The following is a 57671-nucleotide window of genomic DNA, read 5'->3' on the forward strand; positions in this document are numbered from 1 at the left end:
CATTATTCTTATTAGTCTCTTTGGCATATTGTCTCATTGGCACATCATCACATCGTTAAATCATCACATCAATCATTCATCCCGCAACGCTTCTGCCGGTGGCACTTTTACCGCTTTTCGGGCTGGAATCAGGATACCGAAGATAATCATCAATGCTAACAGTAGATAGGTAATGAGAAAACCGATAAAATATCTTCCGACGGTGAAAGGCATCAGATAAGTTTCGCATATCCCTTCCCTGCCAAGGATAAAGATGATGATCATCGTGGGGATCATTGCTGCCGTAAGCAATAGCAGACCTTCTATATAATATTTTTTCAATACCTCTTTGGGTGTGTCTCCGAGTGAAATACGCAGACCAATTTCACTCTTGCGGTGCTGTGTCCTGAACCAGAATATTCCGGTAATACCCAGAAAGATATTAACCAGCAAAAAGAGTACGATAAACATACGCATCTTCAGGTCGTTGATATCATCTTTCTGGAATGCTTTTTTATTGACCGGTATCGATTGTATCTCTCCCAGATAGTAGTTGCCAAGGCGTAATTGTTGGGTCATATCCTGCCGGAAACGGCGGATAAAATTATGGTCCTCTTCCGGATTTACACGAACACAGAATTCAAGAGAAGAGACCCATTCACCCGAAAATCTTTCAAGAAAATCGTTATCCATGCGTTGCGCAAAATAAGAATTCCAATTGGAGAAATTGTCGTAACGGACAACATCGGAAACGGCTCCTATCCTGTATAACTGTGCAGAATCGCTTTTGGAGAAGGATATCTGTTGACCTACGGGTAATTCGTCTGATTTAAACAATTCTGTTACCACATCAGTAGAGAGAACGAGATCGTTGCGTTCCAACGCTTGTACTAATTCGTCGCTACTGCCATTTACCGACTTGTATCTGAATACACGGAAGAAATCCGGCGTAACCGTTCGGTTCAATACACCATATCTTGTCTGCAATGTATCCCGGTAAATGGTCATCGACCTGTTACTCCCGATATGAGGACTGGAGTTTTGCGATATGCTGGCCGCTTCAACCATGGGATTCCGCTCAATGCGCTCCAACGCCGTATGTAAGTACCCGACAGCTGTTTCTGTGGATATATCTTTTAGATATTCATGACTGCTCTCATTCAACAAGCCCAAATGCATGATATAGGTATGTTCCGTATCGAATCCCAGAGGCTTATAGTAATTATGGAGTGTGACATACACATTATCTACTATGTACCAAAGGAAGACGGAAACAATCAGCAGTTCTATCCATAAGCCGATATTTTGCTTGCGTTCGTTTTTGATGATCGTGAGGATATGCTTCAACATACTATGATTTATTTAGAATGAATAGAATCTACAATGGGCTTGTGCGATACGCTCCGTGCGGGGATAAATGCCGATAGCACATTGAGCAACAAACAGAAAAGGAAAGCATACAGGAATATGGCGGGACTGAGCAGTGACGCCGGGTTCAGCGTGACTTCTCCCAATTGGTATGCCATATCACTATTTTCATAAATGATTCCTTTTAAGGCATAGGCGGCAATATAGGAAAGAATCAACCCTACCATACCGCCCAACAGCGTTTGCAGCAGACTTTCCCACATCACTTGCGAAAGCAGGTTACCTCGAGTGGCGCCGAAGGCCCGCCTAACGCCGAGTTCGGAGAGGCGCTTCCTCATTCTGGAGTTCATCATTCCCGATAAGTTGATCGCCGGCACGATTAACAGCAATACCAATACAATGGCCGACTGCTGTACAATCGCTTTCATATCGGGTTCCATATTTGCCCATTTGCGGTGTATGTAGACAAAGTGGGTATCGGGTTGTTTGCGGTAGAATGCCTCGTAAGTGGTTGTTGCGTCATTGTATCTTTTGCGGAGTACTTCAGCTTCTTCCTTTATCGCAGAAAAATCCTTTTTACTTTTTGCCAGTATATAGACCCTGCAAACGCCTTGTATTCCTTCTTCACCACCGTCAGGAAGAACTGTCGTGGTGATTGGCGCCCATATCTGAGAGTAAGCCGCCGTTGCCACTGGGGAAACATCTTTTACTACACCGTTTACGATGAATTCAGTGTAGTCGATTAAAATACGCTGCCCGGAAACGGCCGTAGTGCCGAATGTTTTGAGGGCAGTTTTTTCTGAGATGACTACTTTTCGTAATCCGGCATCCACATCCTCTTTAGTGTAGGGTTTACCATCGATAAATGAGAAATCGAATACACGCCAGAAATCTTCATCGGTAAGCATTTTATCATAACTTTCAGCGAAGATTTGTCCCGGGATGGATACTATCGCTGATGGTGTAAAAGGCGACACAATGGCTACAGCTTCGGCCGTTTTCAGGGTTTTAAAACATGCCTTTGCAAATGCATACGACATGGGGCCATTGCTTGATCCGCTATTCGGGGATCCTTTCTCCCTGCTCGACATCCATTTCACATAGAGCATCCGGTCGCGGTTGGTCTCGGGCGGATAGGGCGCGTTCTTCACCTGATGCGACATCACCATCACCATGATCATGCAGATCGCCAATGCCGTGCCGATAATGGAAATGGCACTCAGCACGGGATTTTCTTTTAACAGCCTCCATGCTTGTTTGAAATATTGTTGTAGCATACTTTTTTAACTAAGAAAGTAAAAATGAAAACTATGACTTTATTAATTGACAATGAATTGCAAATAGAGGTAGTCAATTAATAATCGGGATCAGTAAATCATCACATCAATTTCATGAGATTTGCCGGCCGTCGAGGAAGCGGATGATACGGGAAGTCTCTTTGGCCTTGCTTTCGTCATGCGTTACCATTACGATGGTACGGCCGTCTTCCTTGTTGAGCTTGTGGAGCAGTTCCATCACTTCGGCACCCATTTTCGAGTCGAGGTTCCCGGTCGGCTCATCGGCAAGGATAATGGACGGGTTACCGATCACGGCACGGGCGATTGCCACACGCTGGCACTGCCCTCCCGATAACTGGGTGGGAAAATGGCGCATCCGGTGCGATAGCCCGACTCGCGCAAGCACTTCTTCCGCCAGGCGGCGGCGTTCACGTGCCCCCGTCTTGCGATAGAGTAGGGGTAGTTCCACATTGTCGAGCACATTGAGCGAGTTGATCAGGTGGAAGCTCTGGAACACGAAGCCGAGGTTTTCGTTACGGAACTTGGCCAGTTCGCGATCTTTCATCTCGGCTGTCTCTTTGCCGTCGATAATCACTTTCCCGGAGGTGGGGGCATCTAACAATCCCATCACATTGAGCAGGGTGGATTTTCCACATCCCGACGGTCCCATTACCGCGAGGAATTCGCCTTGCTTCACTTCGAGATTCACGTTTTCCAACGCCACAGTTTCAATCTCTTCAGTGCGGTAAATCTTGTGCACCTTGTCTAATAAAATCATTGTTTCCATTTTTGTCATTTATTTGTTTATAATATTTTTAGAATAAATACTTTAAGAAGTTAAGAAGTAAGGAAAATCTCACTTAAGACATTCAATCTTCATCAATCTCCATCAATCTCATTCAATTATCATATCAATCTTCTCTCATTAGCAAATTATTCACATCCGGTCAGGCCGGAATCTTCGCTACGCTTCGATTGGCACTACCTGTCCCGATTTATCGGGATTAGTCATTCCTCCCTCAACGCCTCCACCGGATGGATTTTTGATGCCCGGTAAGCAGGTATCCATGCGCTTAATCCGACGATTACCGCCAAAAAGAGATACGTTATGATATATGTGAGGAAAAAGCGAAGCCATTTTTGGCCGGTTATGTATATATTGTCAGGGATTCGTTTCCCGAGAGTCTCTATCAGGTCGGCCTGCACGATAAAGGTGCTGATACAAATGGCAGGAATGATGGCTATGGTCAGTAATAATATCGCTTCCAGAATAAACTGTTTTTGTAAATTCCCGCGGGTACTGCCCATTGCCATACGCACGCCTATTTCGTTGCGCCGAGAGGCAATACGGAACCAGAATGTGCCGATCACACCCAATGCAATACAAAATAAGAAAAATGCCATGATAATCATATTGGTGCGAATTTCATTGGTCTTTCCGAACTCGTATTCTATATTGGCTTTCTTCGCTGTCATGGACTCGATATCCTCCAGATATAGATTCCCGATCCGCAAAGAAGGAGTCATATCTTTTTTGAAGCCGGAGATAAACGGTTTTTCGGGTGTTCCTGCTTTCAACCGGATACACACGGCGTGGCTGTTCATATTCCCGACTGATAATGGTTCGGCAGGGATGAAAACGGCCGGTGCCGGAAGGTCGTAATCAAACCGCTTTTGGTCGTTCAGTATATCTGCAACCATATATTCCTTGCTATTATCGCCTCTGCCGATGGTTATCTTTTTGCCTATGCCTGATTGTTGTCCGAACAATTTTTTTTCGATCATACGGGTGATGAAGACCGCATTGTCCCGATACAGGTCGATACCTGCAGGACGTTCCCATGAGTTGTCCATGGCGGATGTATACCGGAAAATGCGGAAATAATCACCCGATGAGATAAACTTTCTTTCAGTAGACGTATTAATGGTATCGTATTGTATTACCCCTCCGTAAAAACCGCCGGAATTGGGGAGTGTTCCCCAGCCGGTATTGAGCAGGCTGGCCGTTTCTACCTGTCCATATTGTCTGATTTTGCGCGTGAATAGCTCCAGGTTCTGCATCATCCGGAGGGAATCGCTCTCCGCGGCATCATACCGTGAGTTTTCTTCCGGCAGCACACCATAAGTAACCACATAGGTATCGCTGATATCCGAGCCTGTCGGAATGCTTTTATTATGGAGGAGTACGAAGCAGAAATCCACAATGTACCACATCAACATGCAGACAACCAACAACTCAGCGAATATCCATCCGTTTTGCTTGCGTTGTGCCCAAATCTGTTTTAAAAGTTGTTTTATCATCTTTGAATCATGTATAGCGTATGTGAAGCGAATCAGTTATATTTTTCCGTAAGGAACGGTACACGGGGATCAATGCCGAAAGGAGGTTCATCACGAAACAAACCAGCAATACCGCCACAAATATCTTGAGATTGAAGAGCATGGACAGGGAAAAATCGACCGTTGCACCTTCCGGTAAAATATCTGCAATTTGTTTTCCCAAATCGAGTATCCAGTTGCGCGATACCGATATAAACAGATAGGAAAGCAGCAATCCCGTCAATCCCCCGCCAAAGGTCAGTAACAGGTTCTCGGTAAATATCTGGTTGAATAATTTCTTGCGCGAGGCGCCGAAGGCTTTCCTCACGCCCATTTCACTCATGCGTTGTTCCATACGGGTGCTGTTCAATCCGGAGAGGTTGATCGCCGGAACCAATAGGAATAACAATACCAACAATACGTTGTGCAATGTGATTTTATGCATGTCGGGACCGACATTCGACCAGAAACGGTTGACTTCCACTTTCTTCGTATCGGGTTGTCCTGCCAGGTCGATATTCCACTCGGTTGATTGCGCATTATAACGCCGGATATTTTCGTTGACTTCTGTGCGGATCATATCAAAGTCATCGGCTGAATGCGCCAACAGGTAAATATTCCGCATTGATCCTATCAATCCATCGAGTTCATTGTCTTCTTTGTTATAGTTTTTATTTGTAGTATAAGGTATCCACACCTGCGCATAGGTGCCCGAAAGCACATACGATACATCTTTCACGACACCCGCTATCCGAAACTCTTTAAAACCGCATTCGATGTATTTTCCTACAATATCGATCGTACCGTACAATTTTTTAGCCAGTGATTCGGATATCACCGCCGCAGGTATCCCGGAGCGGAAATCAGCTTCGGTAAAGGATTTTCCTGATAAAAAATGAAAATGAAATACATTCCAGTAGTGGTTGTCTACATAGCGTACCTGAACCTTATTGAGGTAATTATCATTTGGCAGGGAGACGAATTTCGAGACAGGATCCATTGCCAATGATACCAATTCGGGCGTTTTCAGTGACAGGAAAAATAGGGTGCTGCTTTTATAAGAAAAACCTCCCGAGTTCGTCCATTGGAGGGCGGTATCTTTTGGTGTTACTATAATCGATTTCACGTACAGTGTCCTGTCGCGGTTGGTTTCAGGATAGATGTTCGCCGTTTTCACATGATTGATGATTGCCATCACCATCACCATGGAAATTCCCAATGCCGTTCCGGCAATATAAATGCCACTGAACAGTTTATTTTGCTTAATCAGATGCCACGCCTGTTTGAAATATTGTTTGAGCATTTTTCTAGACTTTTAAAACCAAGACTTCTTCACTTCTCAACTTCTTCACTTCAGACTTCTTTTTTATAAGTCACATTGGCACATTATTCTCATTCCGATACTTTCAACTTGTTCTTATCCCGATACCGGCTCATGTCTGATACTACTGCACGATCGCCCGGTTCCAGGCCGGAGATCACCTCTACATATTGATAATTGCTTTCGCCCAACCGCACCTTGCGTTTTTCAAGCGTACTGCCATTCAGGACAAACAGTTCATAGGTACCCGGTCCACTGTAATAGGGTCCGTTGTCGAGGCGCAGCACATCCTCCTTGACGGCATTCATCACATAGACATCGGTACGTAATCCCGAGCGTAACCGGGCGTTGTCGGGATCATCTAATTGCACGGTGAACTGGATTACGCCGTTTTTCGACAGTGGTGTCACGTTGCTGACGACGCCCGTCAGCTCATCACTCCCGACCCTGACGACTGACTTGCTTCCTACAGAAATACGGTCCCCATAACTGTCGGCAATCTCTCCGTCGATACGGAACTGAGACAGGTCCGAGAGGATGGCCACTTCAGTGCCTTGTCCCACGCGGGCACCCACCTGGTTGTTGATATAGGTGAGTATGGCTTTCCTTGGCGAGCGGATCTGTGCGTCTTCGAGGATACGTTTCGTTTCGGCCAGCGTCTTGCGGAAAATCTCGAGTTCCAGTTCCTGCACACGCAGTTCGGCATCAGCCACCTTGCGGTCGTTCTCTAATTTCTTGTGTGCCTGTTCCTGTTCTAATTTTGCCACGTTGTATTTGATCTCCACTTCACGCACCTTATCGGTGGTACCCGCCCCAATGCTGTCCAGATATTTCTCATTGACCACCTCCACCGCCATCTTATCTATCTGCATGTCATTGACTTTCAACTGCATCTGCATGTCACTAAGTGTGCTGCTGTTTTTAATGCGCTGCTGTTCAATGCGGTACTGGCGCATCTGCAGTTCGTCTAACATCTTGCGGTAGTCAGTCTCAATACTTTGAAGGTCGAGTTGTAGCAGGGGAGTACCTACATCCACGGAGTCACCGGCTCTTTTATGCACTTTCATGATGCGGCTTTCGATGGGAGCTATGACGGTCTCTTCGAATGCCGGCATCACCTTTCCCGACGCGCTTACGGTGACTTCAATCGTGCCTTTATCGACGGTGGAGAGTTGTATATTTTTTAGGGAAATGTTGTCACGCAGCAAAGAGATGATCACAGCTATCACCACGACAGAGGAGAGGATGACCGCACCGTATTTGATCCATCTTTTTCTTTTCTCTTTGAGGAGAATATCTTTGGGTATTTTTCTGTCCATGAATGTTGTTTGTTTTGCCGGATCAAAAACAAAACGTGTGCCATAAATGTAACAGGTTGATTTTTAGATGTTTGTTGTGGTATGAAGTGTCCGATATCGGACAGTGCTGTACGGAAGCGAACACCCGTATAGAAGGTACGGTAAATTCAATTCTATATTGTTTGGTTACTCTGCCGGTTTTTCATGTAGTTTGCCCAATGATTTGGCTATTACCACCGATACCATGGCATCACCTGTAACGTTGATTACTGTGCGGCACATGTCGAGTGGACGGTCTATAGCGAAGATCAGTGCAAGGCCGATTGCCAGTTTATCGGCAGGAAAGCCGATCGACTCTAGGACGATGACCAGCATGATCATACCGGCGCCGGGTACGGCTGCCGCACCGATAGAAGCCAACAGGGCTGTTAAAATAATGCTCAACTGGTCGGAGAATTCCAACGGAAAATGGAGTGCCTGGGCAATGAAAACGGCTGCTACTGCCTGATAAAGGCTTGTGCCATCCATATTGATGGTGGCTCCCACCGGTAACACGAAACTTGATACCTCATTGTCGACTCCCAGATGATCTGTAACCCGCTCCATCGTTACCGGCAGTGTGGCGGCACTCGAACTGGTAGAGAAGGCAAGGAGCTGTGCCGGGGCAATTCCTTTGATGAACCAGCCGGGGTTCTTTCCGGTATAAAGATAAATCACAATCAGGTAGAAGCAGAGTATCAGTATCAGCCCCAAGACCACTGTCGCTCCATAAAAAAGTAGTTTCTGAAGGATTTCTACATTGTCGGAATTGACAACGATCTGCGCCAGGAGTGCAAATACGGCAAAAGGGGCGATCAACATGATCAGGTTGACCATCTTCAGCACTATTTCGTTCAGGCCGTTGATCAACCTGGCGACCGGCCGCGCACTTTCCGGGTCGATCAGCAGCATGCTGATTCCGAAAATAATGGAAAAAAATATCACCTGCAGCATCAGGCTGTTATTGCCGAAAGCCGTAAAAATATTATCAGGGACTATGTTGATCAGGAAAGTCAACGGGCCACTGTCCTGCTGTCCCGCTTCCTGTATATTGCTGGTGATGGATGCATCCCCGGCATAGACCTGTGTCAACTCATCGATTGTCTCCGGTGAGATACCTGCTCCGGGTTTTAATATATTGACCAGAATCAACCCTATAGTAATAGCCGCAATAGTGGTACTTACATATAGAATGATCGTGCGGATTCCTATGTTCTGGAAGCTCGATATATCTTTCAGGTCGGAAATTCCCTTTACCAATGATGTGAATATTAGCGGGATAGCTATCAGTTTTAACAGCCGGATAAAGATAGTCCCGAAAGGAGCGATCCAGTCGCCAACGAACTGTTTCCCTCCATTAAAATTACTGAACAATATGCCGGCCAATATGCCGAGCACCATTCCTATTACAATCTTCCAATGAAGGGGAAGTTTTTTCACGTTTTATGATGATTTTTTATTGATTATATCCAATAATACCAACGCATGGGTGTGTGCTTCATCTTTCCCGGCATAAAGCAGTGTTACGTTTTCATGTTCTTTTTCGAGATCTTTTATCCTGCGCAGGTTTTCCTTTTCTCCGGAGAGTTCTTTACGGTATCGTTCGCCAAATTCTTTCCATTTCGCAGGATCATGTTGAAACCATTTTCTCAATTCTGTGGACGGGGCGATCTGTTTTAACCAGAGATCTACATGGGCGTTTTCTTTAGAGAGCCCACGCGGCCATAACCGGTCTATCAATATACGATAACCGTCATTATCACCCAATTGCTCATATATACGTTTAATTTGGATCATAATGCTTTATTTAAAAGTGATTATTGTATTTTATAGATGGATTGGATCACCACTTTATAACAAAAGGATATAGAGAAAGTTCAAATTCTTTTTACATAAATTTTGGATTTATTTGTTCTATAGCTGCAGCTATTTCGCATATTCGCGTTGTTTTCAGGAAAAATCATGTAATTTTGCCAAACGAACCCGATAGAAGAGTGTTTATGATGATTGAATAATATAAAATAAAATTACCGCATGAGACATAGTATTTTAATAGTCATGAGTGCTATTGTGCTTATGATCGCATCGTGCAATCCTAAAAGTGAAGAAGTGAAGATTTTGAAACAATCCGATTTTCCCGCGCCTCCGGTAGCGGAAGTGGTCCCCGACACGTTTGTCAACTTCGGGCAACAACGTATCGACAACTATTATTGGCTGAAAGATAAGACCAATCCCAAAGTAGTTGATTATCTCAACGCCGAAAATGCTTATACCGACAGTGTAATGGCCTCCACCAAACCACTCCAACAGACTATTTTTGATGAGATCGTCGGGCGTATTAAAGAAGATGATGAAAGTTACCCCTCGTTTAAGGATGGTTATTACTATTATAGCCGTACCGAAAAAGGGAAACAATACCGTACCTACTGCCGCCGTAAAGGCTCGATGGAGGCGCCCGAAGAAATAATTTTCGATGTGAACGCGATGGCGGAAGGCAAACCGGCATTTATTTTCAGGGGCTATTCCATCAGTCCGGATAACAGCAAGGCGGCCTATTTTTATAATGAGACCGGCTCCTATGCGGAATTCACGATGAAAGTCAAAGACCTCGCCTCGGGTGAAAATGTGGGGTTTTCGAAAGACGGCGTGGTTTCGGTGGCGTGGGCCAATGACAATAAGACGCTTTTCTATAGCCTTATCGACCAGACATTGCGCTCTTCCAAAATATACCGACAAGCGTTGGACGCATCCGAGGGTGAGCTGATATATGAAGAGAAGGACGCCCGTTTCGGTACCTATGTCTCCGGCAGCAAGACCAAACAGCATATCTTCATCACCAGTGCAAGTTCCACCACATCCGAAGAGAGATATGTCTCTGCCGACCGGCCTGCCGATCCGTTCAAAGTGTTCCTCCCCCGTGTGCAGGATGTGGAGTATGAGGTGTATTCTCATAGAGATAAATTTTTTGTCCGTTATAAGGATAAGGAGAATCTCAATGGCATGATCTATGAAGTGCCGCTCACAGGCTACGAGGATCGTGCTACCTGGAAGCTGTTTGTGCCGCACGACAAGGATGTCCGCATAGAGGGGATCGATATACTGAAAGATTATGTGTTATTGGAGTTAAGGAAAAACGGTTTGGCGGAAATCCGGATCAAACCGGTGTCAGGTGAGGGAGATACAGAAACCATCGCTTTCCCTGAACCGGTTTACACGGCATCACTGGGTGGTAATCCCGAATATGATGCTGCCACATTCCGTTATTCATACACCTCGCTTAACCGCCCTACAACTTTGTATGAGTACAATATAGCCACCAAAGAGACCGGGAAACTGAAGGAGCAGGAAGTGCCCTCCGGTTTCAATCCCGATGATTACACGGTAGAACGGCTATGGGCGACCGCCTCCGACGGAGTACAGGTGCCGATGGCTATCGTCTATAAAAAAGGATTGAAAAAAGAGGGCGGCAATCCGGCATTACTGTATTCCTATGGCAGTTATGGAATGAGTTCCGACGTCTATTTCAGCGCCAGCATGTATAGCCTGATCGACCGCGGTTTTGTATACGCCATTGCCCAGATTCGCGGTGGAAGTGACCTCGGTGAGCAGTGGTACGAAGATGGAAAATTGTTGAAAAAGAAGAATACTTTTACCGATTTCATCGCCTGCAGCGAGAAACTGATAGAGGATGGTTATACTTCTCCCGACAAATTGGCCGCCATGGGCGGAAGTGCCGGTGGTTTGCTGATGGGGGCGGTGACGAATATGCGTCCCGACCTCTACCGGACAATCGTGGCGCAAGTGCCCTTTATCGACGTGGTCAATACTATGCTCGATGATACTTTGCCACTCACCACAGGCGAATATGAAGAGTGGGGAAATCCCAATGAAGAAGAATATTACAACTATATCCTCTCTTACTCTCCTTATGACAATATTAAAGCACAGGATTATCCCAATATATTGATTACCGGGGGGATCAACGACTCGCAAGTGCTTTTCCATGAGCCTACGAAATATGCGGCCAGACTGCGTGCCATGAAGGCGGATGATAACATCGTGCTGCTTCACATGAATATGGATTCCGGCCATGGTGGTGCTACTGGACGCTACGACGGCATCAAGGATACGGCCTTTGAGTTCGCCTTTATCCTCAACCGTGTCGGGATTGACAAATAGAAAAAGCCAAGTGTATGGATCCACATCATCACGATCATCCGCACGGTCATAATCATAGTGATGGACATGGCCATCCCCACGGGCATCATCACGACCACGGGGATGTGAAGAATATCAGGGCGGCATTCTTCCTGAACCTCTCATTCACCATCATTGAGTTTGTGGGAGGACTGATTACCAATAGTGTGGCGATCCTTTCCGATGCAGTGCACGACTTGGGTGATAGCTTCTCGCTCGGATTATCGTGGTATTTCCAGAAAGTGGCCAAGAAACCCCGCACAAAAGAGTATACTTACGGTTATAAACGATTTTCCCTGTTAGGCGCAGTAATCAATTCAGTGGTACTGTTGGTGGGGAGTATCCTGATTTTAATACATGCTATTCCCCGCCTGTTCAACCCGCAGCATCCCAATGTGGAAGGGATGTTGCTGTTGGCTGTGCTGGGCGTGATCATTAACGGTCTGGCTGTTGTTCGCCTGAGAAAAGGGAGTTCTATCAACGAGAGGGTGGTATCGCTCCACATGCTGGAAGATGTGTTGGGGTGGCTTGCCGTGTTGATAGGAGCGGGAATCATGTATTTCGTGGATGCGCCTTTTATTGACCCGTTGCTATCCATTCTTATTTCCCTCTATATCCTGTATAACGTGTATAAGAATGTCCGAGACAGTCTGCATATCATTCTGCAGGGCAGCCCCATGGAACTGGATATGGATGAAGTGAAACGAACCGTGCAGGAAATGGATGAGGTGCAGGAGGTCCATGATCTGCATGCCTGGTCGGTGGATGGTGAATACAACGTGATGACCGTCCACGTGGTGCTTCGAAATGCGGTATCCATGGAAGAACAGCACCGGTTGAAACTGATTATCCGCGACAAACTGCTGGTGCTGGGTGTACAGCATTGCACCATCGAGTTTGAAATCGCCGATGAAGATTGCGGCATGGAGGATTGTTGTTGATCACTCCAAATAGGTATAACCATATAATCCCGACCGGTAGTTGGAAAGGAACTCCTTGCCTTCTTCCACGGATATTTTTCCCTGCTTCACCGAGCTCATCACCCAAGTCTCGACGGTACGCACTAATTTTTTTGGATTGTACTGCGCATATTCCAGCACATCCGCCACCGATTCGCCATCAATCACCTGGTCGATTTTGTGCCCGTTTTCACTGGTCGATACATGCACCACGTTGGTGTCACCGAACAGGTTGTGCAGGTCGCCCAAGATCTCCTGGTAGGCTCCCACAAGAAATACGCCGATATAATAGGGTTCGTCCTTCTTGAGTGAATGGACGGGAAGAAAGGCGGAACGGAATCCGTCCTGCGAAGCGAAGTTGGCTATTTTCCCATCGGAGTCGCAGGTGATGTCCTGTAGGGTGGCAGTCCTGTCGGGTTTTTCATCCAAACGATGGATAGGAATGATGGGGAACACCTGGTCGATAGCCCAGGAGTCGGGGAGCGACTGGAACAACGAGAAATTACAGAAATACTTGTCAGGCAACAGGGTGGATAACTGCCGTAACTCTTCGGGTGCATGTTTGGCCCGATTGCTGGTGATATTGATTTCACGGATAATCGAGAAATAGAGCTGCTCCATCTGCGCGCGTGTTTTCAGGTCGAGCATGCCCAGACTGAAAAGGTCGAGCGACTCTTCCCTTATCTGCTGCGCGTCGTGCCACGCTTCTAACATCCGTGCCTGGGTGAGCGTATCCCAGATATTGTAAAGTTCCTTCACCAGTTCATGCGCGTCCTCTTCCATTTCCTGTTCTTCGGGCCAAGCCGGCAAGGTGGCCGTTTCCAGTACTTCAAAAATCAGCACCGAATGGTGGGCCGTAAGCGCGCGGCCCGACTCGGTGATGATGTCGGGATGGGGCAGATCGTTCTTATTGGCCGCATCCACAAAAGCGAATACCGAGTCGTTTACATACTCCTGGATGGAGTAATTGATACTGTTCTCGGTGAAGGAGGAGCGCGTGCCGTCGTAATCGACACCCAATCCGCCGCCTATGTCCACATATTTGATCTTGAATCCCAACGAATGCAATTGCACATAAAACTGGGCTGCTTCCCGCAGCGCCGTCTTGATACGGCGTATCTTGGTGATCTGGCTCCCTATGTGAAAATGGATAAGCTGGAAGCATTCCTCCATCTTGCTTGTCTTGAGCACCTCCAGCGCTTCGAGCAGTTCACTCGAATTGAGGCCGAATTTGCTGCCGTCGCCACCCGATTCTTCCCATTTCCCGCTGCCGGAGCTGGCTAATTTCACACGGATACCGATATTGGGTTTCACTTTCAGCCGTTTGGCGATCTTGATGGTCAGGTCGAGTTCATTCAGCTTTTCCACGACGATGAACACCTTCTTTCCCATCTTTTGCGCCAGCAATGCCAGTTCGATATAACTTTCATCTTTGTAGCCGTTGCAGATGATGAGTGAGTCGTTGTCGGTATTGATGGCCAATACGGCATGCAGTTCCGGTTTGGAACCAGCTTCAAGGCCGATGTTGAACCGTTTACCGCTCGAGACGATCTCCTCCACCACCTGGCGCATCTGGTTCACCTTGATCGGGTAGATGATATAATTCTGGGCTTGGTACTCATATTCCTTGGAGGCGATGGCGAAACTTTGGGATATCTTCTCGATACGGTTGTCCAGTATCTCCGGAAACCGGATCAATACGGGAGACGAAACATCACGAAGGTACAACTCGCGCATCAGTTCGCTCAAATCCACACCGGAGCCCTCCTGTTTACGCGGGGTTACCAGTACATGACCCTTTTCGTTAATGGAGAAATAACTGTTTCCCCAACCGTTGATATTATACAACTCTTCCGAGTCTTCAATACGCCATTTTCTCATTCCGGCAGATACTTTTTAATGGTGATACATGAATTTGACCGGTCATTACGCAACCTGATCAATTAACCGGCAAAAATACGCATTAATTTTGTTTTTTGAAGTGACTATCCCCAAAATGATAAGAAAAATATATTTAATCTTTTTTAACCGACTTCTTGCAGCAATTCATGATTGAAAAACATCATACTAAATATAAACCAGAATGTTCACCTAAACATAAATAGTATGCTATCGAAGTTTAATTTGCCATTAATAGTAATGATACCGATCCTGTTTTGTGCTCTGTCTTGTGATAAAAATGACGGCGGCGTACGTGCAAAAGATTTGCCCGACCCCATCAAGATAGAACTGCGCACGGCCGAGCAGGAGATGGTACGCGCGGATCAGACATTTGCTTTTGAGTTTTTTGAGCAGATGTTTGAGGAAGAGTCGCTCGACAAAAAAGACAAGAACTTCATGGTGTCGCCGCTGAGCCTGAGCATGGCATTGACAATGACTTTGAACGGAGCGACAGGTGAAACCGATACGTCCATGCGACAGACGCTGAAGATGGATGATTTCTCGGATGCTGAACTCAATACCTATTATAAAAAGCTGAAGGAGGCGTTGCTGAAGACCGATCCTTCTACCAAATTATCGATTGCCAATGCTATCTTCACCAGGAAGTCCGTAGAGTTCAAAACCGATTTCATCAATACCAATCAGACCTATTTCGACGCAACCCTGAAACCGGTCGATTTTACCAGCACTGAAACCGTCGAACTCATCAATAATTGGGCTTCTGATAATACCAACGGGCTGATAAAAAAAGTGATAGAGAAAACCAAACCCGAAGACCTGATGTATTTGCTTAACGCCATCTACTTCAAGGGAATCTGGACATCGGAATTCAACGAGAAAAACACGGATCAACAACCGTTTACCTATGAGGACGGCACTCGTAGGAATGTGGATATGATGAAACAGACGGCAAAGTTCAACTATACCGGAGATGAAAATATGCAATTAGTGCAACTTCCTTATGGTAATCAAGCTTTCAGTATGATGGTGTTGCTGCCTGTAGATGGGAAAAAGTTGCAGGATGTAGTGACTGCGACCCGCCGGGAAGGATATTGGGAAGGGGTGAAATCTGCTTTGCGCGAAGCTGAAGTCGAACTCTCCCTACCTAAATTCAAGACCGAGTACAGTAAGAGGTTGAATGAAGTGCTCTCGAAGATGGGGATGGAAATTGCCTTTTCCGATGCTGCCGATTTTTCGCGGATGAGTGATGTGTCTGCTAAAATCGATTTTGTGAAGCAGGATACTTATATCAGTACGGATGAGGTAGGTACTGAAGCGGCGGCTGTTACTACCGTGGGGGGGGTGATGACCTCTTTACCGGTGAAGCCGGAGAAAGTGGTATTCAATGCCGACCACCCTTTCATTTATCTTATCCAGGAAAATTCCACCGGCGCCATTCTTTTTATGGGGGCAGTGAAAAATTTTGATGAATAGATTTTACAACGCTTTCACACGATTGTTATTACATATTTAGCAGCCATTTCCATACCGGAATGACTTCAATTGTCTTGTCGTTCATTTCTATCACTCGTTCTGTATCACGGGTAATAATCAATAGTTTCCTGCATTCCAATACGCCGGTAATTTTCAACAGGGCTTTTACTTCCCGGTCAAGTGTGCCGTCGCTATTGTCGAGGTTGTAACATATTTGGATAGCTGTGTAATCGTCAGGAATATAGAAGTCTACTTCGATTTTTTGACGATAGAAATAAACAGTATCATTTCGTCCATACTTGCGCAACAGGTTTATGGCGACTATGTTCTCCAACAAAGAAGTGTTTCCGTCCAATAAAAAGAGGTTCAGAATACCGTTATCCGTGAAATAATATTTGGGTGAAGTTTCCTTGTCGACCAGTTTACCCGCAATGTTTTGTACAGGAATAATAAGCCAAGCATCTTTGGCGTATTCCATATAATTAATAACGGTCTGCGTTCCCACCTTTGCTCCGGTCGATGATACAATATTCGCTATCCGGTTAAACGACAATGGTTGTTTTACGCTTTCAGCCAGTTTCTTGAACATGATACGTAAAGCAAACGTGTTATCTATCGTATGGCGGGCTGCAATATCTCCCAAATAGATTTTCTGATAAACACTGGTCAGGTAATCCCGTTTGACAGAAAGTCCTGCTCCCTCCGGAAATCCCCCAAAATAGAAATAATCATTGAACTTTCGTAATATTTCGGCTTTACCTTCTGTAGATAGGAGATGATTGGCGGTTGCAGGAATATTGTTTGCCATTAAAAACTCTTTGAAAGAGTACGGATAAACATCTACTGGTATATAGCGCCCTCCTAAAGTGGTTTGAATATCCTGACTTAACATTCTGGCATTGCTTCCCGTGATATAAACCCGGTGTTTGGTGTCGGCCATACGGCGGGCGAACTTTTCCCATCCGGGAACGTTTTGTATTTCATCCAAGAACAGGATTGGTTTTTTTCCGTACATTTCTAAATGAACTTCCAATAATAGATTCAAATCTTTTGCCATCATTCCGGTAAGGCGTTCATCTTCAAAATTGATATAAAGCATCTCATCCCATTCTAAACCTTGTGCAAGTAACTGCTGCATCCGTTGGTATAAGAGGTGAGATTTTCCTGCCCGTCGGATACCTACAAAGACGTAATTCCCGAATTCCTCAAAGGTGAAGTCGCGTGGGATTATCTTGTATCTTGGTACTTCCAGTTGATTGTCGGCAATAACCGTTTTCAGAATGTTTTTATCCATATTTTCCTATTTTTTATTCTATAGAAAATACAAAGATATCCTATTTTTATTTTATATACAAAATAAAAACTTATATTTATTGTTTTAAAAACAGAATAAACCATCTTCAAAAAAATCGTGATAAATTTTGTCTTTACTTCCAATTGAAAACTTCATTCTGGAATGAAACGGTATTTTAAAGGACGAAACTTAAATTGTTCACTTTTGGATCGACCTTGATCTGAATTCAAACGTCTGATGGTCGGAAATCAATTTATGGATTTTCAATCCATAGCGATTCAATTATATTTTATTTGTGGTACATGTTTCCATTTTTGTTTATTTATTCGTTTGAATTTCAGTTTAGTTGTGCAAAATGGAAAACTTTGTGTGCCTTTATAAAATATAATAATCTCATTATCAGATGTTTGTGTTTTGTTTTGGAAAACTTTCCAATTTTGTTGATAAGTAAATGGATAAAAATTTTGCATTCTTGGAAACTTTCCATAAACTTGCAGAATCAAAACCGTATATTCATAATTTGTAATAGATTTGGAAAACGAGACACATTATGATGAAAGATCAGTTTTTATTTACTATATAATTTTTTCCTGATGAAGAAGAAAACATATACTTTCGACGAAGCCTATAAAGCCTCCTTGGGATATTTCCAGGGCGATGAACTGGCCGCCAAGGTATGGGTAAGCAAGTATGCCCTTAAAGATAGCCAGGGTGATATCTATGAGAAGACACCCGAAGATATGCATTGGCGTCTGGCCAAAGAGGTGGCGCGGATAGAAAAGAAATATACCAATCCATTGAGCGAGAAAGAGTTGTTCGATCTGTTCGACCGTTTCCGTTATATTATCCCACAGGGAAGTCCCATGACCGGTATCGGAAATGATTACCAGGTGGCATCCCTGTCGAACTGCTTTGTGATCGGGATGGATGGCGACGCTGATTCGTATGGCGCCATTATCCGTATCGACGAGGAGCAGGTGCAACTGATGAAACGCCGTGGCGGGGTAGGACACGACCTCTCCCATATCCGGCCGAAAGGGTCGCCCGTGAAGAATTCGGCACTCACCTCCACCGGCCTGGTGCCTTTTATGGAGCGTTATTCCAATTCCACGCGCGAAGTAGCGCAGGACGGCCGTCGTGGCGCCCTGATGTTGAGCGTGTCTATCAAACATCCCGACTCGGAAGATTTTATCAATGCCAAGTTGGAGCAGGGTAAAGTAACCGGGGCCAATATCTCTGTGAAAATTGACGATGGATTTATGGAAGCGGCTTCAGAAGGAAAACCTTATGTGCAGAAGTTTCCTATTGATTCCGACAAACCGAAATATGAAAAGGAGATCGACGCCGAGAAATTATGGAAAAAGATCGTGCATAACGCCTGGCAGTCAGCCGAACCCGGTGTGTTGTTCTGGGATACCATTATCCGGGAATCGATCCCCGACTGCTATGCCGACCTGGGCTTCCGGACCGTGTCGACCAATCCATGTGGTGAAATCCCGTTATGCCCGTACGACAGCTGCCGCCTGCTGGCTATCAACCTCTATTCCTACGTGGTGAATCCGTTTAAGGAAGATGCTTATTTCGATTTTGAGTTGTTTGGCAAACATGTACGGTTGGCGCAACGTATCATGGATGATATTGTGGACCTGGAATCGGAAAAAATCGATATGATCCTTGAAAAAATAGAAGCCGATCCCGAGTCGGAAGAAGTAAAATCATCTGAACGTAACCTCTGGAAGAAGATCCAGCGCAAGACATTGCAAGGACGTCGTACCGGCGTGGGCATCACCGCCGAGGGCGATATGCTGGCGGCACTGGGTATCCGCTACGGCACGGACGAAGGCAACGATTTCTCCGAAAAAGTACACCGTACCGTAGCACTCAATGCCTATGCTTCGTCGGTGCAGATGGCAAAAGAACGGGGTGCGTTCGAGATCTTCGATTTTGAAAGAGAAAAAAACAATCCCTTTATAAATCGCCTTAAAGAGGCTGATCCACAGCTTTATGAGGATATGGAGAAGTATGGGAGGCGTAATATAGCCCTGCTCACTATCGCTCCCACCGGAACAACCAGTCTTATGTCCCAAACCACGTCGGGAATAGAGCCTGTCTTCCTGCCTGTCTATACCCGTCGTCGTAAGGTAAACCCCAACGACAAGGAGGTAAAGATCGATTTCGTGGATGAGAACGGTGATTCATGGGAAGAGTATACCGTGTTCCACCATAAATTTGTCACCTGGATGGAAGCCAACGGTTATTCCACCACCAAACGCTACACCAACGAAGAGATCGAAGAATTGGTGGCTAAATCCCCCTATTATAAAGCTACGTCCAACGATGTGGACTGGCTGCAAAAGGTGAGAATGCAGGGCCGGGTACAGCAATGGGTGGACCACTCCATCAGTGTGACCATCAACCTGCCGAACGATGTGGATGAAGAGCTGGTGGGAGAATTGTACATGGAAGCCTGGAAGAGTGGCTGTAAAGGGTGTACGGTCTATCGCGACGGATCCCGTGCCGGGGTACTGATTGCCAATGGCGACAAGGATGAGAAGGAAAAGGATGATTGTTATGAATTACCGCCCATTGTCACTTCCCGTCCCGTTGAACTGGAAGCCGATGTGATCAAGTTCCAGAACAACAAGGAAAAATGGATCGCTTTCATCGGGTTGCATAACGGCAGGCCGTATGAGATTTTCACCGGTATCAATGACGAAGATGATGGTATCATGTTGCCCAAGACGGTCACTTCCGGGAAGATTATCAAGGCATACGACAGTGACGGGCGGAAGCATTACGACTTCCAGTTCCAGAACAGGCGTGGTTACAAGGTGACCATAGAAGGGTTGGATGGAAAGTTCAATCCCGAGTACTGGAACTATGCGAAATTGATTTCCGGCGTATTGCGTTATGGTATGCCTATCGACCAGGTGATCAAGCTGGTATCGGGGCTGGAGCTCGACCGTGAGACCATCAATACTTGGAAGAACGGTGTGGAGAGGGCGCTGAAAAAGTACCTGCCCAACGAAACCGAAGCCAAAGGACAGAAATGCCCCGTCTGCGGCCAGGAAACACTGGTCTATCAGGAGGGATGCCTCAAATGCCGCAACTGTGGAGCTTCGAAGTGTTAGAGCCAGTGTCGTAAAAGAATATTTTGCTTAATTTTTTTACCCGCCAAACCGGTGGTTAAACCGGTTTGGCGGGTAAGTTTAATCTAAAGATGAAACGATATAGTTATTGGTTACTGATTCCGCTCACTTTTCTCCTGTTGGAGTGTGGCGCAAACAATGGAAATTCTGCAAACAGGCATCATTACGATTATCAGGTCAAGGTTGTCAGTATTACAGACGGCGATACGTTTAGGGGCCTTACCGAGGATAGAAAGGAAATCCGATACCGGGTCCACGGTATTGACGCCCCGGAAAGGGGGCAACCTTTCAGCCGGAAATCGAAGCAGTATCTCTCCGATTTGATTTACAACAAGACGGTCGGTATTATCGTCGAGAAAGAAGGAGACAGGTATGGCCGTCCCGTTGTGTGGGTCTATACGCCGGATGGCAAGGATGTTTCCGCCGAGATGATAAGGGCAGGCATGGCGTGGCATTATAAAGATTATTCCGATGATGAAAAGTACGCCTCGTTAGAGAAAGAGGCCAAAAACGACAGGGTAGGGATTTGGAGTGATCCCCATCCTGTGATGCCTTCGGAACTAAGAAAAAATCAAAGGCAAACTAAAAATAGTGCCCGATGCTTGCGAAGGGATAGAGCGTCTTGGAAAGGCTGGAGTATCCCAGTTCAAGGCAGAGCGGTCCCAACCTGGTGAGGTTGGAGTAGCCGATACTCCCGCCAAAGAAATATTTTCCGTTCAGGAGCTTCAGTGGCTCGTCGTGATGCACAATTCCGTTCAAGCGCAAGAGAATATGCTGCTTTGATGCGAAAAGGTAGCGAATTTCCGTGGAGAGCATGCCTACCGCGTCTTTCATCAACTCCATACCACGTGATCCCTGCAATGCTATCTGCTGGGGAACGTAATGTCCCTTGTATTGTCCCCCTACAAAGTTGGCATATACCAACGGGATACTGTCATTGGCATTGAAAATAGCCCTTCCCGACACTTCGGGGGTGATGGTGAGTTTATCGGACAACCTGAATGGCTTAAAAAAGTTTATATCCAAAATGTTAAGGGGAGCCTTGCCGTACATCTGATAGAGATTGTCGGTGTGTAGTGCATATTGAAAGGAAAAATACTGTCCGGAGGTGGGGAGGTAGTTCTTGTTGAGATTATCGTATGTTCCCTTGATAAAATAATTTATATACATCTTGTCTTTCAGCCTCAGGCCGGGAGCCTGGAGGTTCGGTTCGCTCCGGAGTCTGGACCGGAAATGGAAATTATCGATATATGCGCCCAGATGCAGCCGTATGTTGTATAAGTAAAATTCCGAAAAATTGAGCTGAAGGTTGCTTCTTGTGAAATCGAGCTTATAAGCGGATTCTCCTTTTTCATAGATGTCTATTTCATTGAAGCTTACCTTGCCGGTAACGCCACCTCTGTAAAAAGGGCCGTTATTGAGGGAGTAGTTGACTTCAAGATAGGAATTACGGCTCAAACGTGCTGTGATGTCAAAAACGGAATTCATGGAGGAATTGAGTCGTATGGATGTATGCGCGAGGATGGCCGACAAATCTCTTGTGTCGAAGTGCAGGCCGATATCAAGCGCGTTGAGTGTCTTCTCCTCTACCGTGAATACCAGGTCGAAAGGTGATTGCCCGTCCAGCCGGTAATAGACCCTGGTAAACAGGCCGCTTGCGTAGATGCGCGAAGTGAAAGTAGCCAGTTCTTCGCGTGCGATCCTGTTATTATTGATATCTATTCTTTTGATGATATCTTTCTCTTCAATCTTCGAAAGTCCTTCGAACCGGATACTGTTTATTTCCAGTGTATCCATCTTGATATAGGGATTCTCAACTTTTTGCATGCCCTTCATGGAATCCGGTATGGCCAGCGTTTCTTTCAATGCCATGAGCTCGTCCAGTCTTTTCATGGCAGCTTGTTCTCCCCGGTTTATGATGGTATCGATGCCCGGACTTTCAAAATCCAACATCCCATACGGATAAATGTCGGGGGTAATAAGTATATCGGTATTGGCAATGTTGTGACTTCTTTTTTCCTGTCCCGTAAAATTCAATAGTTGGCTAACTACTTCGGTAAGTGTGCCACGGTTCTTTTCCATGTCTTTCTGGTCGGCAGGCATCATTACGCCGATCACGATATCGGCCCCCATCTCCCGTACCACATCTACCGGATAATTATTGATGAGCCCTCCGTCTATAAGCAGCAGAGAGTCCTTTTCCACAGGTGCGAACATACCCGGGATAGCCATGCTGGCTCGTATAGCTTCGGGCAGGATCCCTTCCCTGAGAACCACTTCACTTGCGGTACGGGTATCGGCAGCCACACATGCGAATGGAATCGGAAGATCATTGAAGTCCATGGAGTCCTGATAGCCGATGGTAAGGTTCGAAAACAAGCTGTAGAGATTTTGACCCATGATCACGCCTGGCGGTAATCGTACTTGTCCCTTCCTTTCTTTTATCTTCACTTCGTAGGGCAGGGAAAAGATAAATTCCGGATTGTCTTTCAATGAAGCCGGAAGATGCTCCCTGTATGTTTCGTCGCTTAACAAGTGTGACCAGTCCTGCCGTTTTATAAGCGAGTCGATTGTATGCGTGTTATATCCAATAGCATAAAGCCCGCCTACAATAGCGCCCATACTGGTTCCGGCAATATAATCGATGGGGATACCCATTTCCTCCAACACTTTAAGAGCCCCTATGTGGGCAAACCCTTTGGCGCCTCCGCCACTGAGCACTACCCCCACTTTCGGGCGGTCTTTTTTTGTTTCCGGCACAGAATTAAATCCCGTATTCAAAATTGTATCCTGTTCTGAGGTTGTTCCCTGTTCCGGAGCGATTTGCTGCCCCATAACCGCTCCCACAAAAAGGAGTTGGATAAAAAATAAAATGAATGGTTTACGCATATTAATCTTTATAGCCTGAATTATTCATATTAACTGATGTTTCGCACTTGAAATTAGGTTGATAATCAGAAGATAAAAAATAAAAAAAGTAGCATATTTTAGCTGATATATCATTAAAAATGACTATATTAGCGAAGGATTCCAAACCATAAAATATGCTACTGGACAAAGGTATAAAAAATATTCAAGAGTTGAAAGCGGACTTTACCCCCTCGAGGGTCTCCGCTGAAGATATTTACAGCCGCTTCAAGGCGTTGAAGCTGAGCGAATGCTTTTCGGAGTTCAAGTACTTCAAGCGTTGTGGATATGACTTCAGGATGGTGCTGGCGCTGCTGGTGTCCATAGTGTCCGGCCCGGATAAAACGGTGAACGCCTACCGCAAAAGCATCCCCGGTGAGGATTGCGAGATGGGAAAGGATGTGTTCTACCGCTTGAAGAACAATCCCCGTATCTGCTGGCGGATGGTATTGTGGCATGTCGCCCTGCGCTTCCTCAAGGTCACCTCCACCGGTGAGAAAGGGTCTCCCGGAGACGGGAAGAAGAAGGATGAGCCGTCCCGTTATCTGATTTTTGACGACACCACCCTTCCCAAGAGTGGCAAGCGTATCGAAAAGGTCGGCAAGGTGTGGGACCACGTTACGAATCGCTACGTACTGGGTTTCAAGCTGCTGGTAATGATGTACTGGGACGGCAAATCGGCCATTCCCCTGGACTTCAGCCTACACCGGGAGAAGGGCAAGAAGCAGGATCGCCCTTTCGGTATGACCTTCAAGGAGTTGCGCCGACAATTCAGCCGCAAGAGGGTGAAGGAGTCATATACGGCAAAGCGTGCCGAAGAGTTGGACACGGACAAGCTCACGATGCTGCTTCGGATGTTCTATTCCGCGATTTATCGCAAGATCAGGGTTAATTATGTGCTGGTCGACAGCTGGTTCACCTGCGATGCACTGGTACAGGCGGTACGGGGAGTGAAGGATCAGGCCGTACACCTGATCGGGATGTACAAGTTCCCCAAAACCCGGTTCGGGTATGCGGGGAAGTTGCTGACCCACGCCCAGATCAACAACATGCTGGGAAAGCCGAAGCGCTGCCGCGCACTGGGATACCATTACAAGCAGGGCAGGGTAACATACAAGGGCGTGGAGCTCTGCCTGTTCTTCAGCCGCAGGGGAAGCAACGACAAGTGGAAAGTATTCTTGACCACTGACACTTCCCTGTCTTTCAAGAAGATGATCGAACATTACCAGGTCAGATGGGTTGTCGAGGTATTCAATCGCGAGGCCAAGCAGCTGCTGAACCTTGGCAAATGCCAGTCGAGCAACTTCGACGCCCAGATAGCGGAGACCACCGTGAGCATGATAGCCTACCTGCTGTTGACGTTGCGTTTCCGTTACGACAACTATGAATCCAAGGGAGCCCTGTACCGGGCTATGAACGGAGAGGTTCTCCGTGAGACCCTTGACAGACGCCTTTGGGGACTGTTTCTGGAAATGGTTTGTGCGGTAGCCGAAGCCATCGGGATGGATGCGCTCGACCTTCTGGAAAAGTTGCTCTACAATCAGGAGGGAGAGTCTATGGTCTCCGCACTGTGGACTGCAATAAGAAAAAATGAAAACTGTGAAACTGGATAGTATATAGCACTAATAAACAGGGGTATAGAAATTAACGCATTTCCCTTCTATCTCTCTGACATATATTTAGGGGAAGTGCGAAACATGAGATATTAAAAAGAAAAGTTCTTTTATCTTGCTGTTAAACAAGATACTGCGTATATTGTGTAGTACAAACATAAAAATAAACGCGCAAAGAACTTTTCCATGGACGAAAATAGTAAAAAACAGTCAGAAAACCTATTATTTCCCGAATTATTTTCCTTTGACCCCATTCAGGGCAAACGTGTCGAGGTCAGTTTCACGGCTCCCGACCTTTCATCCCAGGGGGGATTGTTGCTTCTTGGCGGACTTGATCATCGCATAGGTCTTATCGACCGATTGACGGGGTGCTTAGAGGATAAGCGCTGCCCCTGGCTGATTGATCACACCTACGATGAAATGCTCACCCAGCGTATCTTCCAGGTAGCCTGTGGTTATGAGGATGCCGATGACTGCGACCTTTTAAGGGACGACTCCGTGTTGAAAATGTGCGCTGGAAAGTCCCCCGATTCCTCCCCCCTGAGCTCCCAACCGACCATGACCAGACTTGAGAACGGGCGTTCCATACGGGAGTTGTATGAGATGGGGGTATGCTTCGTGGAGGAGTTCATAGCCTCCTATGACGAAGAACCCGAATGTATCATCCTTGACTGCGACGAGACTTCCTTCAACGCTTACGGGGAGCAGCAGGGAACGCTTTTCAACGATTATTATGGCGAGAAATGCTACATGCCCCTGCTCATCTTCGAAGGCATCTCGGGTAAAATGATCCTTCCCATGCTGCGTACCGGCCGCCGTAACAAGTCGACCAACATCCACGGCATCCTGCGCCGGCTGATAGGGATGATGCGGCGCCACTGGAAGAAGACCCGCTTCATCGTGCGCGGCGACGCCCATTTCTGCTCGAAAGAGTTTATGGACTGGGTCGTGGGAAAGGAGCACGTGAAGTTCGTGTTCGGCCTGACGGGCAACCAGGTTCTCAACAAGAGGGTGAAGCCCTGGCTGGACAAGGCGCTGAAGGCTTACAGTGAAAATGGGGAGGAAGTGCGCCTCTTCCGCCAGTTCACCTATAGGGCCGGCAGCTGGGAACATGCCAAACGGGTGATCGTGAAGATAGAGGTGAACCACCGCGGTCCCAACGTGCGCTTCATCGTCACGAACCTGGAACACCCCAATTCTCGCTTCATATACGAGTCCCCTTACTGCGGCGGGGGCACCATGGAGTTGTACATAAAAGAGATGAAAGTTTACCTGTCCGCCGACAGGTGTTCCTGCAACAGTTTCTCCGCAAACCAGTTCAGGCTCTTCGTGCATGCCGCGGCGTATGTCCTGCTGCATACGCTCAAGGAGACCGTCCTCAAGGGAACATGCCTGTACAATGCAAGCATACTGACCCTACAACAGAAAATCCTCTCCGGTGCGGTACATGTCAGGACATTGAAGACTAAGATCAGAATAGAATTCTCCGACAAGCACCCATACCGGAATGAATTGTCCCTCGCATTCCAGCGATTCTCCCTCTGGAGTGGAGCGGCCTGATTACCCGTTATTCAAAGAATATCAAACAATTAACCTTTCCTGTCGACTTCCCCCCGAAGAATCGACCGGGGATGCCATCTCCGAAAAGTATAAAAACAGGTTTTTCGGACTTTTTACGCCCATAAAAAATTCCTTGATGACGGTAAAAATGGAAATAAGAGACCATGAAATCCGATAAATCTCCCGGAACGGGTCAAAATTACAAATCTCCCGGGTAAAAAATCATCCTGAGACGACAAAAGGATTAGAGTATGAATAATTCAGGATAGATAACATCTTTATAATTCTAAACAAAAAATGGTATTCTTATGTTTTTAAATGAACCCTTTTCAGACAATTTTTTTTGTAGACGAGATGGGAGCCCCGGAATAATATCTGTTAAAGAGGTCTATCCGGCTATAAATATTGATAAATAAGAGATTGGTTAAGAAACCTTTATCTGCGTTGATGCGTTTTATAGGGGTATCATATATAAAAAAGAAAGGAGCTGACAATGGCTAAGTATTCAAAAAAAGCACAGGAAAAGATTGGTGAGGTCATGCATGAATTTAAAAAAGGAGAATTGGAGACTTCATCCGGCAAGAAAGTAACCGACAGGGACCAGGCTGTCGCCATAGGTATTTCTGAAGCCCATCAGGCAGGATATAAGGCGCCGAAAAAGGCGGATCAAAAGGGAGCTTCTTCGAAGAAATCCGATAAGAAAACCGCTAAAAAGCACTGATTGGAAATAAAGACTACCCACCGGATTATTTCCGTTCATCTACTTTTACTATTTTTGTAGTATGGACGATACCTATAAGACTGTAACGGAACCTGCCGAAGGGTATGTCACCGAAAAGAAGAGCAAATTCATCTCGCATATCTTCCCTGTAAAGAATGCTGATGAGGTAAAAGATATACTGGAAGAGCATCGGAAGAAATATTACGATGCCCGCCATGTATGCTGGGCTTATATGCTGGGATGGGAGAGGAATGACTCTCGTTTTAATGATGATGGTGAACCCTCGGGAACGGCCGGGAGGCCTATCCTGGGACAAATCAACTCGGCAGAACTGACTGATGTGTTGATCACGGTAGTGCGTTATTTCGGAGGAACACTCCTGGGGACGGGGGGGCTGGTCAAAGCCTATAAAGAGGCGGCTGCCGACGCCATTGCCAATGCAGAGATCGTGGAGAAAACAGTTGATGATGTCATCGAAATAACTTTTGACTATACCTTGCTTAATGAGGTAATGCGTGTGTTAAAACAATTCGACGGGGTGAAATGGACGCAGGATTTCACTGAGAGTTGCCACATGCGCCTGGAGATACGCCGTGCATTATCCCTGCAACTCACCAATATGCTCACGTCCATTTATGGGGTGGAAGTCAACCATCCATAAGATAAAAACTATTAGCGAATATCACCATCAAATCCTGTCTGAGAACCGAACACAAATATAAAATCAACTGCTGTTTTAGACATAAAAACACCTTAATAAATAAGGAATTTCAAAAAAAAGTGGTGTACCTTGCACAAAATTAGTACTTTTGCAGCCGAAAACAAAAAGAAAGATCATATTGAATGGATAAAAACCTGGTTATCGTTGAGTCGCCTGCGAAAGCAAAGACAATTGAGAGGTTTCTCGGAAAGGATTTTCATGTCATGTCCAGCTACGGGCATATCCGCGATCTGAAGAAAAAAGATTTCAGTATCGATATCGAAAACGGCTTTATGCCAATCTATGAGATCCCTTCCGATAAGAAGAAGGTTGTCACTGAACTGAAAGCGGCGGCGAAAAAAGCCGAAACGGTCTGGCTCGCTTCCGATGAGGACCGCGAGGGGGAAGCTATCTCCTGGCATCTCTATGATGCGCTGGACCTGAAGGAGGATAAGACCAAACGTATTGTATTTCACGAGATCACCAAGGATGCCATTCAGCAAGCTATCAAGAATCCTCGTAAGATCGACCAGAATTTAGTGGATGCACAGCAGGCAAGAAGGGTCCTCGACCGTATCGTGGGGTTTGAACTCTCGCCCGTGTTGTGGAGAAAAATAAAGCCTGCCCTGTCTGCCGGACGTGTGCAATCGGTGGCGGTACGGCTCATTGTGGAACGGGAACGGGAGATACAGAATTTTAAATCGGAAGCGGCTTACCGTATCGTGGCCCATTTCACGAAAGAGGAAAACGGGCACCAGTACGAGATCAAAGCCGAATATAACAAACGGCTGAAGACCAAGGCTGAAGCTCTGGCGCTGTTGGAGAAACTCAAATCATCGACTTTTACCGTGGGTGATGTGCATGTCCGTCCGGGCAGGAAATCGCCTGCTCCCCCCTTCACTACCTCCACCCTGCAACAGGAAGCATCCCGTAAGCTGGGTTTCTCGGTGGGACAGACCATGATGGTGGCACAGCGGTTGTATGAGTCGGGGCAGATCACCTATATGCGTACCGACTCTGTACACTTGTCCGCCTTGGCAATTGGAACTGCTAAGACCGAGATTAGCGGACAATATGGAAATGAATACATCAAAAGCCGGCAATACGCCACCCAATCCAAAGGGGCGCAGGAGGCGCACGAAGCCATCCGCCCGACTTATATCAGCACACATGAAATAGAGGGTTCAGCACAGGAAAAGCGGCTTTATGAACTGATCTGGAAACGCACTGTCGCTTCGCAGATGGCTGATGCCGAACTGGAACGCACCACGGTCGATATCACCATTTCCAATAACGACGGCAAATTTATAGCCAATGGTGAGGTGATCAAATTCGACGGTTTTCTTAGGGTTTATCTTGAAGGTACCGATGAAGAGAACGGTGAGAGTGAAGAAGGAATGCTGCCTGCCATGAAAAATGGAGAACAGCTTGCCATGTTCGAAACGAATGCTACAGAACGTTTTACACAGCGTCCTCCAAGATATACCGAAGCGGCGTTGGTGAGGAAAATGGAAGAACTGGGTATCGGACGTCCATCCACCTATGCGCCTACCATCTCTACCATCATCAACCGGGAGTATGTAGAAAAAGGAAATGTGGAAGGAGAGGAAAGAGCCTATAATATCCTTACCCTCAAAAAAGGTGTTATCAAAGACACGGACAAGAAAGAGATTGCCGGTGCCGATAAGAATAAATTGATACCTACCGATATAGGTATGGTGGTAAACGATTTCCTGGTAGAGTATTTTCCTTCGGTGGTCGATTACAACTTCACAGCGAATGTGGAGAAGGATTTCGACAAGATTGCCGAAGGAAAAGCAAAGTGGAACAAGTCGATTGCCGACTTTTATAAGATGTTTCATCCTATTGTGGAAGAGACATCGCAGATGCGTACCGAACACAAGGCCGGCGAACGGGTATTGGGAACAGACCCAAAAACGGGGCGCCAGGTATCGGTGAAGATCGGACGTTATGGTGCCATGGCACAGATCGGTACCCAGGAAGAGGAGGAGAAGCCGCTTTTTGCTTCGCTACAGAAATCGCAATCCCTCGAAACCATCACCCTCGAAGAGACATTGAAACTGTTCGAATTGCCCCGGACACTTGGTGAGTTCAGGGAAAAAGAAGTGGTGATCGGAGTAGGCCGGTTCGGACCCTATATCCGCCACAACAGTAAATTTGTCTCCCTGCCCAAAGGAGTTGATCCGTTAGAGATACAACTCGATGAGGCTATCGAACTGATAGAAGCGAAAGAGAAGAAAGATAAGGAAAAGATTATCACAACCTTCAGTGAAGAGCCCGATCTGCAGGTGTTGAATGGACGTTATGGCCCTTATATCGCTTATAAAAAATCGAATTATAAGATCCCGAAGGGGCAAAAACCGGAGGAACTCTCCTTGGAAGATTGCAGGAAAATCATTGCCGATACCGATAAGGGAAAAAAAGCCAAAACAGTAAAGGAAACGACAAAGAAAACGGCAAAGGGAACACCGGCAAAAATGACGACAAAGAAAGCAGCTTCCGGAAAATCGACAACGAAGAAGACAGTAAAAAAGAGTAAAGAGTAAAGAGTAAAGAACCAAGATCCAAAACTCAAGACGATTCAGCGAATGATTACCATGATACGACCTACAACCCGGGGCGATCTGTCCGAAGTGATGGAGATGTACGCCATCGCGCGTGATTTTATGTGTCGTACCGGAAATGCTTCGCAATGGATAGATGGCTATCCCCCGGCAGCCTATATAACGGCTGAGATTGATGCGGGACACAGTTTTATATGTGAGAATGAGACCGGAGAGCTGGTCGGCACTTTCTGTTTTATTATGGGTGATGATCCCACTTATGAGAACATTTACGGGGGACAATGGCTCAATGATGATCTTTATGGGACGGTACATCGTATGGCATCGTCAGGAAAAGAAAAAGGCGTTGCTGAAGCTTGTTTCCGGTGGTGTTTCGCCCAATGTCGCAATATCCGTGTAGATACGCATCGTGATAATCGGGTGATGCGGCAGATACTGGGAAAACTGGGATTTACTTACTGCGGTATCATCTATGTATCCAACGGGACAGAACGGCTCGCTTACCAGAGAACAGATAAATTGAATAAGATTGAATGAGATTTGATGGAAATGGAAGAGATAAACCTTGATATAGGTATTGACTATAGTAACAACCCATTCTATACTGAAACATGGTTTTTAATCCTGATCGCGCTATTACTCCTGTTTTTACTGATACAACTTATCCGGGGTGGTAAGAGAAGCCGGCGCAGCCAAAAGGCTGAGAAGGCTTTGAAAGAAGTCCTCAAAGAGTCAGAAGAATTCCAGGAGAAAGCGTCAACTGGGACCGATGGATAGGGGGATGCCGGAGAATTCCGTTCAGTAAAGAACCAAACCGATTATACCGGAGAGAAAAATAAGCAGGATCGGATCTACCTTTTTGATAGATGCTACCAATACCGCCCCGAAAATAATCCAGCTTTTATAATCGATAAAATTATAGGGCGTGATCAATATAAGTGCAGCAGAGGCAATCAGCCCGATAATGGCCGGTTTCAGTACCGAGAGGGACGATTGCATCCAGGGATTGTTCTTGAGCCTGAAGAAGAAAGCAGAGACAAGTGTCATCAAAATGAGAGAGGGAATACTTACTGCAAAAGTACAGATAGCCGAACCGATCACCCCATAACCCGACGCAAACCCCATGTCAGTAACGGTTGCGTAACCCACATAAGTAGCCGAGTTGAAGGCGATTGGCCCCGGCGTGGTCTGCGAAATAGCCACAATGTCGGTAAAATCACCTACCGTCATCCATTGATGCGCGTCCACTATCTCGTGCTGTATAAGGGGCAACATGGCATACCCCCCACCAAAACCGAATAGTCCGATTTTGAAGAATGCCACAAATAATGCCAGATAGAGTTCTAATAGTTCCATGCTACTTCTTTATTCTCGTCCTCATAAAAATAAAATGGGCTATTCCCAGCATAATGGCTGCAAGAACAATATACATGGGAGATATATTCAGTTGCCAGACCGCAAGGGCTACGACGACCGGAATCCACAGGTTTTTCCATTTCACTCCGGCTGATTTACCCAGACTGAATAGGGGAGAAACAATCAATGCTACCACTGCGGGACGGATACCTTTGAAAATACGCTCTACTACCGGGTTGTCCTTAAACTGGGTGAACACCATGGCGATAAGCAGGATTGCGATAAAGGAGGGTAAAATAACACCTGCTGCTGAAAAAAGACTCCCTTTAAACCCCAGTCGTTTATTCCCTGCAAATAAGGCTGTATTCAACGCAATAGGTCCGGGCATGGACTGGGCAATGGCAAGCATATCCATAAACTCGTCGTCCTGTATCCACCCCTTTTTGTTGACTACTTCGTTACGAATAAGAGGAATCATAGCGTAACCACCTCCAAAAGTGAAGGCGCCGATCTTGAAGAAAACAAGAAAAATTTCCCAGTATTGTTTCATTCCACTCATTGTTGTTTGGCTTCGCCGTTATTCGATAGTTATTCGCTTCGCGTTATTCGATAGTTATTCGGCTTCGCCGTTATTCAATAGTTATTCGCTTCGCGTTATTCGCTTCGCGTTATTCGGCTTCGCCGTTATTTGTGCTTCGCACGTAACTCTATAACAACTGAACAACAACTGAATAACAACCGAACAACAACTGAACAACAACCGAATAACAACTGAATAACAACCGAATAACAACTGAATAACAACTGAATCACAATTGAATAACAAAGAAAAGCAGATTGCAATCGGATAAGATCTTCTTGCTAATCTGCTTTTTATAAAAAGCCGCACCGGTGGAATAAGACGAAACTCCTTATGACAGGATTTGAGTGTCCGGGTATCTTTGTAATCCGCTGTTCCGGTAAACCGGAATCCCGAAGGCTGCGGCCCGCCATTGATACCAAAAACGAGTCTCGGTTCATAAAATGTAATTGATGAGTTTCCCAATCGACCAATGCGGCAATAACTCGATCAATTTTACATATCCAAAGATAGGGGCTAAAAATGAAAGTTCCAAATTATTTATGTTATTTTTTTGCCCCTTTCCTCCCCTTTATCCGCGATTTCACTTATTATCAGTAGGATTATGACTCTGCCAGGAACGTCCGGATCTCTTCGTCGGAGACCTCATGATTGGTCAGGTCGCCCGCAAGATACTGGTCGTATGCAGCCATGTCCACCAGGCCGTGTCCGGAGAGGTTGAACAGGATCACCTTCTTCCTGCCCTCCTCTTTGGCCTTCAGTGCTTCACGGATAGCCACAGCAATGGCATGGGTGGATTCGGGAGCGGGGACGATACCTTCGGTACGGGCGAAAAGGATACCTGCTTCAAATGTTTCCAACTGCTTTACACTTGTGGCTTCGATGAGATTCTCCCTCAGCAGTTGGCTTACGATGCTGCCGGCACCGTGGTAACGAAGCCCTCCTGCGTGGATATTGGCAGGAGCGAATTTGTGTCCTAACGTGTACATCGGGATCAGCGGAGTATAACCGGTCTCGTCGCCAAAATCGTAACGGAATTCACCCCGGGTCAACTTGGGGCAGGAAGCCGGTTCGGCCGCGATAAACCGTGTGTGGGTCTTTCCGGCGATGTTGTGGCGCAGGAACGGGAAACTGATGCCGGAGAAGTTGGATCCGCCGCCGAAACAGCCGATCACCACGTCGGGATACTCTTCGGCCATCGCCATCTGTTTCTCAGCCTCCAGGCCGATGATCGTCTGGTGTAACGCCACATGATTGAGCACGCTGCCCAGCGTGTATTTGCAGTTGGGTGTCTGCATGGCCAGTTCAATCGCTTCGGAAATGGCTGTACCCAGGCTACCCTGATAGTTGGGGTGTTCGGTAATGATTTTCCGTCCTGCTTTGGTCGACATACTCGGAGAAGGGATCACCTGTGCTCCCCATGTCTGCATCAACGAGCGGCGGTAAGGTTTCTGTTCATAGCTGATCTTCACCATATATACTGCCAGTTCCAGGTCGAATGCCCTGGCGGCGAACGCCAATGCGGTACCCCATTGTCCGGCTCCGGTCTCGGTGGTGATATTGGTCGTCCCCTCTATCTTATTATAATAAGCCTGTGGCAGTGCAGAGTTAAGCTTGTGTGATCCGACCGGACTTACACTTTCGTTTTTGAAATAGATATGTGCCGGCGTGTCGAGAGCTTTCTCCAATCCGGTAGCGCGTACCAGCGGGCTGGGACGATAGATCTTGTATTTCTCCCTTACCTCTTCCGGGATATCAATCCACGCATCGGTCTGGTTCATCTCCTGGCGCGACAGCTCTTCGGAGAAAAGGGGATACAGGTCTTCTGCTTTCATGGGTTCTTTTGTCTGCGGATTGATCATCGGTTGGGGTTTGTTCTTCATTTCAGCCGTCACATTATACCACTGGGTGGGAATTTCTGATTCCTCCAGCATGAATTTCTTTGTTTTTTCCATCATTTCTATATTTAGGTTTAGTATTTGTTTACTCAGTTTTTATATATAACGAATTACTCAATCCGTGTGAGATGGTTTGTCTGGATATTCTCCTCCACGATCGCATCGATCACGGCTACCGCCACCATATGCACGATGTCGCGTACTGATGTTTCCACATCGAGGATATGTACCGGTTTTTTCAGTCCCATCTGGATGGGGCCAACGATGTCGTTTGTACCGGTCTCCCTCAATAGTTTGTATGCTGAATTGGCGGAGCTGAGATTGGGAAATATCAGTGTATTTACTTCCTTGTCACGCAGGCGGGAGAACGGGTATTTCTTATCACGCAATTCCTTGTTGAGCGCGTAGTTTACCTGCATCTCACCATCGACTACCAGTTGGGGATACCTTTCATGGAGTGTCTCTACTACTTTATGCACGCTGGCTGGACTTCCTATGGAGTCGGAACCGAAATTGGAGTAGGAAATCATGGCAATCACCGGGTCGTGTGCGAAGAACTTGACGGTGGAGTTGGCCAGCCGGGCAATATCTATCAATGCATCGGTATCGGGGTGGCGGTTGAACAACGTATCTGCGAGGAAAAGGATACCCTTTTTCGTATTGACGATATGCATGGCACCAATATGATTCAACCCGTCACGGATACCGATCACCTCTTTGGCGATAGCAATGGTGTCGGCATATTTGCTGAAGACACCGGTGATCATGGCATCGGCATCACCTGTTTCTACCATCATCATCCCGAAATAGTTCCGTTCAAACATCTTTTCAGCTGCTTCGTCGAATGTCATGCCTTGCCGTTTCCGCTTTTGGGCAAGTATCTCGGCATATCGCAAGCGACGTCCCTCTTCCCGGTCGTGACGAAGATTCACAATCTCCATTCCTTCCAGGCTGATCTGGTTTTCCTTTGCCACTTTTGCGATCTTCTCCTCGTTCCCCAGGAGCACCGGCTTGCAGATACCTTCGGCATACGCCCTTTCGGCTGCCTTGAGCATATTCAGATGGTTTGTTTCCGAGAAAACCACCCTTTTGGGGTTCTGGCGTGCCATCTCGAACAGGCGGCGGATCATCTTGTTATCCAATCCCATCAGATCACGTAGCTTATGGTTGTATTCTTCCCAGTCGGTGATCGGCTTGCGGGCTACTCCCGATGCCATCGCGGCCTTTGCCACCGCCGGGGCGACGGTAGTCAATAGCCTTGGATCCAGCGGTTTTGGGATGATATAGTCTCTGCCGAAACTCAGTTTCTTGATACTATAGGCGGCATTCACTACGTCGGGCACCGCTCTTTTTGTCAGTTCTGCCAGGGCGTAAACCGTGGCTACTTTCATCTCTTCGTTGATAGCGGTGGCCTGTACGTCGAGCGCCCCACGAAAGATATAGGGGAACCCCAACACGTTATTGATCTGGTTGGGATAGTCGGAACGTCCGGTGGCAAAGATAATATCCTCCCTTGAGGACATGGCCAGTTCATAGGATATTTCGGGGTTGGGATTGGCCAGTGCGAATACGATCGGATCGGAACCCATCGACCGGAGCATCTCTGGTGTAAGCACGTCGGCTACCGAAAGTCCGAGGAACATATCGGCATCTTTGACAGCCTCTTCCAGGGTGGAGATATTACGGGAGGTGGCAAACGGTTTTTTACGCTCGTTCAGGTCAGTCCTTGAAGTATTGATCACCCCTTTGGAATCGAGCATCACAATATTTTCCGGTTTTGCTCCCAAGGCAATATACAACAGGGTACATGAGTTGGCAGCTGCTCCCGCACCGTTTACCACGATACGGATATCTTCAATCTTCTTTCCGTTCAGTTCCAGTGCATTGAGTAATCCACATGCGGAGATGATCGCCGTGCCGTGCTGGTCATCATGCATAATGGGGATATTCAGTTCTTTTTTCAACCGCTCTTCTATTTCGAAACACTCCGGCGCTTTAATATCTTCCAGATTGACGCCTCCGAAAGTGGGAGAGATCGCTTTCACTACTTCTATAAATTTTTCAGGGTCCTTTTCGTTCACTTCTATATCGAACACATCGATTCCCGCGAATATTTTGAAGAGCAGACCTTTCCCTTCCATCACCGGTTTGCCGGCCATGGCACCGATATCACCCAGACCCAGTACGGCGGTGCCGTTGGAGATCACAGCTACCAGGTTTCCTTTCGATGTATAGTCATACGCTCTCTGCGGATCTTTTTTGATCTCCAGACAAGGCTCGGCTACGCCGGGCGAGTAGGCTAATGAGAGGTCACGCTGCGAACTATGGGGCTTGGTAGGAACGACTTCTATTTTTCCGGGACGTCCTTGCGAATGGTAGGCAAGTGCGTCATCATGCAGTTTATTGTTTGTCATTTTGATTGTTATTGTACGGTAAAAATATAAATGAGTACAAAATTATAAAATAATAGTGACAGATTATAATTTTTAGACCATTTAGGCCACAATTTAAAATGGTTACCGGGTAATATGCTGATAAATATATATCTGCGGCTCAAAGCAATTCATGAAATTGAATCTTCGAGCGTAACAGGATCTTAATGTAAAGTATGTTAAAACTTGAAAAACTGATTTGAGTTTTTGAGTTTTCTGTCTTACCTTTGCTCCGTTTTTTAGGTATAAAATGGAATTAAATGAACGAATAATAGAAAAAGCAGGAGAGCTGTTCCGGAAATATGGTATAAAGAATGTGTCGATGGATGAGATAGCATCCTCGATGGGTATCTCCAAGCGTACTTTATACGAGAATTTCAAGAACAAGGAAGATATTTTGTTATCTACACTCCATTGGTTTGATGATAAAAGAAAAGAGGAATTTGAACCTCTTTTCGCACAATGCAAAAATTCGGTGGAGGTATTTATCAAACTTATTGAGGTGTATGAGAACGCACAGGATTGTAGTGCGAAGTTCTTTGAAGATATTCAGAAATATTATCCACGTGCTGCCAATATGATAAAGAAGCATACTGAAATTAATAAAACCCATCTGAGGAATTTTTTGCTGCAAGGGATTAAAGAAGGGTATATCCGCGAGGATCTGAATGTGAATGTGGCTGCCTTTCTGGTAGAAGAAAGTACCTACACTTATATACGCGCCTCCTACCTCGAAAAGCCTCCTTTCTCGTTTAATGAGCTTTTCTATACGATGATGATCAATTTTGTGCGGGGTATTATGACCGGAAAAGGGATCAGGATCATAGACGCTTATTTGCGGCAACAAAAAACCAATTGAACTGTGGCATGGCAATAAATGCCTAATTATGATGGAATTACTCATGGAGAGGATTGGCTGTCGATGAGCGAAGGCAATTTGAAACACAGCGAATGGAATTGAAGTATAAAAAGAAAAAGAAGCAATTACAATGAATCAACGAAGTATAATACTATTATTAATACTGCTGTTGTCGGTTCTTGCCGGCTTGTCGACGGTAGCGGCACAGCAACCCGATAGTTTGCAGGTCGATTTGAACCGGGCTTTGGAGATTGCCTTGAGTGAGAACCCCACGGTAAAGGTGGCTGACATGGAGATCACCAAGAAGCAGTATGCGAAGAAATCGGCTTACGGAGCCCTTATGCCGCAGATGGACCTGATCGGACAATACCAACGTGCTATCAAGAGGCAGACGGTTTATTTCGACGAAGGTTTCGGCCTGGGTGGCGGAGGTATTGATCCGGGTGATTATACCGACGAAGAATTGCGGATACTGGAGGTCCTTCAAAAAGTGATGATGCCCGGAGGCGGGACCGATAGTGGGGAAGGTATCCAGATGGGCCGTTTCAACGTCTGGTCGGGCGGATTGAATGTGAGCCTTCCCTTGGTGGTGCCTTCACTCTGGAAAAATATCCAGATGAGCGAGGTGGATATCCAGCTCTCCATAGAGAAAGCGCGCGCGTCGCGTATCGATCTGGTGAACCAGGTGAAGAAATCGTTCTTCAGCCTGTTATTGGCACAGGATAGCCACGATGTTTTCAAGAAAACTTACGAAACCGACTCCATCAATCTTGAGGATATCCGCAACCGGTATAATCAGGGAATTGTGGCCGAATACGATGTGATCACTGCCGATGTACGGCTTAAAAGTCTTATCCCCAGCATCCTGCAATCGGAGAACATGATGAAGATCGCCGAATTGCAATTGAAGATGCTGATGGGAATCGATGGTGATATACCATTGAAAGTGGTGGGTTCCCTGGATGATTATGAGAAGGGCATGTTCAACGCGATCATTCCGGCGGATACCTCGTTGATGAATAATAGTGATATCAGGCAATTCGACCTGCAGGCAGAGCAGGCAAAAAAAGCTTATGAGCTGCAGAAGTTGCAATATGCCCCCTCACTGGTGACTTCCTTCAATTGGACGTATATGAGTCAGAATAACGATTTCAAGTTTAACACCTATCGTTGGGACCCCTATTCCATGCTGGGCTTTACCCTCCAGATACCCCTTTTCAGCGGCGGACAACGTTATCATAATGTGAAACAAGCGCAAATACAATTATGGCAGCTCGCTGAACAAAGAAAGGATGTGGAGAGAGGACTCAAGCTGTCGATCAGGAATAATTACGACCTTATCCACAAGAATATCGAACAGGTGGTAGCTACACAATCATCGGTAGAACAAGCCCGTAAAGGACATGAGATTACCCTGAAACGCTATGAGACAGGGATGGGTACCATAGTTGATGTCAATGCTGCGGCATTGGCCGTACTGAATGCCGAATTGCAATACAGGAACGCTATTTACGACTATCTCTCCGCGAAAGCCGACCTGGAGAAAGTATTGGGATATGATATTACGCCGGTGAATGTTGAGTGATTAAGTGCCTAAGTGCCTAAGTGCCTAAGTGCCTAAGTGGTTAAGTGCCTAAGTGATTAAGTGGTTAGGTGGTTAGGGGTTCAACGATTCAAAAATAGAAACAAATAGATAAATAATTATATGAGACGATACAGTTTATTGAGAATAGCTCCATTATTGGCAGTTGCATTACTTGCTTCCTGCGGGGGAGGAGATCGTACCAAAAATGCTGAAAGTGAAGCTACGCAGAAAATAAAGGTACGTGTGGAAAAGGTACAGTTGGTGCCGGTGGACCAGATATCTACCTTTACAGCTACGGTAGAAGCAGATCAGGTGAACAATATCGCCCCTGCCATGGGAGGCCGGATCCGTGGGATTAAAGTAGATGTCGGTTCGCAGGTTCGCCGTGGACAGGCACTGGTAACCATGGATAATGCAAACCTTTCACAGCAGCAGACGCAGGTTGCCACGCTGAAACGGGACTATGAACGCTATAAAGAGCTTTATGAAGTGGGAGGTATCTCCAGGCAGCAACTCGATCAGGCAAAAACACAACTCGATGTGTCGGAATATGCCTTGAACAATCTGGATGAGAATACAACCCTGACCAGCCCCGTGAATGGGGTTGTGACAGCCCGCAACTATGATCCGGGTGATGTGGCCGGTCAGTTGCCCATCCTCACTATAGAGAGTATCAGTCCCGTAAAAGTGAAGATCAATGTGTCGGAGTCTTATTACAGGCAGGTGGTGAAAGGGATGCCGGTAGAAGTGCAGGTGGACGCTTTGGGTGATGAGACATTCAAGGGAAGTGTCTCTTTGATTTATCCCACGATTGATCCGGGTTCACATACCTTTACGGTGGAAGTGTCAGTACCCAACAACAATCAGGAATTACGCCCCGGTATGTTTGCCCGCGTGAAGATGAATTTCGGTACCAACGAACGCCCATTGCTCTCCGACAAGGCCGTCCTGAAACAGACAGGATCTAACGACCGTTATGTTTTTGTGGAAGAAGAGGGGAAAGCTGTCTATACTTTAGTACAATTGGGAGTCCGGATTAATGATAGATATGAGATTATATCCGGGCTGAAGGAAGGCGATAGTGTAATTGTAGAAGGCAATACCGGACTGATTGACGGGAGTGAGGTTGAAGTCGTGGAGTGAAGAGGATGGGTATATAAGTGGCTGATTATATGGGTGTTTAAGTGCCTGAGTGGTTAGGTGGAATAGTGGAATAGTCAAAATCCCCAAAACTCAAATCCAAAATCCCAATTCCTCATTCTTAATTCTTAATTCTTAATTTTTAATTTTTAATTCTTCATTCTTCATTCTTCATTCTTCATTCTTAATTTTTAATTCTTCACTCTTAGTTTTTAATTTTTCACTTTTAATTTTTAATTGGTTTAAATGAAGATATACGAAACCGCGGTGAAAAACCCCGTGGGAACATCATTGATATTTATCGGCGTTGTGCTGATAGGGTTCATGTTCTACCGGCAGTTGCCGATAGACCTCTATCCCAATATCGATATAAATATTGTCTCGGTCATGACTTCCTATTCGGGAGCGGGTGCCGAAGACGTGGAGACCAATGTAACCCGCCCTCTTGAAGATGTGCTGAACTCTACGGAGAAGCTCAAAGAGATCACCTCTCAATCGAGGGACGGTATGTCGATGATCATGCTCGAATTCGAATTCGGCACCGATATGGATGCCGTAATGAACGATGTGAGAGACAAGGTGGCTATGGTCTCGGGTTTTCTGCCGGAGGGAACCGAAGATCCCATGATCCTGAAGTTCAGTTCCGATATGATACCGGTAGTGGTCCTCTCCGCTACGGCCCAAGAAAGTTCCGGGGCGTTGTATAAGATACTCGATGAACAGGTGGCCAACCCGCTCAACCGTATTTCGGGAGTGGGTACCGTTTCTGTCAGCGGAGCTCCTGAGAGGGAGATACAGGTGAATGTGATCCCGGAAAGACTGGAGGCATACAATATCTCCCTGGAGCAGATCGCACAGGTGATTGCCAATGAAAACGTAAATGTCCCTGCCGGTAATTTCGATATCGGCACGCAGACCTATATGTTGCGTCTGGAGGGGGAATTCAGGAACAGCCGCGACCTGAACAATATTATTGTGGGTAACAATGAGGGACGTGCCATTTATCTGAGGGATGTGGCTTCAGTGAAAGATACACTGGAGTCGCGTGTACAGGAAAGTTATACCAACGGGCAGAGGAGCGCTTCCATCGTGGTACAGAAACAGTCGGGTGCCAATACTACGGCGATTGCAGATGCGGTAAATGCACAACTGCCTATACTGGAAAAGAGCCTTCCTCCGGATATCAAGCTTGTAACCGTGATGGATACTTCCGATTATATCAAAGTATCTATCAATAGTTTGTTGGAGACGATCATCCTGGCATTGATTATTGTCGGTATCATCGTGCTTTTCTTCCTGGGCCGATGGCGCGCCACTATCATTATTATGGTGAGTATCCCCATCTCGCTGATCGGGTCGTTTATTTATCTTTATCTCACCGGTAACAGTATCAATATCATTTCGCTCTCGGCGCTTTCCATCACTATCGGCATGGTGGTGGACGATGCCATCGTGGTGTTGGAGAATATTACCACGCACATCGAGCGGGGGAGTAGGGTCAAACAGGCGGCTGTGTACGGGACGGAAGAGGTCTCCCTCTCTGTAATTGCTTCCACGCTCACCATTATAGCCGTGTTCCTGCCGATGACCATGGTAGGCGGTTTTGCCGGGGTGATGTTCAAGCAATTGGGATGGATGGTGACCATTATTATTTCTTTGTCGCTAATCATAGCTTTGACACTCACCCCGATGATGAGTGCCCGTATGATGCGGTCGACCAAGGATGTCAGGATGTCCGGCTTTGATAAGTGGTATAATAAAAGGATATTACCGGTGCTCAACCGAATCGATCATTCCTATTCACGGTTGGTGAATTGGGTAGCCCGCAGGAGACGCCTCACCATACTGGGGGTAGTGGTGATTTTCATCGTCAGTGTGATCATCAGCTCCATCACGTTGAAAACGGAATTTATGCCGGCGTCGGACAACAATGAGATTGGCATAACCGTGGAGATGCCTACCGGAGCCCGTATGGAAGTCGCCCGTGAGGCAGGCCACAGGATAGCACAGGGAATGCAGGAGAAATACCCGGAAATCGAGATTATCTCTTTCAGCGTGGGTGCTGCTTCAGAAGATAACACCTGGGCGGCCATGCAGGAAAATGCGTCCAATATCATAACCTATAGGATGCGCTTGACGGAATCAAAGAACAGGAAAAAGACCATTTATGATATTTCGGACGAAATACGCCAGGACCTGGGGAATATGCCGGAACTGCATCGTTTTCGCGTAATACCGGGTGGGGATGATATGGGGATGACCGGTGGAAGCAATGTTGCCTTGGATATATATGGTTATGATCTGGCTGCCACCGACCGGCTTGCCGATGAGATGAGGAAGAAGCTGGAAGGAGTAAAAGGACTGCGTGATATCACCGTATCAAGAAAAGATTACCGCATGGAGTACCAGATACAGTTCGACCGGGAGAAATTGGCGTTGAATGGTTTGAACATGGGCACGGCGGCCAATGCTATCAGGAACAGGATCAACGGGCTTGTCCTGTCGCGTTATCGTGAAGAAGGGGAAGAGTACGACATCCGTGTACGCTATGAGGAACAATATCGCCAGTCCATCGAAGATATCGAAAATATATTGATATACAATCCAATGGGGGTGGGTATACGCGTACGTGACCTGGGGACAATAGTAGAGACTTCCACCTTGCCGCAGATCGACCGCCAGGACCGCCAGCGTATTGTCACTGTGACCGGTACAATTTACGGACGTGCACTGAGTGAGGTGGTCACCGATGTAAATACCATTATGGCCGAAGCAAATCTGCCGCCGGGAGTACAGATGGAGATAGGGGGATCGCTGGAAGACCAGCAGGAGTCATTTTCACAGTTGGGACTTCTTCTTATGATCGTTTCCCTGCTGGTATATATCGTCCTGGCATCGCAATTCGAGTCGCTTACCTATCCTTTTATGATTATTCTTACCGTGCCGTTTGCTTTTACCGGTTCCATCCTTTTCCTTGCCCTGACGGGAGAACCGCTTGGCATCATGGGATTTGTAGGGTTGATCATGCTTGTGGGGATGGTGGTAAAGAATGCCATCGTGCTGATCGACTATATCAACCTGAACCGGGAAAGGGGTATGTCTATTATCACAGCCGTAGTGCATGGAGGGCGTTCCAGGTTGCGGCCCGTATTGATGACTACCCTTACGACTATCCTGGGGATGATTCCGTTGGCCATAGGCACGGGACAGGGATCGGAGATGTGGAAGGGATTGGGTATCTCCATTATCGGAGGTATGACCTTCTCCACCATCATCACCCTTATACTGGTGCCGGCACTCTACTCCATGATGGCGGGCTACGGCGTGCGCAGAAGGCGTAAGAAACACCGGGAGGTATTGGTGGAATAAAAGTGCCTAAGTGGTTAAGTGCCTAAGTGGTTAAGTGTGGAAAGGTGTTTAAGTGTGGAAAGGTGTTTAAGTGTGGAAAGGTGTTTAAGTGCCTAAGTGGTTAAGTGCCTAAGTGGTTAAGAGAAAAGGTGGAAGAGTGGGAGACTTGGGAGAAATGAAAAATTAAAAACTAAGAAGTAAAGAAATTTAAGAAGTCTTTATTCTTTGTTCTTTGCTCTTTATTCTAAAAAAAATGAAAGCAGTAATGATAACTTTAGACCAGGCGCACTACGATGAGATCGTGGGTAACCTGAGTTCACTCAATATACGCGGGTTCACTGCGTGGAAAGAGGTGCATGGACGGGGAAGCAAGAAGGGCGAACCACATTACGGCTCGCATGCATGGCCTTCGGTAAACAAAGCTATCCTCACCGTGGTAGAAGACGATAGGGTAAAGCTGTTACTGGATTACCTGAGGGGGCTCGACGAAGAATCACCCAATCTGGGACTCCGTGCCTTTGTCTGGAATATTGAAGATATGATGTGAGGGCGGTAATCTTGGGTATTGATTTTATGCCGTTGGGTAACCAAATATTCCATTTCGGTAAGTTCATAAAAGATGATATTTTATTGTGATATACCTTTGTACAATAAAATCTTGAATGAATAGGGAATATGGATAATCAGCAAACATTTTATCTCAAGCCTTGGCATTTTTTATCGGCAATCCTTCTATTCACTCTGTTGATGGGAATTCTTACCGGAAAGGATGTCCGCAATATCCCCTTGTTGGTGGAAGGAGATTCACTGCTGACAGAGTTAAATGAAATCGACTTCGATAAAGAGGGTACCACCTTTCTCTATTTCTATAGGAAAGATTCCCAATTATGCCAAAAGATGCGCTACAACATAGAACAGTTAGATGCAAAAAATCTTCAGGGCGTTAATTTCTATGCTATGGATATTGAAGAGAATATTGAATATTTTTATAAATACAATGTTTCCGGAATACCCAACCTGTTGATATTTAACGGTAATACCGAAGCAAAGCGCGTTATGGGGATCGTGTCCACCGGTAATCTGGAGAAAATAGTGGAGAGAACAAAATGATAAATTTTTATTATATGGGATGAAGATGATAATCATTACCATCCAAACAAATGAATAACGAAGAAGAAAGATGAAACAAAGAACCATAAAAGAAGCTTTTTCTATTCAGGGAAAAGGACTACATACAGGATTAAAGTCGACCATCACATTCCGTCCGGCACCTGTGGATTTCGGGTATAAAATAAAACGGACCGATCTTGAGGAAAAACCGGTAATTACGGCTTCTGCTGAAAATGTAATTCATAGCCAGAGATGTACCCTCTTATCTGTGGACGGAGTACAGGTTGCTACGATAGAACATGCCTTGGCGGCGCTTTACGGCTGTGAGATTGATAATTGTCTCATTGAAATTGATTCTCCTGAATTTCCCATACTCGACGGGAGTGCAGCAGAATACGTGAAGAATATTCATCGCGTGGGTATTGAGGAGCAGTCTAAGGAGAGAATCTACTACGAGGTGGATCATGAAATTGAATATTTTGACGCTGAAACAGGGTCCTTTCTGCGATTATTGCCCTCCGACAGTTTTAGCGTCCATGTGCAAATTGGGTTCGATTCGGATGTCTTGCCAGTACAAAATGCTTCCCTGGAGAATTTATCCGATTTTGAAAAGGAATTATCGATGTGCAGGACCTTTGTGTTTATCAAAGAAATCGAAAGTCTCCTGAAAACCGGGTTGATCAAGGGGGGCGATCTGGACAATGCCATCGTCATTTATGATCAACTTATTCCACAGCAGGAACTGGACCGGTTGGCCGATGTCATGGGCATAGAGAGGAAACAGGTCGATAAATTGGGATATATCATGAATAAACCGCTTTTATTCCCCAATGAACCTGCAAGGCATAAGTTATTGGATGTGTTGGGGGATATTTCGCTTGTAGGGAAGTTTATGAAAGGGACCATCATAGCGAATCGTCCCGGCCATAGGGTCAATAACCTGTTCGCACGGAATATCATTGAGCATATGCAAATGAAACCGGTCCTTGAAATGGTGGAGGTTGTATAGAAATCTGCAATCGGTATGAGAACTATTCTTTTATTTTTCAGTAAAAACATTGCTCCTTTGTTAGGGATGGTACTGGGGTTGATAGCCGGATATTTTTACTGGCAATATTATGGAATCTATGATGGTACCTTCGGATTTTCTTCGGAATGGTGGGTCAATAGCATATATGGCTCATTATTGGGCGGATTAGCCGGTTGCTTCATCAGGAAACAGCGTCTTTGAATTATAACATATCTCACTTATGAAATTTACCAAATTGTTTCTTACTGTGTTTTCCGTCATGGTGCTCACTTCCACTCTCCATGCACAAAATTATAATACAGCCCTGGGGGTGAGGTTGGGATACGACAGCGGTTTAACGCTGAAGCATTTCTTCACTCATGAAAATCCCGGTGAATTAATTTTATCTATTTCCCCCCGGTATTTTCAGGTTGTGGGAATGTATGAATACCAGAAACTTCTTCCAGGATCTTCCGATTTCTCGTGGGTTTTGGGACTTGGCGGGCATGTGGGAGGTATACACCACGACAAGGATAAACACAAAAGCAATTTGTTGCTGGGTGTCGATATGATGGCGGGGCTGGAATATAGTATTGCCCGCACGCCCTATGTGGTTGCGCTCGACTGGAAACCGTCTTTTAACTTCACCAACAGTTATAACGATTATTGGTTTCACGGGTTTGCCGTTAGTGTGCGGTATACCCTTTTTTAGTGCTGTGAGTTGTCTTTTGGTAAATCACTGAATACAATGATGAAGTATGCATATGTTTTAGTTCGGTAGCCAAAAACAGCGTTTGAGTCAATTTTACGGAGATACAGCGTTTTAAGGCCATATCTTTGTATCATCAACCAAGAGATTGGATATCGCTTCTAAGGAAGTGATCAAGATAAAGAGATTGCCTCGATCCTTGACCTCAGATACTCCAACCATGCGCAGGATTGCCGGTAAGAAGATTGCATCGCACGCTTGATGGGATAAAGGTGAAAGTTAGATTGGGGCAACCTCCTCAAACAGGATGAAGTTTCTTCTTCTTCAGGACTCAACGGACAGCAGGAAATAATATCCGAAGTCCGTTGAGTTTCAATGTGATTTATATAAACCGTCACTTTTTTCGATAAGTGATATTGATTATATTTGCACTGTCCTTCTTATTGAATTATAAGCAACGAATATATTTATATGGGCAAAAATTTTCGAAAAAAAGATCCCCCCGTCATTCTATTAAATAATAGAACGGCATTTTTATCTGCCCTGTCGTTGAACATATTTTTTGTTTGTGTGCAGCTGATTATCTTGATGTATAGTTTCTATATGGGAGAGAACATCGGGGAAAAGATTTCCAGAAGGCTATCCGGTTCAAACTTTTACATACAGCAGGCAAGTTTGTTTGTAATCAATACATTGCTGTTGTATATCTTTTTTCGGATTGAATTCTGGATCATTAAACGTTATCCCAATAATCGGGGGAAAGCCTGGTTGTCGTTCATCGCTTTGTTTCTGTTTGTGGCATCTTTAAGTACTGCGATCTCACAACTCTCCGGAATCTGGTTCAAAGGGGAGTTGACAGCATATCAGTATTCTATTGTTCAGTTTATCAAGGATATGATGTTTTTCATTACTTCCATTTTTGTCACTTCCCTGATCTACCTGACCATTAAAAACCAGAAAGGAATGGAAGAGAACAAAAATCTGGCCATTGAGAATTTCAGGAACCGGTATAACGCGCTGAAAAATCAAACCGATCCCCATTTCCTGTTTAACTCGCTCAATTCGCTCAACGGACTGATCGGTTATGACGATGAACGCGCGCATGAATACGTGATGCAGCTCTCATCCGTATTTAGATATACCATACAGGAACATTCGGTAGTGAAGCTTTCAGAAGAACTGGAGTTTGCCGAATCATATATCTATTTGATGAAGATCCGGTACGGGGACTCCCTTTCTGTCGATATCCGGATACCGGACAACCATCCGGAGTACTATATCCTGCCTTTCGCCATACAGACATTGGTGGAAAATGCAGTGAAACATAATATTGCCAGTCGGCAGAAACCATTGAAACTGACCATCCGGATGACGGAGGCGGAATCGGTCATTGTGGAAAATAATCTTCAGAGAAGGCAGGATATAAGGCCCGGAAACGGTCTGGGATTGTCGAATCTGAATGAACGGTACTGGTTGATGTTCAGGGAAAATATCAAAATACAGGCCGACGATGCTGTTTTCAGGGTCGAGATCCCATTGATAAAAAATCTGGATAAATATAACGATAAGTTTGTCAATTAAAACAATCAAAAGTATCTATCTTTACTCTTTATTCTTTACTCTTTACTCTCAAAAAAATGAACGCTGTCATTGTAGAAGACGAATTTGCCGCCGCGCAGAATCTTGAAAGGCTTTTAACGTCGATAGACGAAAATATGAATATCCTCGCCGTATTGCAGAATGTGGACGAGAGTATAGAGTGGTTTTTAACCAATCCGCTCCCCGACATAGTCTTTATGGATATCCATCTGGCGGATGGAGACTCTTTTTCTATTTTTAAAAGTATCGAGATTCATTGCCCTATTATTTTTACGACAGCTTACGACCAATATGCACTGAAAGCTTTTGAAGTGAACAGTATAGACTATTTGCTCAAGCCAATCAGTAAAAAGAGTTTGGAAAAAGCATTGACCAAACTGAAGAACTTTGTGCCCAATTCCAATAATTCCGAAGTGATCACGCAGATAATGCAGAGTATCAACCAGTTCAATAAACATCGCCAGAGGAATTTTCTTATCCCTTTCAAGGATAAATTGATACCCATTTCATCCGACGATATTGCCTTTATTTACTCCCAAAATAAAAAGGCCGAGATCGTCTGCTTCAATAAGCGTGACTATATGATGGATACCTCGCTCGATGATTTTTTGAAACAACTCGATCCTGACCTTTTTTTCAGGGCAAACCGGCAGTTTATTATCTCTCATAAAGCCGTAACCGACATGTCGATATGGTTCGACGGGAAACTGGCCGTCAATCTTTCTGTTTCTACCCCGGAGAGGATCATTGTGAGCCGTGCCCGTGCCGGTGAATTTAAAGAATGGTACATGAGGACAGATGATTGATATATGATTGATATATAGTTCTCCCTGCCGGGGGCATGCTTTTATTTCCAATCTGTTAACCTTCTTGTAAAAATACCGGCACTTTAGCTGTAATTACCCTAAGTTGAGTATTGCTATTTTATATTTCAGCCCTTAAAAATGCCGTTTAGGAATCCTGACCACAACAATCTGCTCATTTGTGGTATTACTTTGTATCGTCAAAAAAAGAATTTTTTTCGGTTTCCAGAGTTTCAAAAATCGATAAACCGTGTAAATTAAGTAAAAAACAGCTTAAGAAGATTTTTTTTTGAAACGATATTCAGTTCACTAAAGAATACAATGATAAAAGAAAGAATCATTCAACAGGCCACATACTTTTTTATCCGTGACGGTATTAAAAATGTATCCATGGATGACCTGGCATCGTCGTTAGGTATCTCAAAGCGGACTATCTACATGAATTTTAAAGATAAGGAAGATATTCTAAAGCAGTGTATCCTTGCTTCCCAGGAGAAGATTGAAAGAAGCATTCATGAGATCATAGACCAATCAGAGAATATCATTGACGGGTGTTTGCAGATCATTGGTCATTATAAAAACATTCAATTGCCTTCGGGAAGGTTCTGGGATGATATTTATAAATATTATCCGGCAATTTATCAGTTTATCTTGGATGGAATGGGAAAAAACAACACCTGTTTGAAAGAATTGCTGGAAAAGGGAATACAAGACAATTATTTTCGTGAAAATTTGAATATCGATGAAACATTAAATTATTATGTAATAATAAGCAATATTTATTCATTGAGAATTTCTTTCTCCCGCACAGATTTAATTTCCAATATAATGGTGAATATGCTTCGCGGAATTTCTACCTATAAGGGCATTGAAATTATTGACAAATATATTGATAACATAGCCCATTCAAATAATTAATAATTTTATGAGAGTTACAAAAATTGGTATCGCCTTGATGGCGGTGTGTGGATTGTTCAGGTTATCCGCCGCAAATGCGCAGGAAACGGACTCCGGGATATTGCATCTGGACCTGGAGACGGCTGTTCAAGTTGCTTTGAACGAAAATCCCCTGGTCAAAGTGGCCGATATGGAGATCGAGAAAAAAAACTATGCAAAAAAAAGTGCCTATGGCGCCCTGTTACCCCAGGTTGACCTGATGGGACAGTTCCAACGTATGCTGAAACGCCAGACGATGTATCTGGATACGGATATGGGTAGTCTTTTTGGTGGCGGTTCCGGTGGTACGGGAAATCTTACCCCGGAAGAGCAGGAGATCGCGGCTGTATTGGGAAAGTTGATGGCACCCGATCCCGATGCAGCGGATGAGGGTATTCAGGTGGGACGAAAAAACATGTGGACAGGAGGAGTCAACGTCAGTTTACCCCTCGTAGTTCCGTCATTATGGAAAAACGTCCAGATGAGCAAGGTTGACCTGGAAATGGCCGTGGAGCAATCGCGTGCGTCAAAAATCGATTTGACACACCAGGTTAAGAAGGCTTTTTACAGTACATTATTGGCCAAAGACAGTTATGACTTGTTCAGGGAAACTTATACGAACGACTCGTTGAACCTGGCAAATATTAAAAATAAATTTGATCAGGGGATTGTGGCAGAATATGATGTCATTACCGCCGACGTGCGTCTCAAAAGTATTATTCCCAATATCCTGCAGGCCGAAAGTATGTTGAAGATTTCGGAACTGCAATTGAAAATGCTGATGGGGATCGATGCGGAAGTGCCTGTAGAGATTGTAGGGTCGCTTTCTGAATATGAAGACTCAATGTTTGAAGCCATCGTTCCGGATGATAATAATCTTCCGGCAAATAGTGACTTGAGACAATTAGACTTGCAAGCCATGCAGGCGAAAAATGCACATGAGATGAATAAACTGCAACGTTTGCCTACACTCACCTCGTCTTTCAATTATTCCTACATGAGCCAGAATAACAATTTCAAGTTCGGCGACTATCGTTGGGATCCCTATTCGGTGGTGGGCGTTACCCTCGCTATACCCATCTTTAGCGGAGGACAACGGCATCACAATATCAAACAATCCCAGATCCAGTTATACCAGTTACGGGAACAACGCCGTAACCTGAAACGCAGCCTGGACCTGTCTGTGAAAAACAGCGTGGAACTGATCAATAAAAGTATTGAACAGGTGGTGGCCGCAGAATCATCGGTGGAACAGGCGAATAAGGGGTACGAGATCACCAGGAAGAGATACGACACGGGAATGGGTACTATTGTGGACCTGAATGCGGCCGCATTGGCAGTGACCAATGCAGAACTGCAATATCGGAATGCTATTTATGATTATCTGGCATCCCGGGCCGATTTGGAAAAAACCCTCGGTTATGATTTGTAAATTGATTTACTGATTCCGATAAAGCGGAACAGGAAGTGATGATTCCAATGAATCAAAATATAGAACAAAATAAAGAAATTGAGACTAAATAAATAAAATCAAATGAAACTAAACAACTTTCTCAAATTTATACCGCTGGCAGCCCTATTGGCGCTTTCGTCATGTGGTGCAAAGGGTGAACAACAAACGGAGAGTGTGAAAAGAAACGTGACCGTGGAAGAGGTCAGATTAGTACCTGTGGACCGATTAGCTTCTTTTACAGCCACTGTGGAGGCAAAAACCGTTAATAATATCGCTCCGGCCATGGGCGGGCGTATCAGGACCATTCATGTGGATGTGGGCAGCCGGGTGTCGAAAGGGCAGACGGTGGTGACCATGGATGCCGCCAATTACTCCCAGCAGGAGACACAACTGGCAACATTGAAGCGTGACTATGAGCGATATAGGGAACTGTATGAGGTTGGGGGAGTTTCCAGGCAGCAGCTGGATCAACTGAAAACACAACTCGATGTGGCCCAGACCGCCCTCAATAACATCGGTGAGAATACCGGCTTGGTAAGCCCCATAAGCGGGGTGGTGACTGCCCGAAACTATGACCCGGGTGATGTGGCCGGCGGGACGCCGATTTTGACCATTGAAAATATTAATCCTGTCAAGGTTATCATCCATGTGTCTGAATCATATTACAGTAGGGTTTCCTTGGGTATGCCTGCTGAGATAGCGGTGGATGCTTTGCAGGGAGAAGGGTTCGAAGGGAAAATCTCGTTGATCTATCCTACCATAAATTCTGCTTCACGTACTTTCCCCGTGGAGATCGAGGTCAACAATAGCGACCAGCGTCTTCGCCCGGGAATGTTTTCACGGGTGACACTTAATTTTGGCACCAATGACCATCCCGTTGTCCCTGATTTGGCTGTCCTGAAACAAAGCGGATCGAACGACAGGTATGTGTTCCTCGAAAAAGATGGAAAGGCCATTTACACAAAAGTGGAACTGGGAACCAGAATTGGTGATAAGTATGAGATCGTGTCGGGATTACAAGTCGGTGACCGCGTGATCGTGCAGGGAAATACTGGTCTGATTGACGGAGTTGAAGTGCAGGTGGGAAAGTGATAAAGTGATAAAGTGATTAGGTGCCTAAGTGATTGGTTTCCAAATCCTACATCAAAAATAAAACTATATGAAGTTATATGAATCAGCAGTCAAGAATCCTGTCGGGACTTCTTTGATCTTTATTGGAATAGTGCTTATCGGGATAATGTTTTACCGGCAGCTTCCGGTAGACTTGTTGCCCGATATAGAAGTGAATATGGTGTCGGTAATGACTTCTTATCCCGGTGCAGGTGCCGAAGACGTGGAAACAAACGTTACCCGGCCTTTGGAGGATGTCTTGAACTCTACCGAAAATATCAAAGAAATTACCTCCACTTCAAAGGATGGGATATCGGTGATTATGCTCGAGTTCAATTGGGGATCGGACATGAATATCATCATGAATGATATCCGAGACAAGTTGGACCTGGTGACCAGCAATCTGCCTGACGGTGTTTCAGATCCAATGCTCTTGAAATTCAGTACCGATATGGTTCCCGTGATTATACTTTCTGCCACAGCGGACGAAAGTGCCAACGCATTGTATAAAATTCTCGACGACCAGCTCGCAGCTCCTCTCAACAGGATATCGGGTGTGGGTACGGTCTCCATCTCCGGGGCACCACAGCGTGAAGTGCAGGTAAATGTGTTCCCCGAAAAACTGGAGGCTTACAATATATCCCTGGAGCAAATCGCCCAGAAAATTGCGGCGGAAAACGTGAATATTCCTGCCGGTAATCTTGATGTGGGTTCACAAACCTATATGTTACGCCTTCAGGGAGAGTTTTCCGAGAGTAGGGAATTGGAAGGTATAGTGATTGGTGTCAGTGAAGGACAATCTGTTTATCTGAGGGATGTAGGAGTCGTGCGTGATACCGTGCAGACAAACGTGATGGAAAGTTACACCAACGGAGGCCGCAGTGCTTCCATCATGATCCAGAAACAGACAGGAGCCAACACGATGGAGATTGCGAACGCAGTGAAACAACAGCTGCCGGAATTACAGAAGAATCTCCCCCCCGATATCCAAGTGGTAACGGTAATCGACACCTCGGATAATATCAGAACCTCCATCGATAGTTTGCTTGAAACAATCGTGCTGGCCCTTCTTATTGTGGGAGTCATTGTTTTATTCTTCCTGGGCCGATGGAGGGCGACCATAATTATCATGATAGCCATTCCTATTTCCCTTATAGGTTCGTTCATATACCTCTATATCACGGGAAATACGATCAATATTATTTCATTGTCCGCCCTTTCGATATGTATCGGTATGGTGGTGGACGACGCCATCGTGGTGCTGGAGAATATTACTTCCCATATTGAACGGGGTAGCCGTCCCCGGCAAGCGGCTATTTATGGTACCGAAGAGGTGTCGCTTTCGGTGATCGCATCCACGTTGACCATTGTGGCGGCTTTCCTGCCCATGACTTTGGTAGGTGGTTTGGCAGGAGTGATGTTTAAACAGCTGGGATGGATGGTAACCATTATCATCACCCTTTCAATGATCATTGCTTTGTCGCTTACCCCCATGATGAGTGCTAAAATGATGAGATCCGCGAAGGAGGCGAAAGTAAGTAAATTCGACAAATGGTATAACAAGCGCATCATTCCGGTACTCGACAAAATAGACGTCGCTTATAGCAGGTTGGTAAATGCTGTGGTAAGAAAGCGCGGATTGGTATTGAGTGTTATCATTGGCATATTCATAGTAGGCGCTGTTGTATCGGCGATAACACTCAAAACCGAATTTATGCCGAGTTCAGACAATAATTCCATTTCAATGACCGTGGAATTACCTACCGGTACAAGGATGGAGATCACTCGTGAAGTAGGGTTACAGATCAATCAATTGATTGAAGATAAATATCCCGAGATAGAGATCAACTCGTTTACTGTGGGACAGGCCGATGAGGATAATATGTACGCATCAATGCAAGAGAACGGATCTCAGATTATGAGTTTCAATATCCGCACAAAAGAAGCCAAAGACAGGAATAGATCTATCTTTGATATCGCCGATGAGTTGCGTAAAGACCTTGGCGCCATCCCAGCCGTCAGCAATTATGTGGTAACACCCGGAGGACGCAGCTCCGGAGTGATCGGTGGCGGAAGTACGATCGACGTGAATATCTACGGGCATGACTTTGCCGAAACCGACGAGCTTGCAGCAGAAGTGGAAGCGAAATTGCAGGATGTACAAGGCTTGCGGGACCTTACTATTTCACGTAAGGATTATCGTATGGAATACCAGATAGAATTCGACAGGGAAAAGCTCTCCCTTAACGACCTGAGCATGTCAACTGCTGCCAGTGCGGTCAGAAACCGGATAAACGGATTAACGATGACCTATTTCCGTGAAGAGGGTGAAGAGTATGATATCCGTGTGCGCTACGACGAACAGTCGCGCCAGTCGATAGAAGATGTGGAAAACATCATGATATATAACCCGGCGGGTGTGGGTGTACGGGTGCGGGATTTAGGAAGGGTGGTAGAAGATTCGTCGCTGCCCGAGATCGAACGCAAAGACCGTCAGCGAATAGTGACCGTAACCGGTTCTATCTACAACCGCGCGTTGAGTGATGTGGCTACAGATGTGGGCAGTGTCATCTCATCTATGGATATCCCGATGGGAATACAAATGGAGATCGGTGGTTCCGTGGAAGACCAGGAGGAGGCATTCGGCGACCTGACCATGCTGCTTGTGATCGTTATCCTGTTAGTATATATTGTGATGGCATCCCAATTCGAGTCGCTTACTTACCCGTTTATTATCCTTCTTTCCATCCCGTTTGCGTTTATCGGCTCATTACTGTTTTTGGCCCTCACCGGCCAGCCGCTTGGTATTATGGGACTCATTGGGCTTGTCATGCTCGTGGGGATGGTAGTGAAGAACGGTATTGTACTTGTGGATTACATCAACCTGAACCGGGAGCGGGGCATGTCGATTATCACGGCCGTCGTGCATGGTGGAAAATCGAGATTACGACCTGTATTGATGACGACCTTTACCACCATACTCGGTATGGTACCACTGGCTGTGGGTACCGGTCAGGGATCTGAAATGTGGCAAACGCTTGGGATTTCCATTATAGGCGGGATGACATTTTCAACGGTTGTGACGCTTGTCCTTATTCCTGTTCTCTATGCAATCTTTGGAGGAAACGGGGTGAAACGGCAACGGAAGAAGCACCGGGAAGTATTGGTAGGTTAAAGAGTGCCTAAGTGTTTAAGTGCCTAAGTGTTTAAGTGAAAAGTTGAAAAGGTGGAAGACGAGAAGACTTGGAGAGTGGGAGACTTGGAGAAAGATTGAATAAAGATTGGTAATTGGTAATTAGTAATTTGTAATTAGTAATTTGTAATTGACAGAATGAAAGCAGTAATGATAACTTTAGACCAGGCGCACTACGATGAGATCGTGGATAACCTGGGTTCACTCAACATACGTGGGTTCACTTCATGGAAAGAAGTGCACGGAAGGGGGAGCAAGAGTGGTGAACCGCATTACGGTTCACATGCGTGGCCCTCGGTGAATAAGGCTATCCTCACTATTGTAGAGGACAGCAGGGTAAAACTGTTGTTGGACTACCTAAGGACGCTCGATGAAGAGTCGCCCAACCTGGGCCTTCGCGCCTTCGTGTGGAATATTGAGGATATGATGTGATTCTGAGAAAACTACATTAAGTCGGAAGAGGGTGTATCACAATGTGATTTCACCCTCTTTGCATTTGTACTCCTGTCGGAAAACAATCCCCACCATTTGGATGATGGGCGGTACGCGCTTATCGAATGTAAACTTGGCAGTCGGGATATAGAAGAGGGTACAGAACATCTGCCCGAATTAAAAAGACTTGTGCAGGAAAAGAATGAAAAGGAAAAGCAGGTAAGGATGCAACTTGCTGATCTACTGATTGTATTGACCGGTGATAAATTGGCTTATATACGTGAAGATGGCGTGTAGGTGATCCCCATAGGGTGTCTGAAAGATTGAATTGTCAGAGGGACACCTCAACTGGATAACTAATATACTGTATTTGGGAAGGTGGTAAAGGATTGGCTGGTATGATGAACGAAATAAGCCTGTCCGGCGTTTATCTGTAAATATTCCAAAAAATATGGCAATCATCAAAAGTATCCTCGATACAGACCTGTACAAATTTACCACCGGTTATGCCTATTCGAAGCTCTTCCCGAGAGCGTATGGCGAATTTGAATTTATTGACCGCAGCAATGGCGACTATCCCGAGGGGTTCGACCGGCTGCTGAGAAAGGAACTGGAAGAAATGACGCGCCTCGCCCTTACCAAAGAGGAAGAAGCATTTGTAAGGAAGCAGATGCCTTACCTGCCGCCCATCTATATCGATTTCCTGAAGGGATTCCGTTTCGATCCGTCGGAGGTGGAGATCACTATGGAAGGGAGCAAGCTGCATATCAAGGCGCAGGGGCTTCTCTACCGTATTACCCTTTGGGAAACCCCTATTCTGGCGACCGTTTCGGAACTCTATTTCCGTGAAACCGGTAGGTATCCCGACCTGAAATATATGGAGGAGGTGACGCTGGAGAAAGCGAAAAAGATGCGGGAACACGATCTCTCGGTCTCCCTTTTCGGGATGCGGCGGCGGTTCAGTGCTGATGTGGAGGACCGGGTGACAGGGCTGTTGAAACAGTATGCCGGTGCCAGCCTCTATGGGACGAGCAATGTCTACATGGCATTTAAGCATAACCTGAACGTATCGGGGACCCATCCGCATGAATGGGTACAGTTCCACGGATCAATTTACGGCTATAAGATGGCCAACTATATGTCGATGGAGAACTGGATCAATGTATATGATGGAGACCTGGGTACCGTACTGACCGACACCTATACTACCGATGTTTTTTTGCGTAACTTCAGTAAGAAACATGCTTCGCTCTTTACCAGCCTGCGCCAGGACAGCGGAGACCCATTGGTGTTTGTGGACAAAGTGATCCGGCGATATGAAGAATTGCGTGTCAATCCAAAACTTAAATACCTGGTTTTTTCGGACAGCCTGAATGTGGACAAAGCGATCCAGATAAAAGAATACTGCGGTGAGCGTATCGGCTCTACTTTCGGTATAGGAACCAACCTGACCGCCGA

General features: G+C 45.8%; 44 protein-coding genes and 1 pseudogene (1 of these 45 only partly in view). 30 read left to right on the plus strand and 15 right to left on the minus strand.

The window, feature by feature from the left end:
- Window positions 1–72: 72 nt before the first annotated feature.
- The 8 genes from ABV001_RS14880 to ABV001_RS14915 form a co-directional block, all read right to left on the minus strand.
- Window positions 73–1329 (minus strand): ABC transporter permease, encoded by a 1257-nt coding sequence (locus ABV001_RS14880; RefSeq protein WP_352423542.1) that lies wholly within the window; start codon window positions 1327–1329, stop codon window positions 73–75.
- 8 nt (window positions 1330–1337) lie between these two features.
- Window positions 1338–2624: an ABC transporter permease gene (locus tag ABV001_RS14885; RefSeq protein ID WP_352423543.1), complete on the minus strand. Its 1287-nt coding sequence runs from the start codon at window positions 2622–2624 to the stop codon at window positions 1338–1340.
- A gap of 112 nt (window positions 2625–2736) precedes the next feature.
- Complete coding sequence (locus tag ABV001_RS14890; protein ID WP_352423694.1) at window positions 2737–3402, minus strand: ABC transporter ATP-binding protein; 666 nt, start codon at window positions 3400–3402, stop codon at window positions 2737–2739.
- A 230-nt stretch (window positions 3403–3632) separates the two neighbouring features.
- Window positions 3633–4925 carry an ABC transporter permease gene (locus tag ABV001_RS14895; RefSeq protein ID WP_352423544.1) on the minus strand — a complete coding sequence of 431 codons (1293 nt, stop codon included), beginning with the start codon at window positions 4923–4925 and terminating at the stop codon, window positions 3633–3635.
- Window positions 4926–4932: 7 nt separating this feature from the next.
- Entirely contained in the window at window positions 4933–6246 is a 1314-nt protein-coding gene (locus tag ABV001_RS14900) for an ABC transporter permease (RefSeq protein WP_352423545.1), read from the minus strand.
- Window positions 6247–6335: 89 nt separating this feature from the next.
- Window positions 6336–7583 carry an efflux RND transporter periplasmic adaptor subunit gene (locus tag ABV001_RS14905; RefSeq protein ID WP_352423546.1) on the minus strand — a complete coding sequence of 416 codons (1248 nt, stop codon included), beginning with the start codon at window positions 7581–7583 and terminating at the stop codon, window positions 6336–6338.
- 165 nt (window positions 7584–7748) lie between these two features.
- Window positions 7749–9041, minus strand: coding sequence for a dicarboxylate/amino acid:cation symporter (locus tag ABV001_RS14910; protein ID WP_352423547.1), 1293 nt, complete (start codon window positions 9039–9041; stop codon window positions 7749–7751).
- Between the two features lie 3 nt (window positions 9042–9044).
- Window positions 9045–9398, minus strand: a complete 354-nt coding sequence (locus tag ABV001_RS14915) for a DUF488 domain-containing protein (protein ID WP_352423548.1) — start codon at window positions 9396–9398, stop codon at window positions 9045–9047.
- A gap of 237 nt (window positions 9399–9635) precedes the next feature.
- On the opposite strand from ABV001_RS14915, the gene ABV001_RS14920 reads away from it, so the two are divergent.
- Both ABV001_RS14920 and ABV001_RS14925 read left to right on the plus strand, forming a co-directional pair.
- The gene (locus ABV001_RS14920) at window positions 9636–11780 is read left to right on the plus strand and encodes a S9 family peptidase (protein ID WP_352423549.1); all 2145 of its coding nucleotides are present in this window, start codon (window positions 9636–9638) and stop codon (window positions 11778–11780) included.
- A gap of 14 nt (window positions 11781–11794) precedes the next feature.
- Complete coding sequence (locus tag ABV001_RS14925) at window positions 11795–12739, plus strand: cation diffusion facilitator family transporter (protein ID WP_352423550.1); 945 nt, start codon at window positions 11795–11797, stop codon at window positions 12737–12739.
- Here ABV001_RS14925 and speA read toward each other — a convergent pair whose 3' ends face one another.
- Entirely contained in the window at window positions 12740–14638 is a 1899-nt protein-coding gene (gene speA, locus ABV001_RS14930) for a biosynthetic arginine decarboxylase (protein ID WP_352423551.1), read from the minus strand.
- A 258-nt stretch (window positions 14639–14896) separates the two neighbouring features.
- On the opposite strand from speA, the gene ABV001_RS14935 reads away from it, so the two are divergent.
- Entirely contained in the window at window positions 14897–16132 is a 1236-nt protein-coding gene (locus ABV001_RS14935; RefSeq protein ID WP_352423552.1) for a serpin family protein, read from the plus strand.
- Between the two features lie 28 nt (window positions 16133–16160).
- On the opposite strand, the gene ABV001_RS14940 is transcribed toward ABV001_RS14935, so the two are convergent.
- Window positions 16161–17426 (minus strand): ATP-binding protein, encoded by a 1266-nt coding sequence (locus tag ABV001_RS14940; protein ID WP_352423553.1) that lies wholly within the window; start codon window positions 17424–17426, stop codon window positions 16161–16163.
- Between the two features lie 593 nt (window positions 17427–18019).
- Here ABV001_RS14940 and ABV001_RS14945 point away from each other — a divergent pair.
- On the plus strand, window positions 18020–20557 hold the full coding sequence (locus ABV001_RS14945; RefSeq protein WP_352423554.1) for an adenosylcobalamin-dependent ribonucleoside-diphosphate reductase: 2538 nt from the start codon (window positions 18020–18022) through the stop codon (window positions 20555–20557).
- A gap of 89 nt (window positions 20558–20646) precedes the next feature.
- Window positions 20647–21249: a thermonuclease family protein gene (locus ABV001_RS14950; RefSeq protein WP_352423555.1), complete on the plus strand. Its 603-nt coding sequence runs from the start codon at window positions 20647–20649 to the stop codon at window positions 21247–21249.
- Here the strand turns inward: ABV001_RS14950 and ABV001_RS14955 are convergent.
- Window positions 21158–23464 carry a patatin-like phospholipase family protein gene (locus ABV001_RS14955; protein WP_352423556.1) on the minus strand — a complete coding sequence of 769 codons (2307 nt, stop codon included), beginning with the start codon at window positions 23462–23464 and terminating at the stop codon, window positions 21158–21160. The genes ABV001_RS14950 and ABV001_RS14955 overlap by 92 nt on opposite strands.
- A gap of 155 nt (window positions 23465–23619) precedes the next feature.
- Between ABV001_RS14955 and ABV001_RS14965 the strand changes: the two genes are divergently transcribed.
- The 7 genes from ABV001_RS14965 (at window position 23620) to ABV001_RS14995 (ending at window position 31438) form a co-directional block, all read left to right on the plus strand.
- Window positions 23620–25095, plus strand: a complete 1476-nt coding sequence (locus ABV001_RS14965) for an IS4 family transposase (protein WP_502929907.1) — start codon at window positions 23620–23622, stop codon at window positions 25093–25095.
- Between the two features lie 186 nt (window positions 25096–25281).
- Window positions 25282–26655 (plus strand): IS1380 family transposase, encoded by a 1374-nt coding sequence (locus ABV001_RS14970; protein WP_352423557.1) that lies wholly within the window; start codon window positions 25282–25284, stop codon window positions 26653–26655.
- 493 nt (window positions 26656–27148) lie between these two features.
- Complete coding sequence (locus ABV001_RS14975) at window positions 27149–27376, plus strand: DUF6496 domain-containing protein (protein WP_323422689.1); 228 nt, start codon at window positions 27149–27151, stop codon at window positions 27374–27376.
- A gap of 61 nt (window positions 27377–27437) precedes the next feature.
- Window positions 27438–28037, plus strand: coding sequence for a YigZ family protein (locus ABV001_RS14980; protein ID WP_352423558.1), 600 nt, complete (start codon window positions 27438–27440; stop codon window positions 28035–28037).
- Between the two features lie 182 nt (window positions 28038–28219).
- Complete coding sequence (gene topA / locus ABV001_RS14985; RefSeq protein WP_352423559.1) at window positions 28220–30643, plus strand: type I DNA topoisomerase; 2424 nt, start codon at window positions 28220–28222, stop codon at window positions 30641–30643.
- Between the two features lie 42 nt (window positions 30644–30685).
- On the plus strand, window positions 30686–31198 hold the full coding sequence (locus ABV001_RS14990; protein ID WP_352423560.1) for a GNAT family N-acetyltransferase: 513 nt from the start codon (window positions 30686–30688) through the stop codon (window positions 31196–31198).
- Window positions 31199–31210: 12 nt separating this feature from the next.
- Window positions 31211–31438 (plus strand): hypothetical protein, encoded by a 228-nt coding sequence (locus ABV001_RS14995; RefSeq protein ID WP_352423561.1) that lies wholly within the window; start codon window positions 31211–31213, stop codon window positions 31436–31438.
- A gap of 21 nt (window positions 31439–31459) precedes the next feature.
- Here ABV001_RS14995 and ABV001_RS15000 read toward each other — a convergent pair whose 3' ends face one another.
- The 4 genes from ABV001_RS15000 to ABV001_RS15015 all read right to left on the minus strand — a co-directional run bounded on the left by ABV001_RS15000 (window position 31460) and on the right by ABV001_RS15015 (window position 36909).
- Window positions 31460–32017 carry a chromate transporter gene (locus tag ABV001_RS15000; RefSeq protein WP_352423562.1) on the minus strand — a complete coding sequence of 186 codons (558 nt, stop codon included), beginning with the start codon at window positions 32015–32017 and terminating at the stop codon, window positions 31460–31462.
- Window position 32018: 1 nt separating this feature from the next.
- On the minus strand, window positions 32019–32567 hold the full coding sequence (locus tag ABV001_RS15005; protein ID WP_323422695.1) for a chromate transporter: 549 nt from the start codon (window positions 32565–32567) through the stop codon (window positions 32019–32021).
- Window positions 32568–33199: 632 nt separating this feature from the next.
- Window positions 33200–34555, minus strand: coding sequence for a TrpB-like pyridoxal phosphate-dependent enzyme (locus tag ABV001_RS15010; protein WP_352423563.1), 1356 nt, complete (start codon window positions 34553–34555; stop codon window positions 33200–33202).
- A gap of 50 nt (window positions 34556–34605) precedes the next feature.
- Window positions 34606–36909: an NADP-dependent malic enzyme gene (locus tag ABV001_RS15015; RefSeq protein WP_352423564.1), complete on the minus strand. Its 2304-nt coding sequence runs from the start codon at window positions 36907–36909 to the stop codon at window positions 34606–34608.
- Window positions 36910–37177: 268 nt separating this feature from the next.
- Between ABV001_RS15015 and ABV001_RS15020 the strand changes: the two genes are divergently transcribed.
- The 18 genes and pseudogenes from ABV001_RS15020 to pncB form a co-directional block, all read left to right on the plus strand.
- The gene (locus tag ABV001_RS15020; protein ID WP_352423565.1) at window positions 37178–37786 is read left to right on the plus strand and encodes a TetR/AcrR family transcriptional regulator; all 609 of its coding nucleotides are present in this window, start codon (window positions 37178–37180) and stop codon (window positions 37784–37786) included.
- Between the two features lie 130 nt (window positions 37787–37916).
- Window positions 37917–39371, plus strand: a complete 1455-nt coding sequence (locus tag ABV001_RS15025) for a TolC family protein (RefSeq protein ID WP_352423566.1) — start codon at window positions 37917–37919, stop codon at window positions 39369–39371.
- A 120-nt stretch (window positions 39372–39491) separates the two neighbouring features.
- A complete protein-coding gene (locus ABV001_RS15030) occupies window positions 39492–40514 on the plus strand; it encodes an efflux RND transporter periplasmic adaptor subunit (protein WP_323422701.1) in 1023 nt (340 codons plus the stop codon).
- 243 nt (window positions 40515–40757) lie between these two features.
- Window positions 40758–43880, plus strand: coding sequence for an efflux RND transporter permease subunit (locus tag ABV001_RS15035; protein ID WP_323422702.1), 3123 nt, complete (start codon window positions 40758–40760; stop codon window positions 43878–43880).
- 232 nt (window positions 43881–44112) lie between these two features.
- A complete protein-coding gene (locus ABV001_RS15040; RefSeq protein ID WP_352423567.1) occupies window positions 44113–44406 on the plus strand; it encodes a PG0541 family transporter-associated protein in 294 nt (97 codons plus the stop codon).
- Window positions 44407–44534: 128 nt separating this feature from the next.
- A complete protein-coding gene (locus ABV001_RS15045; RefSeq protein ID WP_352423568.1) occupies window positions 44535–44969 on the plus strand; it encodes a thioredoxin family protein in 435 nt (144 codons plus the stop codon).
- A gap of 70 nt (window positions 44970–45039) precedes the next feature.
- A complete protein-coding gene (locus ABV001_RS15050) occupies window positions 45040–45978 on the plus strand; it encodes a UDP-3-O-acyl-N-acetylglucosamine deacetylase (RefSeq protein ID WP_323422705.1) in 939 nt (312 codons plus the stop codon).
- 15 nt (window positions 45979–45993) lie between these two features.
- Window positions 45994–46200 (plus strand): hypothetical protein, encoded by a 207-nt coding sequence (locus ABV001_RS15055; protein WP_323422706.1) that lies wholly within the window; start codon window positions 45994–45996, stop codon window positions 46198–46200.
- A 19-nt stretch (window positions 46201–46219) separates the two neighbouring features.
- Window positions 46220–46690, plus strand: coding sequence for a hypothetical protein (locus ABV001_RS15060; RefSeq protein WP_294082840.1), 471 nt, complete (start codon window positions 46220–46222; stop codon window positions 46688–46690).
- A 600-nt stretch (window positions 46691–47290) separates the two neighbouring features.
- Entirely contained in the window at window positions 47291–48268 is a 978-nt protein-coding gene (locus ABV001_RS15065) for a sensor histidine kinase (RefSeq protein ID WP_352423569.1), read from the plus strand.
- Between the two features lie 56 nt (window positions 48269–48324).
- Window positions 48325–49092, plus strand: coding sequence for a LytR/AlgR family response regulator transcription factor (locus tag ABV001_RS15070; protein WP_352423570.1), 768 nt, complete (start codon window positions 48325–48327; stop codon window positions 49090–49092).
- Between the two features lie 318 nt (window positions 49093–49410).
- A complete protein-coding gene (locus ABV001_RS15075; protein WP_352423571.1) occupies window positions 49411–50007 on the plus strand; it encodes a TetR/AcrR family transcriptional regulator in 597 nt (198 codons plus the stop codon).
- A 7-nt stretch (window positions 50008–50014) separates the two neighbouring features.
- Window positions 50015–51457, plus strand: a complete 1443-nt coding sequence (locus tag ABV001_RS15080; protein WP_352423572.1) for a TolC family protein — start codon at window positions 50015–50017, stop codon at window positions 51455–51457.
- A 102-nt stretch (window positions 51458–51559) separates the two neighbouring features.
- Window positions 51560–52570, plus strand: coding sequence for an efflux RND transporter periplasmic adaptor subunit (locus ABV001_RS15085; RefSeq protein ID WP_352423573.1), 1011 nt, complete (start codon window positions 51560–51562; stop codon window positions 52568–52570).
- Between the two features lie 67 nt (window positions 52571–52637).
- Window positions 52638–55763, plus strand: a complete 3126-nt coding sequence (locus tag ABV001_RS15090) for an efflux RND transporter permease subunit (RefSeq protein ID WP_352423574.1) — start codon at window positions 52638–52640, stop codon at window positions 55761–55763.
- Between the two features lie 156 nt (window positions 55764–55919).
- On the plus strand, window positions 55920–56213 hold the full coding sequence (locus ABV001_RS15095) for a PG0541 family transporter-associated protein (RefSeq protein ID WP_352423575.1): 294 nt from the start codon (window positions 55920–55922) through the stop codon (window positions 56211–56213).
- Window positions 56214–56306: 93 nt separating this feature from the next.
- A pseudogene (locus tag ABV001_RS15100) lies at window positions 56307–56510 on the plus strand (AAA family ATPase); the annotation flags it as partial.
- 154 nt (window positions 56511–56664) lie between these two features.
- Window positions 56665–57671: the 5' portion of a nicotinate phosphoribosyltransferase gene (gene pncB / locus ABV001_RS15105; protein ID WP_352423576.1), read on the plus strand. It continues 166 nt past the right edge of the window; 1007 of the gene's 1173 nt are visible here — the first part of the coding sequence; its start codon is at window positions 56665–56667; its stop codon lies beyond the right edge, outside the window.

It is taken from the genome of Proteiniphilum sp., from assembly GCF_040307845.1.
In the GTDB taxonomy this organism is placed as follows: domain Bacteria; phylum Bacteroidota; class Bacteroidia; order Bacteroidales; family Dysgonomonadaceae; genus Proteiniphilum.

Excerpts from the sequence above, each read along its gene's own strand:
- ABV001_RS14880 (WP_352423542.1), bottom strand. The coding sequence starts at position 1,329 with ATGTTGAAGCATATCCTCACGATCATCAAAAACGAACGCAAGCAAAAT.
- ABV001_RS14885 (WP_352423543.1), bottom strand. The coding sequence starts at position 2,624 with ATGCTACAACAATATTTCAAACAAGCATGGAGGCTGTTAAAAGAAAAT.
- ABV001_RS14890 (WP_352423694.1), bottom strand. The coding sequence starts at position 3,402 with ATGATTTTATTAGACAAGGTGCACAAGATTTACCGCACTGAAGAGATT.
- ABV001_RS14895 (WP_352423544.1), bottom strand. The coding sequence starts at position 4,925 with ATGATAAAACAACTTTTAAAACAGATTTGGGCACAACGCAAGCAAAAC.
- ABV001_RS14900 (WP_352423545.1), bottom strand. The coding sequence starts at position 6,246 with ATGCTCAAACAATATTTCAAACAGGCGTGGCATCTGATTAAGCAAAAT.
- ABV001_RS14905 (WP_352423546.1), bottom strand. The coding sequence starts at position 7,583 with ATGGACAGAAAAATACCCAAAGATATTCTCCTCAAAGAGAAAAGAAAA.
- ABV001_RS14915 (WP_352423548.1), bottom strand. The coding sequence starts at position 9,398 with ATGATCCAAATTAAACGTATATATGAGCAATTGGGTGATAATGACGGT.
- ABV001_RS14920 (WP_352423549.1), top strand. The coding sequence starts at position 9,636 with ATGAGACATAGTATTTTAATAGTCATGAGTGCTATTGTGCTTATGATC.
- ABV001_RS14925 (WP_352423550.1), top strand. The coding sequence starts at position 11,795 with ATGGATCCACATCATCACGATCATCCGCACGGTCATAATCATAGTGAT.
- speA (WP_352423551.1), bottom strand. The coding sequence starts at position 14,638 with ATGAGAAAATGGCGTATTGAAGACTCGGAAGAGTTGTATAATATCAAC.
- ABV001_RS14935 (WP_352423552.1), top strand. The coding sequence starts at position 14,897 with ATGATACCGATCCTGTTTTGTGCTCTGTCTTGTGATAAAAATGACGGC.
- ABV001_RS14940 (WP_352423553.1), bottom strand. The coding sequence starts at position 17,426 with ATGGATAAAAACATTCTGAAAACGGTTATTGCCGACAATCAACTGGAA.
- ABV001_RS14945 (WP_352423554.1), top strand. The coding sequence starts at position 18,020 with ATGAAGAAGAAAACATATACTTTCGACGAAGCCTATAAAGCCTCCTTG.
- ABV001_RS14950 (WP_352423555.1), top strand. The coding sequence starts at position 20,647 with ATGAAACGATATAGTTATTGGTTACTGATTCCGCTCACTTTTCTCCTG.
- ABV001_RS14955 (WP_352423556.1), bottom strand. The coding sequence starts at position 23,464 with ATGCGTAAACCATTCATTTTATTTTTTATCCAACTCCTTTTTGTGGGA.
- ABV001_RS14965 (WP_502929907.1), top strand. The coding sequence starts at position 23,620 with ATGCTACTGGACAAAGGTATAAAAAATATTCAAGAGTTGAAAGCGGAC.
- ABV001_RS14970 (WP_352423557.1), top strand. The coding sequence starts at position 25,282 with ATGGACGAAAATAGTAAAAAACAGTCAGAAAACCTATTATTTCCCGAA.
- ABV001_RS14975 (WP_323422689.1), top strand. The coding sequence starts at position 27,149 with ATGGCTAAGTATTCAAAAAAAGCACAGGAAAAGATTGGTGAGGTCATG.
- ABV001_RS14980 (WP_352423558.1), top strand. The coding sequence starts at position 27,438 with ATGGACGATACCTATAAGACTGTAACGGAACCTGCCGAAGGGTATGTC.
- topA (WP_352423559.1), top strand. The coding sequence starts at position 28,220 with ATGGATAAAAACCTGGTTATCGTTGAGTCGCCTGCGAAAGCAAAGACA.
- ABV001_RS14990 (WP_352423560.1), top strand. The coding sequence starts at position 30,686 with ATGATTACCATGATACGACCTACAACCCGGGGCGATCTGTCCGAAGTG.
- ABV001_RS14995 (WP_352423561.1), top strand. The coding sequence starts at position 31,211 with ATGGAAGAGATAAACCTTGATATAGGTATTGACTATAGTAACAACCCA.
- ABV001_RS15000 (WP_352423562.1), bottom strand. The coding sequence starts at position 32,017 with ATGGAACTATTAGAACTCTATCTGGCATTATTTGTGGCATTCTTCAAA.
- ABV001_RS15005 (WP_323422695.1), bottom strand. The coding sequence starts at position 32,567 with ATGAAACAATACTGGGAAATTTTTCTTGTTTTCTTCAAGATCGGCGCC.
- ABV001_RS15010 (WP_352423563.1), bottom strand. The coding sequence starts at position 34,555 with ATGATGGAAAAAACAAAGAAATTCATGCTGGAGGAATCAGAAATTCCC.
- ABV001_RS15015 (WP_352423564.1), bottom strand. The coding sequence starts at position 36,909 with ATGACAAACAATAAACTGCATGATGACGCACTTGCCTACCATTCGCAA.
- ABV001_RS15020 (WP_352423565.1), top strand. The coding sequence starts at position 37,178 with ATGGAATTAAATGAACGAATAATAGAAAAAGCAGGAGAGCTGTTCCGG.
- ABV001_RS15025 (WP_352423566.1), top strand. The coding sequence starts at position 37,917 with ATGAATCAACGAAGTATAATACTATTATTAATACTGCTGTTGTCGGTT.
- ABV001_RS15030 (WP_323422701.1), top strand. The coding sequence starts at position 39,492 with ATGAGACGATACAGTTTATTGAGAATAGCTCCATTATTGGCAGTTGCA.
- ABV001_RS15035 (WP_323422702.1), top strand. The coding sequence starts at position 40,758 with ATGAAGATATACGAAACCGCGGTGAAAAACCCCGTGGGAACATCATTG.
- ABV001_RS15040 (WP_352423567.1), top strand. The coding sequence starts at position 44,113 with ATGAAAGCAGTAATGATAACTTTAGACCAGGCGCACTACGATGAGATC.
- ABV001_RS15045 (WP_352423568.1), top strand. The coding sequence starts at position 44,535 with ATGGATAATCAGCAAACATTTTATCTCAAGCCTTGGCATTTTTTATCG.
- ABV001_RS15050 (WP_323422705.1), top strand. The coding sequence starts at position 45,040 with ATGAAACAAAGAACCATAAAAGAAGCTTTTTCTATTCAGGGAAAAGGA.
- ABV001_RS15055 (WP_323422706.1), top strand. The coding sequence starts at position 45,994 with ATGAGAACTATTCTTTTATTTTTCAGTAAAAACATTGCTCCTTTGTTA.
- ABV001_RS15060 (WP_294082840.1), top strand. The coding sequence starts at position 46,220 with ATGAAATTTACCAAATTGTTTCTTACTGTGTTTTCCGTCATGGTGCTC.
- ABV001_RS15065 (WP_352423569.1), top strand. The coding sequence starts at position 47,291 with ATGGGAGAGAACATCGGGGAAAAGATTTCCAGAAGGCTATCCGGTTCA.
- ABV001_RS15070 (WP_352423570.1), top strand. The coding sequence starts at position 48,325 with ATGAACGCTGTCATTGTAGAAGACGAATTTGCCGCCGCGCAGAATCTT.
- ABV001_RS15075 (WP_352423571.1), top strand. The coding sequence starts at position 49,411 with ATGATAAAAGAAAGAATCATTCAACAGGCCACATACTTTTTTATCCGT.
- ABV001_RS15080 (WP_352423572.1), top strand. The coding sequence starts at position 50,015 with ATGAGAGTTACAAAAATTGGTATCGCCTTGATGGCGGTGTGTGGATTG.
- ABV001_RS15085 (WP_352423573.1), top strand. The coding sequence starts at position 51,560 with ATGAAACTAAACAACTTTCTCAAATTTATACCGCTGGCAGCCCTATTG.
- ABV001_RS15090 (WP_352423574.1), top strand. The coding sequence starts at position 52,638 with ATGAAGTTATATGAATCAGCAGTCAAGAATCCTGTCGGGACTTCTTTG.
- ABV001_RS15095 (WP_352423575.1), top strand. The coding sequence starts at position 55,920 with ATGAAAGCAGTAATGATAACTTTAGACCAGGCGCACTACGATGAGATC.